54 protein-coding genes and 1 tRNA gene (2 of these 55 only partly in view) are annotated in these 56,410 nt (G+C 64.3%); 22 read left to right on the top strand and 33 right to left on the bottom strand.

What is annotated here, in order from left to right; all coding sequences use genetic code 11:
• Positions 1–735, top strand: partial view of an MFS transporter gene (locus AC5RWO_RS16640; protein ID WP_498732643.1) — the 3' portion only. 585 nt of this gene lie to the left of the window's left edge; only the last 735 of its 1,320 coding nucleotides appear in the window; its start codon lies beyond the left edge, outside the window; it ends in the stop codon at positions 733–735.
• Here the strand turns inward: AC5RWO_RS16640 and AC5RWO_RS16645 are convergent, their stop codons facing one another.
• Complete coding sequence (locus tag AC5RWO_RS16645; RefSeq protein WP_498732644.1) at positions 736–1,500, bottom strand: IclR family transcriptional regulator; 765 nt, start codon at positions 1,498–1,500, stop codon at positions 736–738.
• A gap of 555 nt (positions 1,501–2,055) precedes the next feature.
• On the opposite strand from AC5RWO_RS16645, the gene AC5RWO_RS16650 reads away from it, so the two are divergent.
• The gene (locus tag AC5RWO_RS16650; protein WP_498732645.1) at positions 2,056–3,444 is read left to right on the top strand and encodes an MFS transporter; all 1,389 of its coding nucleotides are present in this window, start codon (positions 2,056–2,058) and stop codon (positions 3,442–3,444) included.
• 125 nt (positions 3,445–3,569) lie between these two features.
• Here the strand turns inward: AC5RWO_RS16650 and AC5RWO_RS16655 are convergent, their stop codons facing one another.
• The 4 genes from AC5RWO_RS16655 to AC5RWO_RS16670 form a co-directional block, all read right to left on the bottom strand.
• Positions 3,570–4,442: an endonuclease/exonuclease/phosphatase family protein gene (locus AC5RWO_RS16655; RefSeq protein ID WP_498732646.1), complete on the bottom strand. Its 873-nt coding sequence runs from the start codon at positions 4,440–4,442 to the stop codon at positions 3,570–3,572.
• A 290-nt stretch (positions 4,443–4,732) separates the two neighbouring features.
• The gene (locus AC5RWO_RS16660; protein WP_498732647.1) at positions 4,733–6,220 is read right to left on the bottom strand and encodes an APC family permease; all 1,488 of its coding nucleotides are present in this window, start codon (positions 6,218–6,220) and stop codon (positions 4,733–4,735) included.
• A 178-nt stretch (positions 6,221–6,398) separates the two neighbouring features.
• On the bottom strand, positions 6,399–7,370 hold the full coding sequence (locus tag AC5RWO_RS16665) for an AraC-like ligand-binding domain-containing protein (protein WP_498732648.1): 972 nt from the start codon (positions 7,368–7,370) through the stop codon (positions 6,399–6,401).
• 123 nt (positions 7,371–7,493) lie between these two features.
• Positions 7,494–8,090, bottom strand: a complete 597-nt coding sequence (locus tag AC5RWO_RS16670; RefSeq protein WP_498732649.1) for a TetR/AcrR family transcriptional regulator — start codon at positions 8,088–8,090, stop codon at positions 7,494–7,496.
• Positions 8,091–8,241: 151 nt separating this feature from the next.
• Between AC5RWO_RS16670 and AC5RWO_RS16675 the strand changes: the two genes are divergently transcribed.
• From AC5RWO_RS16675 to AC5RWO_RS16685, 3 genes are read left to right on the top strand one after another with little or no spacing between them, the layout of a single operon-like run.
• A complete protein-coding gene (locus tag AC5RWO_RS16675) occupies positions 8,242–10,152 on the top strand; it encodes a primary-amine oxidase (RefSeq protein ID WP_498732650.1) in 1,911 nt (636 codons plus the stop codon).
• A gap of 36 nt (positions 10,153–10,188) precedes the next feature.
• Positions 10,189–10,656, top strand: a complete 468-nt coding sequence (locus AC5RWO_RS16680) for a hypothetical protein (RefSeq protein ID WP_498732651.1) — start codon at positions 10,189–10,191, stop codon at positions 10,654–10,656.
• Between the two features lie 45 nt (positions 10,657–10,701).
• Complete coding sequence (locus tag AC5RWO_RS16685; protein WP_498732652.1) at positions 10,702–12,246, top strand: MFS transporter; 1,545 nt, start codon at positions 10,702–10,704, stop codon at positions 12,244–12,246.
• Positions 12,247–12,368: 122 nt separating this feature from the next.
• Here AC5RWO_RS16685 and hpaD read toward each other — a convergent pair whose 3' ends face one another.
• The 11 genes from hpaD to AC5RWO_RS16740 all read right to left on the bottom strand — a co-directional run bounded on the left by hpaD (position 12,369) and on the right by AC5RWO_RS16740 (position 24,499).
• Positions 12,369–13,442, bottom strand: a complete 1,074-nt coding sequence (hpaD, locus tag AC5RWO_RS16690) for a 3,4-dihydroxyphenylacetate 2,3-dioxygenase (protein ID WP_498732653.1) — start codon at positions 13,440–13,442, stop codon at positions 12,369–12,371.
• A gap of 29 nt (positions 13,443–13,471) precedes the next feature.
• Entirely contained in the window at positions 13,472–14,989 is a 1,518-nt protein-coding gene (gene hpaE / locus AC5RWO_RS16695; RefSeq protein WP_498732654.1) for a 5-carboxymethyl-2-hydroxymuconate semialdehyde dehydrogenase, read from the bottom strand.
• A gap of 40 nt (positions 14,990–15,029) precedes the next feature.
• Positions 15,030–15,719: a GntR family transcriptional regulator gene (locus tag AC5RWO_RS16700; RefSeq protein WP_498732655.1), complete on the bottom strand. Its 690-nt coding sequence runs from the start codon at positions 15,717–15,719 to the stop codon at positions 15,030–15,032.
• Between the two features lie 10 nt (positions 15,720–15,729).
• The gene (locus tag AC5RWO_RS16705; protein WP_498732758.1) at positions 15,730–17,196 is read right to left on the bottom strand and encodes a fumarylacetoacetate hydrolase family protein; all 1,467 of its coding nucleotides are present in this window, start codon (positions 17,194–17,196) and stop codon (positions 15,730–15,732) included.
• Between the two features lie 163 nt (positions 17,197–17,359).
• A complete protein-coding gene (locus AC5RWO_RS16710) occupies positions 17,360–18,388 on the bottom strand; it encodes a GmrSD restriction endonuclease domain-containing protein (RefSeq protein WP_498732656.1) in 1,029 nt (342 codons plus the stop codon).
• Between the two features lie 146 nt (positions 18,389–18,534).
• Positions 18,535–19,491 carry a serine/threonine-protein kinase gene (locus AC5RWO_RS16715; RefSeq protein WP_498732657.1) on the bottom strand — a complete coding sequence of 319 codons (957 nt, stop codon included), beginning with the start codon at positions 19,489–19,491 and terminating at the stop codon, positions 18,535–18,537.
• A gap of 145 nt (positions 19,492–19,636) precedes the next feature.
• A complete protein-coding gene (locus AC5RWO_RS16720; protein WP_498732658.1) occupies positions 19,637–20,443 on the bottom strand; it encodes an alpha/beta fold hydrolase in 807 nt (268 codons plus the stop codon).
• A 4-nt stretch (positions 20,444–20,447) separates the two neighbouring features.
• Positions 20,448–20,777, bottom strand: coding sequence for a biotin/lipoyl-containing protein (locus AC5RWO_RS16725; protein ID WP_074701752.1), 330 nt, complete (start codon positions 20,775–20,777; stop codon positions 20,448–20,450).
• Positions 20,770–21,750 carry an alpha-ketoacid dehydrogenase subunit beta gene (locus AC5RWO_RS16730; protein WP_498732759.1) on the bottom strand — a complete coding sequence of 327 codons (981 nt, stop codon included), beginning with the start codon at positions 21,748–21,750 and terminating at the stop codon, positions 20,770–20,772. The genes AC5RWO_RS16725 and AC5RWO_RS16730 overlap by 8 nt, the downstream gene beginning before the upstream one ends.
• A gap of 115 nt (positions 21,751–21,865) precedes the next feature.
• Positions 21,866–22,912 (bottom strand): thiamine pyrophosphate-dependent enzyme, encoded by a 1,047-nt coding sequence (locus tag AC5RWO_RS16735; protein ID WP_498732659.1) that lies wholly within the window; start codon positions 22,910–22,912, stop codon positions 21,866–21,868.
• Between the two features lie 207 nt (positions 22,913–23,119).
• A complete protein-coding gene (locus AC5RWO_RS16740) occupies positions 23,120–24,499 on the bottom strand; it encodes an amino acid permease (RefSeq protein WP_498732760.1) in 1,380 nt (459 codons plus the stop codon).
• A gap of 190 nt (positions 24,500–24,689) precedes the next feature.
• On the opposite strand from AC5RWO_RS16740, the gene AC5RWO_RS16745 reads away from it, so the two are divergent.
• The 8 genes from AC5RWO_RS16745 (at position 24,690) to AC5RWO_RS16780 (ending at position 32,731) form a co-directional block, all read left to right on the top strand.
• Entirely contained in the window at positions 24,690–25,181 is a 492-nt protein-coding gene (locus AC5RWO_RS16745) for an Lrp/AsnC family transcriptional regulator (protein WP_498732660.1), read from the top strand.
• 138 nt (positions 25,182–25,319) lie between these two features.
• A complete protein-coding gene (locus AC5RWO_RS16750; protein WP_498732661.1) occupies positions 25,320–26,021 on the top strand; it encodes an NUDIX hydrolase in 702 nt (233 codons plus the stop codon).
• A gap of 43 nt (positions 26,022–26,064) precedes the next feature.
• The gene (gene nadA, locus AC5RWO_RS16755) at positions 26,065–27,357 is read left to right on the top strand and encodes a quinolinate synthase NadA (protein ID WP_498732662.1); all 1,293 of its coding nucleotides are present in this window, start codon (positions 26,065–26,067) and stop codon (positions 27,355–27,357) included.
• Positions 27,354–28,982, top strand: a complete 1,629-nt coding sequence (gene nadB / locus AC5RWO_RS16760; RefSeq protein ID WP_498732663.1) for an L-aspartate oxidase — start codon at positions 27,354–27,356, stop codon at positions 28,980–28,982. Before nadA ends, nadB begins: the two co-directional genes overlap by 4 nt.
• On the top strand, positions 28,979–29,851 hold the full coding sequence (gene nadC / locus AC5RWO_RS16765) for a carboxylating nicotinate-nucleotide diphosphorylase (RefSeq protein ID WP_498732664.1): 873 nt from the start codon (positions 28,979–28,981) through the stop codon (positions 29,849–29,851). Before nadB ends, nadC begins: the two co-directional genes overlap by 4 nt.
• A gap of 20 nt (positions 29,852–29,871) precedes the next feature.
• Positions 29,872–31,014, top strand: coding sequence for a cysteine desulfurase family protein (locus AC5RWO_RS16770; RefSeq protein WP_498732665.1), 1,143 nt, complete (start codon positions 29,872–29,874; stop codon positions 31,012–31,014).
• Between the two features lie 107 nt (positions 31,015–31,121).
• On the top strand, positions 31,122–31,928 hold the full coding sequence (locus tag AC5RWO_RS16775) for a hypothetical protein (RefSeq protein ID WP_498732666.1): 807 nt from the start codon (positions 31,122–31,124) through the stop codon (positions 31,926–31,928).
• Positions 31,925–32,731: a transglutaminase-like domain-containing protein gene (locus AC5RWO_RS16780; protein ID WP_498732667.1), complete on the top strand. Its 807-nt coding sequence runs from the start codon at positions 31,925–31,927 to the stop codon at positions 32,729–32,731. The genes AC5RWO_RS16775 and AC5RWO_RS16780 overlap by 4 nt, the downstream gene beginning before the upstream one ends.
• Positions 32,732–32,752: 21 nt before the next feature.
• Here the strand turns inward: AC5RWO_RS16780 and AC5RWO_RS16785 are convergent, their stop codons facing one another.
• From AC5RWO_RS16785 to AC5RWO_RS16805, 5 genes are all read right to left on the bottom strand, one after another.
• Positions 32,753–33,214, bottom strand: coding sequence for a MarR family winged helix-turn-helix transcriptional regulator (locus tag AC5RWO_RS16785; protein ID WP_498732668.1), 462 nt, complete (start codon positions 33,212–33,214; stop codon positions 32,753–32,755).
• Positions 33,207–34,313: an LLM class flavin-dependent oxidoreductase gene (locus tag AC5RWO_RS16790; protein WP_498732669.1), complete on the bottom strand. Its 1,107-nt coding sequence runs from the start codon at positions 34,311–34,313 to the stop codon at positions 33,207–33,209. The genes AC5RWO_RS16785 and AC5RWO_RS16790 overlap by 8 nt, the downstream gene beginning before the upstream one ends.
• A 135-nt stretch (positions 34,314–34,448) precedes the next feature.
• A complete protein-coding gene (locus AC5RWO_RS16795; protein WP_498732670.1) occupies positions 34,449–37,775 on the bottom strand; it encodes an efflux RND transporter permease subunit in 3,327 nt (1,108 codons plus the stop codon).
• A gap of 9 nt (positions 37,776–37,784) precedes the next feature.
• Positions 37,785–39,278, bottom strand: a complete 1,494-nt coding sequence (locus tag AC5RWO_RS16800; RefSeq protein WP_498732671.1) for a malate:quinone oxidoreductase — start codon at positions 39,276–39,278, stop codon at positions 37,785–37,787.
• 138 nt (positions 39,279–39,416) lie between these two features.
• Complete coding sequence (locus tag AC5RWO_RS16805) at positions 39,417–41,096, bottom strand: ABC transporter substrate-binding protein (protein WP_498732672.1); 1,680 nt, start codon at positions 41,094–41,096, stop codon at positions 39,417–39,419.
• Between the two features lie 125 nt (positions 41,097–41,221).
• On the opposite strand from AC5RWO_RS16805, the gene AC5RWO_RS16810 reads away from it, so the two are divergent.
• Positions 41,222–42,943 carry a dipeptide ABC transporter ATP-binding protein gene (locus tag AC5RWO_RS16810; RefSeq protein WP_498732673.1) on the top strand — a complete coding sequence of 574 codons (1,722 nt, stop codon included), beginning with the start codon at positions 41,222–41,224 and terminating at the stop codon, positions 42,941–42,943.
• A complete protein-coding gene (locus tag AC5RWO_RS16815) occupies positions 42,918–43,190 on the top strand; it encodes a hypothetical protein (RefSeq protein ID WP_498732674.1) in 273 nt (90 codons plus the stop codon). Before AC5RWO_RS16810 ends, AC5RWO_RS16815 begins: the two co-directional genes overlap by 26 nt.
• 11 nt (positions 43,191–43,201) lie before the next feature.
• On the opposite strand, the gene AC5RWO_RS16820 is transcribed toward AC5RWO_RS16815, so the two are convergent.
• From AC5RWO_RS16820 to bcp, 5 genes are all read right to left on the bottom strand, one after another.
• Positions 43,202–44,146: an ABC transporter permease gene (locus AC5RWO_RS16820; protein WP_498732675.1), complete on the bottom strand. Its 945-nt coding sequence runs from the start codon at positions 44,144–44,146 to the stop codon at positions 43,202–43,204.
• Positions 44,143–45,147: an ABC transporter permease gene (locus AC5RWO_RS16825; RefSeq protein WP_498732676.1), complete on the bottom strand. Its 1,005-nt coding sequence runs from the start codon at positions 45,145–45,147 to the stop codon at positions 44,143–44,145. The genes AC5RWO_RS16820 and AC5RWO_RS16825 overlap by 4 nt, the downstream gene beginning before the upstream one ends.
• 125 nt (positions 45,148–45,272) lie before the next feature.
• On the bottom strand, positions 45,273–46,970 hold the full coding sequence (locus AC5RWO_RS16830) for an ABC transporter substrate-binding protein (RefSeq protein WP_498732677.1): 1,698 nt from the start codon (positions 46,968–46,970) through the stop codon (positions 45,273–45,275).
• 281 nt (positions 46,971–47,251) lie between these two features.
• Positions 47,252–47,336: transfer RNA gene (locus AC5RWO_RS16835), tRNA-Leu, on the bottom strand.
• Between the two features lie 114 nt (positions 47,337–47,450).
• Positions 47,451–47,921 carry a thioredoxin-dependent thiol peroxidase gene (bcp, locus tag AC5RWO_RS16840; RefSeq protein WP_498732678.1) on the bottom strand — a complete coding sequence of 157 codons (471 nt, stop codon included), beginning with the start codon at positions 47,919–47,921 and terminating at the stop codon, positions 47,451–47,453.
• Positions 47,922–48,017: 96 nt separating this feature from the next.
• Between bcp and AC5RWO_RS16845 the strand changes: the two genes are divergently transcribed.
• Positions 48,018–48,500 (top strand): MarR family winged helix-turn-helix transcriptional regulator, encoded by a 483-nt coding sequence (locus AC5RWO_RS16845; RefSeq protein ID WP_498732679.1) that lies wholly within the window; start codon positions 48,018–48,020, stop codon positions 48,498–48,500.
• 155 nt (positions 48,501–48,655) lie between these two features.
• On the opposite strand, the gene AC5RWO_RS16850 is transcribed toward AC5RWO_RS16845, so the two are convergent.
• From AC5RWO_RS16850 to AC5RWO_RS16860, 3 genes are all read right to left on the bottom strand, one after another.
• A complete protein-coding gene (locus AC5RWO_RS16850) occupies positions 48,656–49,387 on the bottom strand; it encodes a DUF72 domain-containing protein (RefSeq protein ID WP_498732761.1) in 732 nt (243 codons plus the stop codon).
• A gap of 437 nt (positions 49,388–49,824) precedes the next feature.
• Positions 49,825–50,208 (bottom strand): GIY-YIG nuclease family protein, encoded by a 384-nt coding sequence (locus AC5RWO_RS16855; RefSeq protein ID WP_498732680.1) that lies wholly within the window; start codon positions 50,206–50,208, stop codon positions 49,825–49,827.
• A 13-nt stretch (positions 50,209–50,221) separates the two neighbouring features.
• The gene (locus AC5RWO_RS16860) at positions 50,222–50,602 is read right to left on the bottom strand and encodes a hypothetical protein (protein ID WP_498732681.1); all 381 of its coding nucleotides are present in this window, start codon (positions 50,600–50,602) and stop codon (positions 50,222–50,224) included.
• A 191-nt stretch (positions 50,603–50,793) separates the two neighbouring features.
• Here AC5RWO_RS16860 and AC5RWO_RS16865 point away from each other — a divergent pair, with 191 nt between their 5' ends.
• The 3 genes from AC5RWO_RS16865 to AC5RWO_RS16875 all read left to right on the top strand — a co-directional run bounded on the left by AC5RWO_RS16865 (position 50,794) and on the right by AC5RWO_RS16875 (position 51,859).
• Positions 50,794–50,979, top strand: a complete 186-nt coding sequence (locus AC5RWO_RS16865) for a hypothetical protein (RefSeq protein ID WP_498732682.1) — start codon at positions 50,794–50,796, stop codon at positions 50,977–50,979.
• 156 nt (positions 50,980–51,135) lie between these two features.
• Entirely contained in the window at positions 51,136–51,345 is a 210-nt protein-coding gene (locus AC5RWO_RS16870; protein ID WP_498732683.1) for a helix-turn-helix domain-containing protein, read from the top strand.
• Positions 51,346–51,520: 175 nt separating this feature from the next.
• Positions 51,521–51,859: a LuxR C-terminal-related transcriptional regulator gene (locus AC5RWO_RS16875; RefSeq protein ID WP_498732684.1), complete on the top strand. Its 339-nt coding sequence runs from the start codon at positions 51,521–51,523 to the stop codon at positions 51,857–51,859.
• Here AC5RWO_RS16875 and AC5RWO_RS16880 read toward each other — a convergent pair.
• Together AC5RWO_RS16880 and AC5RWO_RS16885 are read right to left on the bottom strand one after the other, a co-directional pair.
• Entirely contained in the window at positions 51,814–52,230 is a 417-nt protein-coding gene (locus AC5RWO_RS16880; RefSeq protein ID WP_498732685.1) for a hypothetical protein, read from the bottom strand. The genes AC5RWO_RS16875 and AC5RWO_RS16880 overlap by 46 nt on opposite strands.
• Before the next feature lie 111 nt (positions 52,231–52,341).
• Positions 52,342–52,752 carry a DUF1801 domain-containing protein gene (locus tag AC5RWO_RS16885; RefSeq protein ID WP_498732686.1) on the bottom strand — a complete coding sequence of 137 codons (411 nt, stop codon included), beginning with the start codon at positions 52,750–52,752 and terminating at the stop codon, positions 52,342–52,344.
• A gap of 205 nt (positions 52,753–52,957) precedes the next feature.
• Here AC5RWO_RS16885 and AC5RWO_RS16890 point away from each other — a divergent pair, with 205 nt between their 5' ends.
• From AC5RWO_RS16890 to AC5RWO_RS16900, 3 genes are all read left to right on the top strand, one after another.
• Positions 52,958–53,449 (top strand): SRPBCC family protein, encoded by a 492-nt coding sequence (locus AC5RWO_RS16890; RefSeq protein ID WP_498732687.1) that lies wholly within the window; start codon positions 52,958–52,960, stop codon positions 53,447–53,449.
• Positions 53,450–53,733: 284 nt separating this feature from the next.
• Positions 53,734–54,507 (top strand): hypothetical protein, encoded by a 774-nt coding sequence (locus AC5RWO_RS16895; protein WP_498732688.1) that lies wholly within the window; start codon positions 53,734–53,736, stop codon positions 54,505–54,507.
• Positions 54,508–54,565: 58 nt separating this feature from the next.
• The gene (locus tag AC5RWO_RS16900) at positions 54,566–55,315 is read left to right on the top strand and encodes a nitrilase-related carbon-nitrogen hydrolase (RefSeq protein ID WP_498732689.1); all 750 of its coding nucleotides are present in this window, start codon (positions 54,566–54,568) and stop codon (positions 55,313–55,315) included.
• 81 nt (positions 55,316–55,396) lie between these two features.
• Here AC5RWO_RS16900 and AC5RWO_RS16905 read toward each other — a convergent pair whose 3' ends face one another.
• Entirely contained in the window at positions 55,397–55,573 is a 177-nt protein-coding gene (locus AC5RWO_RS16905; protein ID WP_498732690.1) for a hypothetical protein, read from the bottom strand.
• A 91-nt stretch (positions 55,574–55,664) separates the two neighbouring features.
• Positions 55,665–56,410 carry the 3' portion of an alpha/beta fold hydrolase gene (locus AC5RWO_RS16910; RefSeq protein ID WP_498732691.1) on the bottom strand. The gene runs 82 nt beyond the window's last position, so only the last 746 of its 828 coding nucleotides appear in the window; its start codon lies beyond the right edge, outside the window; it ends in the stop codon at positions 55,665–55,667.

Consider the following 56,410-nt stretch of genomic DNA (forward strand, 5'->3'; position numbering starts at 1 on the left):
GTGGGACTGCTGGCGGCCTTGGTAGCACCCTGGCTGCCGTTTGCGCTGGCGGCAACCCTGACCATCGTGATGGTTTCGGCCTTCGCCGTCCACCCGACCTACCGCAGCGTCCAACCAGTGACCCCGAAGCTGGTTGAACGGCACCCGCAGGCAGCGGCCGCGGCGCGGAAGACCCCGGTGAACTGGGGAGTTGTCATTATTCCTGTGGCCGGGATGATTGCCATGGGGACGTTCTTCGGCGCCACCCAGAATGCTTTGAATGCGTTCGGCGGTAGCTTTGGCGCGGCGGACACGGCAGGCCTGCTCTATGCCGTGCTCGGACTGAGTTCCGCTGTGACGGCGTTGTCTGTCGCATACTGGTCGGAGACGTTTTCCCATGCCTCACGCTGGATCGCTAGCGCCGCAGCAATGGCCGTCCTGAGCCTGCTGCTGTTCCTGCCAACTGAAGTGGTGCCGATGCTCGTAGTACTGCTGCTCGTGGGGCTGCCCGTCGGACCCACGATGGTCACGATCTTCACCATCGGGGGAAAGGTCGCTCCGGACGAGCGGCTGGGCACCGTTATGACCCTGCTGGCTAGCGGGGTAGTGCTCGGCTCGGCCCTCGGCTCCGGAGTTGCCGGGGCGATTGCCGAAACATCGGGCTACCAGGGTGCCTTCGTGGTTGCGGCCGCCGCGTCCGTGGCTATGCTGGCCGTGAGCCTTCTCGGTGCCATGCTGGTCCGCAACCGGAGGTAGTCAGCGGAGTTCGTCCTCTATTGCGGCAGCTGCCCGGATCAATTCTGCCCCCAACTCAGCCTCCGGCTTGTCAGTTCGGACGTAAACGACGGCGACCGCAGCCGGCAACTGTCCCGGAATGCGGATAGGCGCCGCCACCGAGGAGGTTCCCGGTATGACTTCCTCGTGGCTGACGCTGTAGCCGACTTCGCGGGCTTTCCTGGCCTCGGGACGGTACGCCTGTCCCGAGGCCAGTTGTTCCCATTGCTCTTCGGTTAGGGCGGACTGGATGGCGATACCCGGACCGCCTGCGCTGAAGGAGTGTCGCGTGCCCGGCCGCTGGGCCAAGGTGGCTGAAGCATGGCGCGGTTCCACCGTGATAAGCGTGACGCAGTCTCGCTGGTCCCATACGGCGAGGAACGCCGTCATGGCCAGTCCATTAGCCAGGGCAGTCAGCTCCGGAAGCGCTGCCGATTGAAGATCACGTGAGACCCCGCGGGCCAGTGCAGCCAGACCCGGTCCGGCCTGAACTCGCCCGGCCGAATCACGCAGCACCAGCGAATGGTCCTCCAGCGTACGTAGAATCCGGTAGGCGATCGACCGGTGGACGCCGAGAGCCTCCGAGAGTTCCGCGATCGTCATCGGCGACCGTGCCTCGGCCAATATCTCAAGAGCTCGAATCCCGCGGGACAAAGTCTGCGAGTGGGCGGGCGCTTTGGCTGATCCCTCCGCGCGCGCCGAGACACCAGCGGGAACCGCTGGTGTTGAAATACGAGCCTCACTCATCAGCCCATCCTATTTTCCGTCGGAGAGAACCATTGCACAGGGAATTGTGTCTGCGCTCATATTCCTACATTGTTCTATATCGGGACGTGATGTTCAAATATAGAACGGATGGGCAGGGGTGTGCGGGCAATGCGGTGCAGTGCATTGCTGCACACCAAGCATTATGATGAATGGCCGCGCTTCGATGAGAAGGACAGCGTCGTGTCTTCGAGGGCCTCTTCGTGCCGATCGAGCGCATCATCCTGCCGGCGGTAGCCGTGCAATGCCCGGCGAGGCGTAACCCGGTGCCGGTGCGCTGTGGCGCATCAGGTTGTTGCTAATGCGATCGTCAAGAGCGCCTTCTTCCTCGGCCTGAACCTCCCCTTTTGGCCGGAGGCCGGTGGACCCGTTGCGTGGAATGCTGCTAGCTCCTGTCGGCACTGCGGGCACTGAAGCGCCGTTGCCTAATCGTTAGGCTTCGGACTGTGCCCCAAGTCACCATCGTGTAATATTGCCAGAGTCACATTACCGACCGTTCTGTAAGTAATGTTCCCGTTCGGACAATCGGAGTTTCTCATGTCAACGTCAGAAGAACTGGCAGACAACCTTCCTCCCGCTACACGGCACGAGGAGCGGAAGGTTCTAGCCGGAACGCTGGTCGGCACCACCATCGAGTGGTACGACTTCTTTATCTATGCCCAGGCGGCCGGCATGGTGCTCGCCGGCCTGTACTTCGCCCCGCTGTCGCAGGAGAGTGCGGGCCTAGCCCAGATTGTGGCCTGGGCCTCGCTGGGCATTAGCTTCCTCTTCCGGCCGCTGGGTGCCATCGTTGCCGGCCATTTGGGCGATCGGCTGGGGCGCAAGCTTATGCTGGTCTTTACCCTGCTGCTGATGGGTCTGGCTACCACCCTCATCGGTGTCCTGCCGACTTACGCGGAGATTGGTATCTGGGCTCCGATCCTCCTGGTCTTCCTCCGGATCCTGCAGGGCTTCTCAGCGGGCGGGGAATGGGGCGGTGCCGCTCTGATGTCTGTGGAGCATGCTCCACGCAACAAGCGTGGTTTCTTCGGCGCCTTCCCCCAGATCGGTGTTCCCTGCGGGATGATCCTGGCCACCGGTGTTATGTGGCTCTTGACCACGTTCATGACGGAGGAGGCCTTCCTGAGTTGGGGCTGGCGTATTCCGTTCCTGTTCTCCGTGGTACTGATTGTTGTCGGCTATCTGATTCGCCGGACAGTCGATGAGAGCCCTGTCTTCAAGGAGATGCAGGAGCGCAAGAAGGAATCTGCTGCCCCTCTGGGCCAGTTGTTCAAGCACAACTGGAAAGAAGTCATCCTGACGGCATTGATCTTCATTGCCAACAACGCTGCCGGCTACCTGCTGATCGCTTTCTTCGCCTCCTACGCAACCAAAGAAATCGCCGATGGCGGGCTGGGCATGGACCGCTCCGCCGTGCTGCTGGCGAGCACCTTGGCAGCGTTCGGCTGGCTGGCCTTTACCATGTATGGCGGCATCCTTTCCGACAAGATCGGGCGAATCCGCACTTTCCAGATCGGCTACGTTTGGGTTCTGCTGTGGGCCGTTCCGATGTTCCTGCTGATCGACACCGCCAGCATCATCTGGTTCACTGTGGCGGCCTTTGTGCTGACCATCGGGCTCGGCCTCTCCTATGGTCCCCAGTCGGCACTGTACGCGGAGATGTTCCCTGCCAACGTTCGCTACTCCGGTGTCTCGATCGGTTACGCGATCGGCGCGATTCTGGGTGGCGCCTTCGCTCCGATGATCGCTGAGTTGTTGCTGGGGTGGACCGGCACCACCATTTCCATCGGAATCTACATCGCGGTGCTATCTGTGATCTCGCTGGTGGCGGTGTCCGTGGTCAAGGAAACCAAGGGCGCCAACCTGCGCGTGGAAGAAGCGCACCGGGAATACCTGCAGAAGCATCCTGAGGCTCGCCAGAACTAGAAGCCCTCGGGCCATGAAGGCGGGCGGGCTGTTGCGGATCTCCACGTAGCAGCCAGCCCGCCTTTAGTCTGGCACCGCGGATGGTTGCATCCCTGACGGTACAGGTGCAGTCCTGCGTCCTCGTGCTACGCAGGCGGAGTGCCAACGGGCCGCATGGGAGTCTGGTAGTCCGTGCACAGGCCGTAGTGACCACTAGGCTGCCTTGCCGCGTCAGGCTCCGCTATCCGCCTGCACTGGGCTACGGCTAGCGACGGTCCATGGACGCCGCACCGGTTCATGATGTAATCGATCCGCCGGCCGGGGTCCAACGGCATGTCGCCGTTGCGGACCAGGACGTTGCGCGGGCTGAAGGTGTGGCCGGGTTCATGCGGATGCTTTACGGTCCAGGAGTCCTGATAGGCGACGCTGATTCCTTCCAAAGACTGCAGGCCGGTCCAGAACCTGATGCTGGCAGCGTCCGGTGCGGCGTCGAAGTCTCCGGCGAGTATGACATGGTGGTCTGCGCTGTCCAGCAGTCTTTCCACGTCGCGTGCGGTCGCCACTGCCTGTAGCTCACGTTCACGTTCGTAGCCGAACTGCCACACGGGTTTCTGATGGACCATGAGGAACGTGCCCGAAGGAACTGGTGCGTGGATTTCGGCAATCACGGCCGAGTACCAACTGTCTGCAGAGGTTCGTGGTGAAACATCCAAGTCCAGCTCATGGAGCACGACGATGGGCCAGCGGGAAGCAATCACAGCACCTGTGCCTTCAGGAGCAGTCCTGGTGTGCCGCATGATGTACCCGGATCCAACGAGTTCGGCAGCCGCGTCATGGGTTCCGGTGGCATCGATTTCCTGCAGGGCGTATACGTCAGCTTCCAACCGTGATAAACATTCCTTGAGCAGCGGACTCCGGACCGGCCAATGGGCGTGGGAGGGGGAAAGCACGTTCATCGTGGCGATGCGCAGCATGGTGGTCTGGCGCCGTGGCTGCCCGGATCTCGCGTGAGCCGGCATGGAGGCTCCTTATTCGAGTGCTGGATCTGGCGCTGCTACTTTCGTGCCAGCATTCCTCCAGAGGTCAAGCTGACACGATGGGTAGTTCTCCCCATCGCAGTTTTCTGCACCAGTCCATAGGCTAGGGGAGGAAGCCGAGCTTGGGAAGAAGCCCGCTTCGTTTGATCCCGGGTCTTTGAACGAGAGGCCTGAGACGGAAAAACCGGCGCTGCACAGCCCCCAACCTCTGCAGCCCCGGTTCTTCTGTTTAACGCCGTGATTGTGTTGTACTCTGGCTGGCAAACGCCAGCCTAGTCATCCCCGTTTCCGCCGCTACCGATGCCGCTGTAAACCTGTGGCCTGGCACTTTTCAGATACAGTCCCCAGAGCACTCCGAGTACGCCGGGCACCAACGCGACTGCGGGCAGGATCCATGAAAGCGGTGACGTTCCCTCGGTGCCTATGAGTACATCGAAGTTGACAACGATCATGACGAATACGGCGCCCAGGAGTGCGGCAGCGAGTGCCGGAGCGACGATACGCGTCCAGACTGAATATCCTTCACCGTGCCTGCGGAAGTATCCGATGACGGCCAGCGAAATCAGGACGAGCAGCAGGACAAGACCGAATGCCCCGGTGTTCGTCAGCCAGGTAAAGAAGGTCAGGACAGGATACAGCGGGCCAAGCTCGGACCCGTTGCCAGCGACGGCGAAAATGAACAGCATCACCAGGGCAAGCGCGGATTGGACGAGCGAGCCGGCAACGGGAGCATGGCTTTGCGGACCGACGTAACCCAGCCGCCTTGGGAGGACTCCTTCCCGTCCCAGCGAGAAGACATACCGCGCTACGGCGTTGTGAAAGGCAATGAGAGCGGCCAGAAGACTCGTGATGAACAGGACCTGCGTGATGTCCGCTGCGACAGTACCCGCGTGCGCGCTCAGAAAGACGAAGAGCAGGTCGGGGCCGAATTCCTGGGATTGAGCGACAACCTGGCTAGGCCCTGTTGCGATGGTTGTTGCCCAGGCCGAAAACGCGTAGAAGAGTGAGATGACGGCAATGGCGATGAACGTAGCCCGCCCGATCGAACGTTTGGGATCTTTGGCCTCCTCACTGTAGATGGCGGCCGACTCGAAGCCCATGAATCCGGCAATGCTGAACGCCAAAGCTGCGCCCACTCCTGCAGTAAACAGGTTCGATGGGGCCAGGCCCGCTGCCGAGATACCTTCCGGCTGCACGGCCAAGGCGACAATGTCGAACACAATGACAGCCAGGAATTCCAGACCCACCAGAACGGCGATCACTTTGACCGACAGATCCACCTTGTTGATGCCGAGCCAGCCGACCATCAAGAATCCGACGGCGGCGGTCAGCCACCATGGAACTTCGGTGCCGATCTTGCTGCCGATGAACGAGGCGGACGCGAAGCCAAACAGGCCGTAAATGCCGATCTGCATGGCGTTGTAGGCGACCAGCGCCACCCACGCCGCGCCGACTCCGGCCGCCCGTCCCAACCCCTGGGCAATGTATGCGTAGAAGGCCCCGGCGTTGCGGATGTGGGCGCTCATTGCCGAGTAGCCGACCGCAAAGACTGCCAGGCAGACCCCAAGGAGCAGAAAGGACGCCGGAATTCCCACCACACCGGTAACGGCGAAGTTGCTGGGTGTGCCGCCGGCGATTACAGTCAGCGGGGCCGACGCGGCAATGATCATGAAAACAAGGGCAGGAACGCCCAGAGTCCGGCGGCTTAAGCCTTGAGTCTCTGTGCTAGGTGGAGTTTGCAGTGCTCGTTGCTGTGTCATTAAAACCTCCGACGGGAGAATAAAAGATGTCTCGATTGTGGCATCAATCACTCGGCAAGGGGTTGTCGTCGCGGGCAGCGGTCTTGTCTAAGCGTGCACAGCTTGCGGTACGGTACTGATCGCGGTGATGCGCGGGCTCTAGCTGATGCTGGGAGCGTGGTGGTCGGATGCCCGTTGTTCAGCCCAGTCGGTAGGCGCTCGGCGTTTGTCCGTAGGCACTGCGGAAGATGCGACTGAAGTGCGCTGCATCGACAAAGCCCCACCGGTTGGCAATGGTTCCGACGGGCCGGTCGGCAAGAATGGGATCGCGCAGATCCCGCCGGCAGTGTTCCAGTCTCCGTGCCCTGATCCAGGTGGCGACAGTGGTATCGGCATGGTGGAAGATGTTGTGCAACTGGCGGGTGGAAATGTAATGGGCAGCCGCAATGTTCGCCGGAGCTAGGCCCGGATCGCCAAGGTTGGCTTCGATGTACTGCCGGATCCTGACCAGCAGTTCGCTATGTCGTCCTTCCTCGGTGCTTCGTCTGGTGCTGAGTTCGTTGTCGAACATGGTGGCGATCAGGTCGACGGCGTTGTGCGCCAGCCGATGGCCGCTCGGTCCGGTGAGTACTTCCAGGTTTTCCGCCAGTTGCATCATGAACGGGCTGATCATTCGGCCCAGACCTTGGTCTCCGGCCATCCGCACGGCAGTCAGCTGACCCACCTCGTCGGGGGAGAGATCCAGGACGTCATGGGGAAACATGACCACCAATGTCCGGAAGTCCTCCTCAAACGCCAGGGTGTAAGGCCGGTGGGTGTCGTACACGGCAATGTCTCCAGGACGCAGTGCGGCTTCTCGGTTGTCCTGGATGAGGATGCCGTGGCCGGAGAGCTGCAGGTTCAACTTGAAGAACAGCCGGTCGGACCGTTCGATCAGCGCCGGAGTGCGCAGTACCTGATGGCCTTTTGCGGTTACCTCTACGATGGAAAGTTCGTCCAGCACCCGCGAACGCAGCACACCACTGAAATCCTGGCGTTTGTCCGAGCGGACCTCCAGGGGCACGAAGGATTGGGACACCAGGTGGTGCCACTGGCTGAAGTTATCGGCGACGGCTGTCTGCACGTCACCGGACTGCTGTCCCCGTATGCTGCGCACTGTAGTTGCTGGCACAACGTCCCCTTTACTTCTACCCGCCCTTTGCTGCGGCGTGTGTGGTTAAGCACACTCTGTCCAATCTAGCGGCTTTTATCGGTCGCCGCCATGTTTTTCGACAGCGGGCGAAAAACGTAGCGGTCAGGAACGAGCCGCCAGCAGCTCCAGATAGCCATCCAGCTGGGCGGCCAGCTGGGCCGGGGAGTAGTGGTCCGGATCCAGTACAGCAGTAATCTGGGCGCCCAATACCATGTTCATGACATGCCCGGCGATTGCCTCATCGCTGACTGCGGTTGAAACCTCGCCGTCGGAGCGCGCCTGCTGCAACTGCTCGACCAGGCTTGTCCGCCACTGTTCCATTGAGGAATCGTGAAGTTCCGCCTTGGACTGGTCGGTCAAGGCTTTTTGCCAAAACGGAATCACGATGCGGGCCTCGTTCAGCCGGTCTTCGTCCAGCGGAAGAATTTCCTTACAGTACGCGCGAAGCGCGGCCAAGCCGGTCTTGCCTGTGGTGGCAGCGGCCATGCGCCGGTTGGTCTGATTGAAGACGTGCTCAAACGCAAACGCGAGCAAGTCATCTTTCGTGGGGAAGTAGGGCTTGAGCGCACCATTAGCAAAACCTGCTTCGGCTGCAATCTCACGCATGGTAGCGGCATCCATGCCAAGACGGGCGATGATCCGCCAGGTGGCGCTCACCAGTTCCAACCTGCGTTGGTCGTGGTCGACGATCTTCGGCACTTCTTGCTCCCTTGAAAATTTTGGGTCTCACCCCTTGTGATGCATCTTACTGGCCGTTATTCTCTACAGACATAGAAAAACAAAGTTCGTAGCCGAGGCCGTCACTAAGGGCATCGATACGGCCAGCAACTTCCTATTTGAAAGGGTAGCCATGACCACCTCAGCGGGAGTCACCAACACTGCCTACGCTTTGGCTACGGCCGATGAAATCATCCGGGTCCGCGAAATCCTTGCCGACCACGGTCTGGTAGGCGACGCGACGAGGTTTGCGTACCTCGGACTGACTGATCCTCCACGCGGGCCCCAAGGCGCGGAGGACCGGCGCTTCCGCGCGTTTTTGCATGATGTCTCAGGTGCCGCGCCCCAGGATGTCACTGTCTCGGTCACGGAGAACCGCGTGCTGTCCGTGGCTGAACTGGATACTTCGCTCACTGGGGAACTGCCCGTGCTGGAGGAAGAATTCGAGATTGTTGAGCAGATTCTTGCCCAGGACGGACGCTGGCTGAAAGCGCTCGCGGAGCGGGGGCTCGACGTCGACAAGGTGCGGGTGGCCCCGCTATCCGCGGGGGTATTCGAGTACCCGGAGGAGAAGGGCCGCCGGATCCTGCGTGGCCTGGCCTTCTACCAGGAGTTCCCTGAGGACAGCGCCTGGGCCCACCCGATCGATGGCCTGGTGGCCTACGTTGACGTAGTCGATAAGAGCGTGGACCAGGTGCTGGACTTCGGCGCAGTGCCGGTCCCCGCCGAGCACGGCAACTACACGGACCCGGAACTGACCGGGGAACTGCGCACCACCCAGAAGCCGATCGAGATCAGCCAGCCGGAGGGGCCGAGCTTCACCGTGACCGGCGGCAACCACATCGAGTGGGAAAAGTGGAGCTTCGATGTTGGTTTCGACGCCCGCGAAGGCGTGGTGCTGCACAACATCGCGTTCCGGGACGGCGAACGCCACCGCTCCATCATCAAGCGCGCTTCCATTGCGGAGATGGTCGTCCCCTACGGTGATCCGTCACCTGTGCGCTCGTGGCAGAACTATTTCGACACGGGCGAATACCAGGTGGGCCAGTACGCCAATTCCTTGGAACTGGGCTGCGACTGCCTGGGCGACATCACCTACCTCTCGCCGGTCATTGCCGACGGCTTCGGCAACCCACGCGAGATCCGCAACGGCATCTGTATGCATGAAGAGGACTCAGGCATTCTCGCCAAGCACTCCGACCTATGGACGGGTATCAACTACACCCGCCGCAACCGCCGCATGGTGGTCTCCTTCTTCACCACCATCGGCAACTACGATTACGGCTTCTACTGGTACTTGTACCTGGACGGAACCATCGAGTTCGAGGCCAAGGCCACCGGCATCGTGTTCACCAGTGCGTACCCAGGCAAGGGGTACGAGTACGCGTCCGAGATGGCACCAGGACTCGGTGCGCCGTACCACCAGCATCTCTTCAGCGCACGGCTGGACGTGGCTCTGGACGGCTTTACTAACCGGGTGGAGGAAGAAGAAGCGGTAAGGGTGCCCACCTGTGAAGGCAACGAACGCGGCAATGCCTTCACCCGGCGTCGTACTCTGCTGGCCAGGGAATCGGAGGCGGCCAGGGAAGCGAACATGGCAGTGGGGCGCACCTGGCACATTTCCAATCCCGAATCGCTGAACCGTCTCGGCGAGCCAGTGGCCTACAAGCTGTACCCGGAGGGCCAGCCGACCCTGCTGGCGGATCCCGGTTCTTCGGTAGCCCGACGCGCGGCTTTCGCCACCAAGGATCTGTGGGTCACGCGTTATGACGACGCCGAGCGGTACCCCACCGGAGACTTCGTCAACCAGCATGCGGGTGGGGCAGGCCTGCCGGCCTACGTTGCCCAGGACCGGAATATCGACGGCGAGGACATTGTCGTCTGGCATACTTTCGGCCTGACGCACTACCCCCGGGTGGAGGACTGGCCGATCATGCCGGTCGATACGGCGGGCTTCAAGCTCCGCCCCGACGGTTTCTTCGACCGCAGCCCCGTCCTGGACGTGCCGCCGAGCAAGCCGGCCGGCGGGCACTGCCACCGGTAGCGGGTCCTGATGTTGCAGTTGATGAGGCCGAAGGCGGTGGCTGAGACTGGATGGCACGCCCGTCTTTGCTCCCTCGCCGCCTTCGTCGCGGTCGCCGCCCACTTTTGGATGGCATGGGCGCACCGGGACAGTTGGTGGCAGGCCGGGGTGATGCTGGCGATGGCTGTTGCCTGCCTGCCCTGCGCCCTCGTCCTGTGGCGTGCGGGCGGGGCGGGGCCGGCGAAGATGCTGATGCTTGCAGCCCTGTCGATGGCGGCGTTCCACGCCGTGCTCCTGCTGGCGCCGAACGGCGGAGTGAGCCACAGCCATCACGCCGAAGCAGCTGCCTTGGCTCCGGCCGCTACGGCAGCTGGCGCCGGATCGGGCGGAATGCTGGTGCTGATCAGCTGGGAAATCGTAACCGGGATGCTGGCGGCAACCTGGCTCCGGCGCCGAAGGGAAACGCTCAACTATAGCTGGGCTGAAGCTCCAATGGTAGACCGGTGCGGCGCCTCGCCGACATAACAGCGGAAGTTTTGACCCCGAGAGGTGCGGGCGTATGAATGGAGGGTGACCGCACCGCTGAATCCGTCCCAGGATCCGGACTATGTTCTGGATCCTGGCCGTTGGCGCATTCTTGGGGTCCTGCTGGTCACCGTCTTCATGGCGCTGGTGGGCGTCAGCATTGTCAATGTCGTGCTGCCCTCGATCCAGACCGGGCTGGGTGCCAGCCAATCCGATATTCAGTGGGTGCTCTCCGGATATGCGCTGACCTTCGGCATCGTGCTCGTGGCCGCCGGGCGCGCCGGCGATATCTTCGGCCGGGGCCCGATTTTCATAGCAGGGTTGGTGATCTTTACCCTCTCGTCGATCGCCGCAGGCCTGGCCCCCGATGCATTCACTCTGAACATCGCCCGGTTCATTCAAGGCCTTGGCTCCGGGCTGCTCAACCCACAGGCAATCGGAATGATCCAGCAGTACTTCCGGGACGGCGAGCGGGCCCGGGCTTTTGGCCTGATGGGCACGGCCATTGGTGTCTCGGTTGCCATCGGGCCGTTGCTGGGGGGGTTGCTGGTCCAGATTTTCGGTGTGGAGCACGGTTGGCGCTGGACGTTCCTGGTCAACGTTCCCGTGGGCATCCTGGCCTTGATTCTGGCCTTCCTCTGGTTCCCGAAGCCCATGCTGAACGGCTCACCTCCGGCACGTGCCGCACCCGTGGAGGTCGCCGACCCCGAGTCCATCCCGCTGGGCCGGTCATGGTTGCCGTTTACCAAAGCACGGCCGGCCGGCTATCAACCGCGGGACCTGGACCCTTTCGGGGCGTTCCTGCTGGGCCTTGCCGTCCTTATTGTGCTGCTGCCCTTCGTCGAGTCTCGCGGCTCGGCCTGGACTTGGGCGATGCTGCCCGCCGGTTTGGCGGTCCTGGCCCTTTGGGCGTGGTGGGAGCACCGTTACAAACTGCGCGGCCGCAGTCCGATGGTGGATCTGCACTTGTTCCGCGGTGCAGGCTTCACCAATGGCACCATCATTTCCGGGCTCTACATGCTCGGCATGACCAGTGTCTGGGTTCTCGTTGCGCTCTACGTCCAGAACGGGTTGGGACGTACCGCGTTGGAGGCAGGCCTCATCAGCTTGCCCGCAGCCATCATGGCAGCCGTGGGGTCCCACTGGTCCGGCGGAAAGGTGATGGAGTACGGGCGGCGGGTAGTGATCTGGGGAATCCTGTGCGCCCTCTTCGGGCTGGGTTCGAGCGTGCTGGTCATCCATTGGCAGACGGCGTTCGGCCTGAACTTTTGGTGGCTGCTGTTTACGCTGTCCTTCGTGGGCACGGCGCAGGGGCTGGTGATCAGCCCGAACCAGACGTTGACACTTGCCGACGTTCCCCTGGATTATGCGGGCAGCGCCGGGGGAGTGCAGCAGACGGGACAGCGGATCGGCACCTCCGTGGGGATCGCGATGATGACGGCAATCGCCTTTGCCACCTTGGCCCAAACGGATTGGCAAACGGCCATTACCGTGGGCTTCGGCGCGATCGCCTGCGTGGTCCTGGTAGCGCTGGCCGTAGCAGTCATGGACCACCGGCGTCGGCTGGTCGAAGTAGCCGGCGCCGCATAAAGGCGCCACCGTACGGTGTCTTGAACGTCCGCCGGAACGCACGGCGGCTAAGGCGATTAAATGCACGACGGCGGGGTGCGGCTATGTGCCGCACCCCGCCGTCGAATTTTGTTACAGCTTGGCTAGAGTTGGGCGCCGACCTTGAAGCCGCGCTCCTGGCCCGGTTCGCGGGTGTAGGAGAAGCCGTCGGCTCCGATGGTCACGGCCATTTCGGAGGCGTCGGTGCGCTGGATGACTTCCTGGGGGTTGCCGTCCAGGTCCAGGACCAGGGAGGCCTCGGTGTACCAGGACGGCACTACCGGGTTGCCCCACCAGTCGCGGCGCTGGTTGTCGTGGACGTCCCAGGTGACGGTGGGGTTGTCCGGGTCTCCGGTGTAGTAGTCCTGGGTGTAGATCTCGATGCGGTGGCCGTCCGGATCCAGGATGTAGAGGTAGAACGCGTTGGAGACGCCGTGGCGGCCGGGGCCGCGTTCGATCCGGTCGGAGATGCGCAGGGCGCCCATCTTGTCGCAGATCTGGATGATGTTGTGCTTTTCGTGCGTGGCGAAGGCAACGTGGTGCATGCGCGGGCCGTCGCCGCCGGTGAGGGCGGTGTCGTGGACGGTCTGCTTGCGGTGCATCCAGGCCGCGTAGGTGACGCCGTCGGAGTCCTTGATGTCTTCGGAGACGCGGAAGCCCAGGTCCTCGAGGTACTTGCGGCCGCGGGGGACGTCAGGGGTGACCTGGTTGAAGTGGTCCAGGCGGACCAGTTCACCGGCGCTGTAGAGGTCGTAGCGCTGGGTGAGGCGCTCGACGTGCTCGACGTCGTAGAAGAACTCGTAGGGGAAGCCCAGCGGGTCCTCCACGCGGACGGAGTCGCCGATGCCCTTGGAGAAGCCGTCCTTGCGGCGCTCGGTGCGGCAGCCGAGTTCCTTGTAGTACGCCTCGGCGGCGTCCACTTCGGCCGGGGACTTCACCCGGTAGGCAAACGATGCCACGGCGGCGACCGGGCCCTTGCGCAGCACCAGGTTGTGGTGGATGAACTCCTCGAAGGAGCGCAGGTAGATGGTGTTCTCGTCCTCTTCGGTCACGTGCAGGCCGAGGACGTCCACGTAGAACTCGCGGGACTTGGCCAGGTCCGTCACGACCAGATCCATGTACGCGCAGCGGACAATGTCCGGAGCAGGGACGCTGGGCTTGGGAATTTCGTTGCTCATGGTGTTCATTCCTTCGTCGCTGAAGCGGTTTAGTAATCGATCTCGGACGCCGCCTCGGCGCCGAACTTCGGGGTGTGGACGCTGCCGAGTGTGATGTGGACGGCCTGCTGGTCGGTGTAGAAATCGATGGAGCGGTAGCCGCCCTCGTGGCCGAGGCCGGATGCCTTCACCCCGCCGAATGGCGTACGCAGGTCGCGGACGTTGTGGCTGTTCAGCCAGACCATGCCGGCTTCAACGTTCTGGGAGAAGTTGTGTGCGCGGGTCAGGTTCTGGGTCCAGATGTAGGCGGCCAGACCGTACTTGACGCCATTGGCCAGTTCCAGGGCTTCCTCATCGCTGTCGAACGGCGTGATGGCGACAACCGGGCCGAAGATCTCTTCCTGGAAGATCCGGGCATCCGGCTTGACGTCGGCGAAGACGGTGGGGGAGACGTAGTTGCCTTCCTCCAGGCCTTCGGGGCGGCCGCCGCCGGCGATGAGCCGGGCTTCGGACTTGCCGATTTCCACGTAGCTCATGACTTTGTTGTAGTGCTCGGGGTGGACCAGGGCGCCCACCTGGGTCTTCGGGTCATGCGGGTCGCCAACTACAATGTTCTTTGCCCGGGCGGCGTACTTCTCGAGGAACTCGTCGTAGACCGGGCGCTCCACGAGGATGCGCGAACCGGCGGTGCAGCGTTCGCCGTTGAGCGAGAAGACACCGAACAGTGCCGAATCGATGGCGGCGTCGATATCCGCGTCGGCGAAGACGACGCAGGGGCTCTTGCCGCCGAGCTCCATCGACAGGCCCTTGAGGTTTTCGGCCGCGTTGCGGAAGATGGTCTGGCCGGTAGTGGTCTCCCCGGTGAACGAGATCAGCGGGACCTCCGGGTGCTTGACCAAGGCGTCGCCTGCTTCTTCGCCCAGGCCGTTGACCAGGTTGAAGACGCCGGCCGGTACGCCGGCCGCGGTGAAGATGTCGGCCCAGAGCGAAGCGGACAGGGGAGTGAACTCGGCCGGCTTGAGCACCACGGTGTTGCCGGTAGCCAGGGCCGGGGCAAGCTTCCAGGACTCAAGCATGAACGGGGTGTTCCACGGCGTGATCAGGCCCGCAACACCGATCGGCTTGCGGTTGACATAGTTGATCTGCGAGCCGGGGACCTTCATGGCGTCGTCGAACTGGGCGACAATCAGGTCTGCGAAGAAGCGGAAATTCTCGGCGGCGCGCAGCGCCTGGCCCTTGGCCTGAGTGATCGGCAGACCGGTGTCGAAGGTCTCCATTTCGGCCAGACGTGCTTCCTGGGCCTCGACGGCGTCGGCGATCTTGTTCAGGACCCGGGCGCGTTCGCGCGGCTTCATCTTTGGCCAGGGGCCGTTGACGAAGGCCTCTCGGGCGGCGGCGACAGCGGCGTTGATGTCTTCCTTCTGGCCGGCTGCCGCGGTGGCGTAGGTCTTGTTGGTCACCGGATCCAGCACGTCGAACGTCTGGCCGCCGACCGAGTCGACGAACTTGCCGTTGATGAAGTGCTGGATGTGGGTGGGCAGGTCCTCGGGAACGTAGTGTTCGGCCACGATGCACCTTTCTTTCTGGGTTGTTCTTGCGCTTGTTCGGCTAGATGGCTGACGCTGGCTGGTTGTGCTGAGCCATGTAGGCGTTCAGCGTGCCCGTCCGGTGTGCCCGGGCGGCCATCTCGATCTCGTGGACGTCGGCCCGCGATTCGATCAGGGCGATGAGCTGGTCGTGTTCTTCAACTGACTTGCGCGCCCGTCCCGGTACCAGGTCGAAGCTGGAGGCCCGCATGGCGTTCAGCCGGTTCCAGCCGCGGTGGACCAGGTCCAGGATGTGCGGGTTGGGGCAGTGGCCGTAGAGGATGGCATGGAGTTCGTTGTTGATCCGCGTGAAGCGTTGCGGTTCGAAATCTTCCAGGCACCGGCGCAGTTCGGCATTGAGCCGACGGGCGTTGTCGATGTCCGCCGCAGTGATCAGCGGGGCGGCCAGGGCGGTCGCGGCTCCTTCGATCACGCTCAGGGTCTGCATGGTGTGCAGGTAGAGCGTGGCGTCGACGCCGGCCACCGTGGCCCCGACATTGCGCTCGAACTTGACCAGTCCCTCGGCCTCCAGCCGGCGGATGGCTTCCCGGACCGGCACCACGCTGAAGCCGAGTTCTTCGGCAATGCTGCTCAGCACCAGGCGGTAGCCGGCCACGAGGGCGCCGCCGGTGATCCGGTCTTTGAGCACCTCGTAGGCCTGTTCCGACTTCGATCGGGCCTCGGTACGTGCGGGGATGGCAGTGGTGGACATCGTCTTGCCGTTACTGCCCGCCGCCGGCGGCGACCCATTCGTGGTACTTGGCGACCCAGTCCTCATTCATCGGGAAAAGTCCGTCCACCTTGTGCCCTTCCTGAACCATCTGGAAGACAAAGGCATCGCGACGCTCCTGCTCGACGGCCTCGTCAGCTACTTCCTCGGCAAGCGACGGCGGCAGCACCAGGATGCCGTCGGCGTCCGCCACGATGATGTCGCCCGGCTGTACGGTGGTTCCGCCACAAGCAACGGTGATGTCGGTGTCCCACGGAACGTGCTTGCGCCCGAGTACGGCCGGATGCGCCGAGGCGTAGAAGGCCGGGATATCCAGGCCGGCGACGGCGGTGAGGTCACGCACGCCGCCGTCGGTAATCACACCGGCGGCGCCGCGCTTGTGGGCGCGCAGAGCGAGGATGTCACCGAGCGTGCCGGCGCCCTTTTCGCCGCGGGCCTCCATGACCAGGACGTCGCCCTCGTTCAGATCATCGATGATGCGCTTCTGGGCGTTGAAGCCGCCGCCGTGGCTCTTGAACAGATCCTCGCGGTTGGGCACATACCGCAGGGTGCGGGCGGTACCGATGACCTTGCGGTCGGTCTTGGTCGGCTGCAGGCCATCGATGCTGACATTGTTCAGCCCGCGCTTACGCAGCGCGGCGGAGATGGTGGCCGTGGCGACGGAAGCCAGTTTGGCCTTCAGTTCCTCGGTCAAAACCGGTTTCTCGGCGGCCAGCCCGGCGGCTTCTGCCGACCCGAAGGCATCCTCGCGGTCCTTGTCGGTGACCTTGGGGGTGTTGCCGAATTCCGCGAACGGTACCTCGCCCTGGATGACGGTGGTTACGAGACGGCCGCTGCTCAGCGATGTGGACGGGGAATCCACCTCAACCTCGACGACGTCACCCGGGACGATGACCGAGGAACCGGCCGGCGTGCCGGTGAGAATCATGTCGCCCGGTTCCAGCGTCATCAGCTGGGACAGGTCGGCGATGATCTGGGCAAAGGGGAAAATCAGTGCCTCGGTGGTGTCATCCTGGACCAGTTCGCCGTTGACCCAGGTGCGGACGCGCAGTGCCGCCGGGTCTACCTGGTCGGCCGGAATGAGGGCCGGGCCCACCGGGGTGAAGCCGTCGCCGGACTTGGACCGGATGTTGGAACCCTTGTCCGCATACTTGATGTCGTAGATGCCGAGGTCGTTGCTGGCGGTGACGGCGCCGACGTAGCTCCAGGCGTCCTCGACGCTGACGCGGCGGGCGGGCTTGCCGATGACCAGGGCAACTTCGCCTTCGAACGCGAGCAGTTCCGTGCCGGCAGGCCGCTCCACCGTGCCGCCGCTGAGGCTCAACGAGGACGAGGCCTTCATGAAGTAGGACGGGTTGGCCGGAACGCGTCCGCGCTGGGCTGCCCGGGAAGAGTAAGAGAGGTGCACCGCGAGCACCTTGCCGGTGCTTTTCAGCGTGGCAGAATCGACGGGCTGCAGCGTGACCGCTTCGGTTTCCTGAGCGACATGTGCTTCAGACAAGACATCCTCCTGCTTATGTATGAAATCGTATACGATCCATCATGGCCTGTGCCGATGATCACGTCAACCCCTGGCCGAAGTTTTCCGGCCGCTTGTTCACTGAACGTGGAATCATCGGCGGCTAAGGAGTTACGACGGCGGTCATCCCCGCCTTGATTCCGCTGGCAACAGCGCCGGCTGACAGCGCAATGACCGTAGCCGGTCCGCCGGGACCCGACGCGCTGTACCACTGGTCGGCCGCGCCCGTGGTGCCGCCGAGGAACTTGACCGTATAGTCGCCGGGCGGCAGGCCGGTCAGCTCAAAGGCGCCTTCCAGCCGGACCTGCGTTTCCCGCACCAGCGACTGGTCGGCGTCGTACGCCTGCACGGCCATTCCCTTGAAGGGGATGCCCGGCGGCCCTGCGACGACGGCCCCAATGATCGCGGCCGGTCCGACACCCGGGTCCAGACCGAGCGGAGGGACTCCGACCGGGATGTTCCGGCACATGTTGGTCTCCGCCTCGTCCAGCTGGATCATGAGCGCGTCGTACTCAGCAGGATCGACGCTCAGGTTCCAGCGCGCCTTGATCCACACCCACTCCTGAGCGTATTTGCAGTGCACGCCGAAATAGGGCGGCCACCAGTGCGCGGGATCCGAGGAGCCGCGCTCCTTGTTGGCGCCGGTCGACAGGATGGTCAGGGTCAGGCTGTTGGTCAGATCGTTGGCGAACTCGCGGCGCTGCTCAGGCGTCCATGCCCAGGCCCCGGAGTGCCAGGCCTCTTCAAGCGGAACAAGGTGCGCCACATCCATCTGGGCCGGATCCTCTAAGACCTGCATGTCCCAGACGGCGGGCCATTGCGCCTTGCTGACGGTACAGGGGGAGGACATCGTTGGGTCGCTGGCGTTGGCGATCAGGACGTGTTCCTCAGTAGTACAGCCGTCCGGCCGCATCACGGGGTAGTCGAAGGCTGCTTGCCGGAATTCCGGACCCGCAGGGGCCCGCTTGACCAAGGTGGTGAGCAGGGCACGTCCCGTAGTAATCCCGCGGGGAGGGTAGCCGTCGGACGAGATATCGCTGAGCTGGAGTGCCGTCGGGGTTGCCGGGAGCCCTTCGGTGAAGCCGGCCGCCCCGCTCGCACAGAGCGCAAGGGAAATGGCAGTAGCCAACATCGTGCAGTGCATCAAAGCTCGACTCATTGCCGTGCCCAACTGTTGCCCGTCATGGGTTCTACCCGGATTCTACGCCGTCTGGCTCGGCGGGCGTAGCCCCTCGGGATGACTCATTGAAAACCTCCGCGTAGCCGAGGCCGCCGGAGTTAACCGACGCTGGGGGCCCGGTTCGGCGGAGCCGGAATGATGACGTTGCCTGTGGTGACATTGCCCGTGTCTACCCCGTTGTGGGCGGCCGGTTCCGGGGCAAGCTCAGGAGCAGGGAGGGACGGCATGGATGTTTCCGTCCAAGACCGCAAGGTCAAGGCGACATCGTGCGCCGTCGGGCGATCCTGCGGTTCCCTGGCGGTCATGTCACGCAGCAGCTGGCCCCATGCCGCTCCGAGATCCTCAGGGATTTCAGGATCGCGCAGCAACCGGGCAACCGCGGCTTCGACGATCGGCCCCGGAAAGGCTTTCTCGCCGGTGAGACATTCCAGCAAGACCAGGCCAAGCGAATAGATGTCGGAAGCGGGCGTCACCGGATGGCTCAGTGCCTGTTCCGGGCTCAGGTAATTTGCCGTTCCGATTGTGGCACCGTGAACTGTGGAGACTGAAGCGTCAACTACGCGTGCGATGCCGAAATCGGAGAGTTTTGGATGCAGACGGGTGTCCTGGCTGCCGGTATCGGCGATCAGGATGTTGGCCGGCTTGACGTCCCGGTGGACTACGCCGTTCTCGTGGATGTAGTTCAACGCGTCCGCCAGATCCGCGCCAATGTTCGCCGTCGTCGTTGGATCCAGCCGTCCGACTGCCGCCAGTGTTTTGCGCAGATCCCGGCCGTCGATCAACTCCATCACCAGATAGCTAGTGGTGGCTCCGTCGTCCGACTGATAGAGGCCGGCGTCGAAAAGCGTGACAAGCACAGGATGGCTCAGCGTGGCTAGCAGCAGCGTCTCCGTGTGCTGGCGTCGGTATTCGTCGTCGTCCGGGGTGGTGGGGGCGAACATTTTGACGGCAACTTCACGTCCAAGTGATTCATCCGTCGCACGGTATACCGAGGCCGCACCACCGGTACCGATAAGGTCACCGGTCCTGTAGCGTCCCCCGAGGAATAAGTCCACTAAGCCTCCAGGGCCGGGTATGAAAGGTTTTTATCTAGTAAGTAGTCTACCTTCCCGGGCGGAGCAGTAGGCGCCATAACGCCAAAACGGAAGGCACACCACATCGGGCGTGCCTTCCGTTTTTGCCGTACCGTGACGGACCGGTTCAGCCGGCGAGGAATTCGATGGCGGCATTCTTGAACGCACGGCTGGTGACCGCGTTGGCATGGGTCCGGGCCGGCAGCCACAACAGCTCGGCGTTGCCGCTGAGCTTGGCCAGCTCCGGCGCCGTGGCGGCCAGTTCGTCTTTCTCGCCTGCCACCAGCAGCACCGGCATCCGCGGCACCGCCTCGGCCGGAACGAAGGGCTCGGTCTTGATGGCCTCGATCATGGTCAGCAGCGCGAAGACGTCATTGCTGGGCACCAACGTGGCCATCCGGAGTAGTTCGGCCGTGGTCGGGTCGGCGATCTCCGTCCCGTCGGCCAGGTACTGCTGCGCCGCGCGCAGATCGAAGTCCGCCAGCGGATCCCCAACGCCGGGCCCGCCCAGGACCATCCGGCGCACCATTTCCGGCTGCGTGGCGCCGAACTCCCAGGCCAGACGTGCGCCCAGCGAGTAGCCGATGAGATCCACCCCGGTGGAATCGTCGTCGTCCTTCAGCGGCCGGACGTGGGCGTTGTAGATCAACTGCAGCAGATCCGCGCGGATCCGGCTGGGGGAGTACGCGTCCATTTCCTCGGGGGAAGGGCTGCCGCCATGGCCGGGCAGGTCCACCGTGACCACCCGCCGCCCGGCCTGCGTCAAGGCGGTGATCCAGCCGGCGTCCTCCCAGTTGAGCTTGGCGGAGGACGCGAAACCGTGCAGCAGGATCACCGGCCGGCGCGGACCGGTGGTGCCCTCGGCGGCCTCGTGGATCCGCACGTTCAGGTGCGGATCCACGCCCTCGACGGTCTGCTCCCGGTGCCTGCCCACCGGACTAGTCCTCGTCCAGGTTGGCGCTGAGGCGGACGCGCCGCTTGGGCGCCTCCTCCTTCGGCACGGTGCCGACGATGCCTGCCGTGTCGTCCGGAACTTCAAAGACGATCAGCGGGTCGCCCACCTTGATGGTCTCGCCGGGTTCGCCGTAGGTCCTGACCACCTTGCCGGCCTGCGGCGAGGGCAGCTCCACCGCCGACTTGGTCGTCTCCACTTCCACCAGCGGGTGGTTGCGTTCGATCATTTCGCCCTCGGTGACCAGCCATTCAAGCACGGTGGCCTCGATCAGGCCCTCGCCCAGGTCCGGGAGGGGGAAGGAAATTTCAGCCACGGCGATACTCCAATACTCGCTGGATCCCGTACAGGATGCGGTCAATGTTGGGGATGTACTCGTCCTCGAGGTCTCCTGAGGGATACGGTACGTCGAAACCGGTCACCCGCTCAACGGGTGCCTTCAGGGTGCCGAAGCAACGCTCGCTAATGATCGACGCGACTTCGGCGCCCAGACCGGAGGTCCGGGGCGCTTCATGAACGACGACGGCGCGGCGCGTCTTGGCCACGGAAGCTGCCAGGCCCTCGGCGTCGATCGGCTTGAGCCAGCGCAGGTCCAGGACCTCGATCTCGATACCGTCCTCGGCCGCGAGGTCGGCAACCTGCAGGCAGCGGGCCACCATGGCGCCCCAGGCCACCAGGGTCAGGTGCTTGCCCTCGCGGACCACGCGGGAACCGGTCGGGCTGTAGCCTGCCGCGTCGGCGCCGGTGTTGACCGGGCCCTTCTGCCAGTACCGGGACTTCGGCTCCATGAAGATGACCGGGTCCTGGCGCGTGGCCGCGTACTTGAGCAGGTGGTACGCCTCGTTCGGTCCCGAGGGGGAAACAACCTTGAGTCCGGGTACGTGGGCGAACATTGCTTCCAGCGATTCGCCGTGGTGTTCCGGTGCCCGGATGCCGCCGAAGCTCGGCACGCGCAGCGTAATGGGCATCGGCAGTTTGCCGCGGCTGCGGTAGTTCATCCGGCCGACCTGGCAGATGATCTGGTTCACCGCAGGGTAGGCAAAACCATCGAACTGTACTTCCGGGATGGGGTGGTAGCCGGCCATGGCCAGCCCCACGGACATGCCCAGGATGCCGGACTCGGCCAACGGGGTGTCGAAAACCCGCGCCTCGCCGAACTTCTTCTGCAGGCCGTCGGTGATGCGGAAGACGCCGCCGAGCTGGCCGACGTCCTCACCCAGGATGAGGGCGCGCGGATTCTCCGTCATGACTTCGGCCAGGGCCCGGTTCAGGGCCTGCTGCATGGACATGGTTTCGGTGGCTCCGGCGTCCGCAGGCTCCGGGAAGTCCTGCACGGATTCCTGCTGGACGTCGGCGGCAGCGGTGTTGTCCTGGGCGGCTTCGAGGTCGCTCAGGGTAGTGTGCTCAGACATGTTCCGATTCCTCCCGCCAGGCGCTGGCCTGTGCCTTCAGTGCTTGTGTGGGTTCCTGGTAGACAAAGTCGAACATCTCCGTGCCGGGCCGTGGACCCAGCGCGTTGATGCCTGCGCGGATCTGCTCTTCCTCCGCCTTGCCCGCAGCCAGAGCTTCTTCAAAGAAGGCTTCGTCGGCGATCCCGTCGGCCAGCAGCCGGCCGCGCATCCGCGCCAGGGGGTCTTCGCCGCCGTCGGCACGTTCTTCTTCGAGGGTGCGGTAGCGGCCCGGATCATCACTGGTGGAGTGCGGCCCGCGCCGGTAGGTCATGGCCTCGACTACCGCCGGTCCCTTGCCTGCACGGGCATGCGCCAGCGCTGCGGCGGTCGCCTGGGTGACGGCAACGACGTCGTTCCCGTCAACCTGGAGGGAGGGCATGCCGTACCCTGCCGCCCGGCTGGCCACCGAGCCGCCGGCTACCTGGCGCTCGGTCGGGACCGAGATGGCCCAACCGTTGTTCTGGATGAAGAAGACGACGGGGGCCTTCATCACAGCGGCAAAATTCATCGCCTCATGGACGTCGCCCTGCGAGCTGGCGCCGTCGCCAAAGTAGGTGATGGCCACGCCGAGTTCTCCTGCCGGCGTTCCGTCCAGGGTCTGGCCGTGCGCCCAGCCGACCGCGTGCAGCACGGAGCCGGCCACTACGGCCTGGATCGGGGCGAAGCGCGAGGCCTTGGGGTCATACAGGCCGCCGTGCCAGGTGGCCTTGTGGGTGGACATGTATTCCACCATGTCCACACCGACGGTGCGGGCAACGCCCATTTCGCGGTAGGTGGGGAAGACAAAGTCGCGGCTCATGTCCAGTGCGTAGCCGCTGCCGACCTGCGCCGCTTCCTGGCCCAGCTGCGGAGCGTACCCGGGGATCAGACCCTGGCGCTGCCAGCGGATCGCCGATTCGTCCAGGTGGCGGACCGCCACCATCAGCCGGTACAGCTCCCTGAGCTCCTCACCGGCCAGCTCGGCCCGGCCTGTCCCGTCCAGAGCAAGAACATCAGCCATGCTGTTTCCTCCATATCGTCTGCGTGGCCGCGGTGCCGTGCCCGCGGTCGAGAGCCGCAGGCGGCCCGGCGGCCGTCCTGTAAGTGACCATAGTCACGGGCAGGAGGGGTGTGCAATATGGAAGAAAAGCACCGTGCAGTGTGCACAGTCAAGGCGTTTATATGTGGTCACGGCCTAGCAATCTGCTAAGCCGTAGCCGGGTGTCGGTTAGCGGACTGCCGACCGCCGGCGGGCAAAGAGCTTGTTCAGAACGGCGATGCCGGCGATGAGCACTGCCGTTGAAACCAGTTGCGCGCTGGTGCCGGGCGAAAAGAACCCGACGGCCAGGATTGCAGCCAGCAGGCCCAGACCCAGATAGGTGATGGCCGGGAAGCCCCGCATTCTCATCGGCAGGTCCTGGCCCTCGCGGTCCGCGCGGCGGCGGAGGATCAGCTGCGATGTCAGGACCATGCCCCAGACAACCAGGCAGGTCGAACCGACAAAGCTCAGCAGTACTGGCAGGACCTTCTCCGGGAACAGGAGTTCCATGACCGTCGCCACGAAGCCGAAGGCCACAGAGGACAGGACCGCCGCGATGGGGACGCGGTGCAGGCCTATCCGCTGGAGCAGGGCCGGTGCCTCGCCGCGCTGGGAAAGCGAGAAAATCATCCGGGAGGCGCCGTACAGGTTGGCGTTCAGGGCCGAGAGCAAGGCAAAGGCGGCGATGATCGTGATGGCCACATCCGCTCCCGGTATGGCGGCAACGGACAGCACCGCGGCGAAGGGGGAGGCGAGGGCTTCCGAATCCCACGGGACCACGGTAGCGATGACCAGTACCGAGCCGAAGTAGAAGACCAGAATCCGCCACACCACCGTCTTGATGGCCCGGGAGACACTGTGCTGCGGATCCTGTGTTTCCGCTGCGGCCACCGCGACGATTTCGGTGCCGCCAAAGGCAAAAATCACTACCAGCAGGCCGGCGGCAATGCCGGCCATACCGGCGGGAGCAAAACCGTCGCCGCCAAACAGGTTGGACAGTCCGGGCGAGGGGGCATGGGGGAGCCAGCCGAAGATCAGGGCCGCGCCGAGGGCCAGGAACGCCACGATGGCGGCGACCTTGATGATGGCAAACCAGAACTCGAACTCACCGTAGTTCTTGACGCCCATCAGGTTGATGGCGGTGAAAACGACCATGAAAACCAGGGCCAGCAGCCATGACGGCAGCACGGGCCAGACCGAGGCGAGCAGTGCCGCGGCGCCGACGGCCTCGGCCGCAATGACGGTCACCAGCTGGAGCCACCACAGCCAGCCGATGGTTGCCCCGGCCGTGCGGCCCATGGCTTTTTCGGCGTAGGTGGAGAAAGCGCCGCTGCTGGGGTGGGCCGCTGCCATTTCACCCAGCGCCCACATCACGATGATGACCAGCGTTCCGGCGAGCAGATAAGAGATCAGCACAGCAGGCCCCGCGGCCTGGATGCCTGCGCCGGAGCCGAGGAAGAGCCCGGCGCCGATTGCGCTGCCCAGGCCCATCATGGTCAGCTGGCGTGAGGTCATGGACTGGCCAAGACCCTGGCGGGATGTGCCTGCTTCATCGGTGCTGGACTGCATCTGTCCGCCGTCGGGGGTGGAGTGGTGGGGGCTCGTGCGAGTCATGCGGATTCCTGTCATCGGCTGTGGCCTTATAACTGTAGATCCAAGGACCTGTGGCGAAAGCATTTGGTGAATGCGCCGCCGCGGCTGACAATTTGTATACTCCTGCAGCCGTGGGTGCCTCAGAGTGGAAGGGTTAAGCAGCGCCGTGAATATTGACTCACTGGATTCCCGGATCGTCACGCTCTTCACGGAGGACCCCCGGATGTCCGTACTGGAGGCATCGCGGGTGCTAAAAGTGGCCCGTGCCACAATACAGGCGCGGCTGGATAAAATGCAACGCCACGGGGTCATTGCCGGCTGGGGTCCGCGGCTGTCGCCGGCCGAGCTGGGCTACGTGGTGAAGGCGTATTGTTCGCTGGTTATCCGGCAGGAATCCGGGCACGATGCGGTGGCCGAAGCCTTGTCCAGGATTCCCGAAGTGCTGGAACTGCATACCGTATCGGGGGAGAGCGACCTGCTCGCCTGCGTGGTGGCGAGATCGAATGCCGACCTGCAGCGAGTGCTTGACGAAATGACCGCCACCAATACCGTGCTGCGGTCGTCGTCGGTCATTGTCCTGAACAGCCATTTCGAGGGCCGCACTTTGCCGCTGGTGCAGGCGGCAGGTGCTGCCGCGGAGCCGCCCGCTTCCGACTAGCGCCCAGCTACCGGGCTCGGTCTCGGACCAGCTTCATAAAACCCCAGCCACTGAAAGAGATTGTGTCACTTCGACTTTAACAGCTAGAATGTGTTCTGGTCATAGTGACTTTTACTGGTGGGCAAGGGAGGTGTGGAAGTGGTTTACTCGGCAAACGTGTCGGAGCGCCGGCAGCAGCCGCCCGAGCTTGCCATTTCCACCGTCATCTTCGCGCTGCGTCCGGATGAGGATTCGGCGCGCCCCACGATCTGGCTGCCGCTGGTCCGCCGCACGCGGCAGCCCTACCGCGATCTCTGGGCTCTGCCCGGCGGGCCGCTCAGTCCGGAGGAGTCGTTGCCGGACGCGGCCCGGCGGAACCTGCAGGACACCACATCGCTGCAGCCGAGCTATCTGGAACAGCTGTACGCCTTCGGCGGCCTGGACAGGTCACCGGTCCAACGCGTCGTTTCGATTGTCTACTGGGCGCTGGTGAAGCCCGACGTCGCGGCGCTGGCCCGCGAAACGGAAAACGTGAGGTGGTTCCGCGCCGACCACCTCGGCCAGCTCGCCTTCGACCACAACCAGATTGTGGACTATGCGCTGTGGCGGTTGCGGAACAAGGTGGAGTACAGCTCCATCGCCTACGCCTTCCTGGGCGAAAAGTTCACCCTTGCCCAGGTCCGCGAGGTCTACGAGGCCGTTCTGGGCAAGGAACTGGATCCGGCCAACTTCCGCCGCCAGCTGCGTGCCGCCACGGACATCGAGGCCACCGAAGAATACTTGCAGGGCGGCCGGCACCGGCCGCCTCGGCTCTACCGCTACACCGGGACCACCAGCCCCGGAAACGGACCCCTCGGCTAAACAGCCGGAACTTTTTGCCAACCGCCAGAAATCGGAGAAGACCATGGCATCAACCAACAGCACCATCGAGCTCATCACCCGCGAGGAAGCCGAGGCGCGCCCGGCGGCCGCCGGCAGCTGCAGTCCCGACCTGGTCAAGGCGCCGTGGAATTTCGACGGCGGCGCCACGCCTGCGTACGGCCCCGGTGCCTCCATGGCCGATATCGCCCCGGCCGCAACCCCGCGGCAGGGCCAGATCCCCGAGGAATACCGGCTGGCCAGCGACGACGAGCTGCATGCCAGGATTATGGCCGCCAAGGAAAAGCTGGGCGAAAAGCTGGTGGTGCTGGGCCACTTCTACCAGCGGGACGAAGTCGTCAGGAACGCGGATTTCGTGGGGGATTCGTTCCAGCTGGCCCGGGCCGCCAAGGAAAAGCCGGAAGCGGAAATCATCGTCTTCTGCGGCGTGCACTTCATGGCCGAAACCGCGGACCTGCTCTCCGGTGCGGACCAGTCCGTCATCCTGCCGAACCTGGCCGCAGGCTGCTCCATGGCGGATATGGCGGACATCGACTCCGTACAGGCCTGCTGGGACCAGCTCAAGGACGTACTCGGTGCGGAACCGGACGAGGACGGAAAGCTGCCGGTCATCCCGGTAACGTATATGAACTCCTCCGCCGCGCTGAAGGGATTCTGCGGCGAAAACGGCGGCATCGTCTGCACCTCATCGAACGCCGCCACCGTGCTGGAATGGGCCTTCGAGCGGGGCCAGCGGGTGCTGTTCTTCCCGGACCAGCACCTGGGCCGCAACACCGCCAAGGCCATGGGCGTGCCGCTGGAGCAGATGCCGATGTGGAACCCGCGCAAACCGCTGGGCGGCAACGACGAGCAGGCCCTGCAGGATTCCCGCGTCATCCTCTGGCACGGCTTCTGCTCGGTGCACAAGCGCTTCACGGTGGACCAGATCGAGAAGGCACGCTCGGACTACCCCGGCGTGCGGGTGATTGTGCACCCCGAGTGCCCGATGCCGGTCGTGGATGCAGCGGACGAGGCCGGATCGACCGACTACATCCGCAAGGCCATCGACGCCGCCACCGAGCCCACCGTCTTTGCCGTCGGCACCGAGATCAACATGGTGAACCGGCTGGCCGCGGAGTATCCGCAGCACACCATTTTCTGCCTCGACCCGGTGGTCTGCCCGTGCTCCACCATGTACCGGATCCACCCCGGCTACCTGGCCTGGGTCCTGGAGGCCTACGCCGAGCGCGGCGAAGTCCTGAACCAGATCACCGTTGAGGACAGTGTGGCGGTACCGGCGCGCGTGGCCCTTGAGCGGATGCTGGCAGCCAAGCCGTGAACACGCGGCGTCGGACAGGCAGCCGGCGGATCGTCGTCGTCGGTTCCGGCATAGCCGGACTGTATGCGGCGGCGCTCGCCGCCGAGGAACCGGACGGGCACCAGGTGACGCTGGTGACCAAGGGGGCGCTCGCGCAGAGCAACACGTGGTTCGCGCAGGGCGGGATCACCGCCGTGACCGGGCAGGGCGAGGCCGCGGGCGATTCGGTTGATGCGCACGTGGCGGACACGCTCCGCGCGGGTGCGGAGATGAACGACGACGGCGCGGTGCGGCTTCTGTGCGAAGCCGCCGGCGCCGAGATCGACACCCTGCTCCGGTGGGGAGTGCCCTTTGACCGGAAGGGGACACTGCTGGCGTTGGGACTCGAGGGCGCCCATTCGGCGGCACGGATCCTGCATGCTGGCGGTGACCGCACCGGTGCCGCCATTGCCGAGGTGCTGATTCGCCGGGTCATGTCCCTGGCCGGCGCCGGACGGCTGGAGCTCCGCGAGCAGAGTTTCGTGACCCGCCTGCTGGAAACCGGCGGCCAAGTCACCGGCGTCGAACTCTTCGACGCGCCCGAAGGCGGGCTGCGCACGCAGCTGCCGGCCGACGTCGTTGTTCTCGCCACGGGCGGGGCCGGGCAGCTTTACGAAGCGACCACCAATCCGGACGCTGCCACCGGTGACGGCATCGCGCTCGCATGGGCGGCCGGGGCGGTCCTGCAGGACCTGGAATTCATCCAGTTCCACCCCACGTTGCTGGATCCGGCCGCCGCCAACGGAACGGCCTTCATGATTTCCGAGGCGGTCCGCGGGGAGGGCGCCCTGCTGGTGGATTCCACCGGACACCGCTTTATGCCGGATTACCATCCGGATGCCGAGCTCGCGCCCCGGGACGTTGTCTCGCGCGCGATCTGCCGGCAGCGGCTGCTGCTTGAGTCCCGCGGCGAAGCGCCCCAGGTCTACCTGGACGCCACCGGCATCAGCCGGGCCAAGGGGACGGACTTCCTGGCGCGGCGTTTCCCCACCATCCACAACACGGTGACCGCGCTGGGCCTGGACTGGAACAGCCAGCCGCTGCCGGTGGTGCCCGCCTCGCATTACTGGATGGGCGGGATCCGTACGGACCTCGCCGGGCGGACCTCCGTGCCGGGCCTGTTCGCCGTGGGGGAGGCCGCGTGCACGGGAGTACACGGAGCCAACCGACTGGCATCGAACTCGCTGCTGGAAGGGCTGGTCTTTGCCCGCCGGGCTGTCCGGGCGCTCGCCGACGGGGAGCGCACCCCGGCGTTCGAGGCGCTCCCGCTGGAGCTTCCGGAAGGCACCGTGCCCTGCACCCGTGCCGACCTGCAGCGCCTGATGTCCTCGGCAGCGGGCGTGGCACGGGACGGAGCAACCCTGGAGCTCGCCGCCAAGCAGCTCGGAGAGTGGACCGTGGAGCCGGCGGACCAGGCGAGGGCCGAAGCCGCAAACCTGCTCACCGCCGCCCGTCTGGTGGTTGCCGCGGCCCGCGCCCGCGAGAACTCCATCGGAGCCCATTACCGCACCGATTTCGAAAACCGTCCGGCGGGCAGGGGCCGCCTCAGTTTTGTCAATCCCCGTGCCGGTGTCCCCGGCCGCAGCGCCAGCCAGGAGCAGCCATGAACCACATTCTTCCGCCCGACCAGCCGACGCTTGAGCGCATTGTCGCCGCCGCGCTCGCAGAAGACGCCCCCTGGGGCGACATCACCTCGAACGCCCTGATCCCGGCGGACGCCACGGCGACCTCGGAGCTGGCGGCGCGCGAGCCGGGCGTGTTCGCGGGCGTTCCCGTGCTGGAAACCGTCCTGCGGCAGGTCGACGCGTCCGTGTCCGTACAGTTCAAGGTCCAGGACGGGGACACGTTCGACGCCGGCCACGTACTGGCGTTGATCAGCGGCAACGCCCGCTCCATCCTGCTGGCCGAACGCGTGGGACTGAACCTGCTGCAGCGCCTGAGCGGCATTGCCACCCAGACCGCTGCCTTCGTCACAGCGGTGGCCGGAACAGCGGCCCGGGTGGTCGATACCCGCAAGACCACCCCCGGGCTGCGCGCGCTGGAGCGCTACGCTGTGAGGTGCGGCGGCGGGCACAACCACCGCTATTCACTCTCCGATGCCGTGATGGCCAAAGACAATCACCTCGCCGTGATTACCGACGGCGGCCGCAAGGATCTGACCGAGGCCCTGCGGGAGGCGAAGTCGCGGCTGCCGCACACAATCCATTTTGAAGTCGAAGTGGACCGGGCCGAGCAAATCGAACCCGTACTGGCAGCCGGGGTGGACACGATCATGCTGGACAACTTCCCGCTTGAGGGGCTCCGCGCCGGTGTGGCCCAGGTGGCAGGACGTGCCTTGGTGGAAGCCAGCGGCAATGTCCGGTTGGAAACGGTGGGGGAGATCGCCCGCACCGGAGTTGACGTGATCTCTTCCGGCGCGCTCACCCACAGCGTCAGGTCCCTGGACCTGGGGCTGGACATCCACATCTCCCACTGACGAAAGCAGTACCTGATCCCATGATTTACCTGGATGCCGCCGCCACAGCTCCCGTGCGCCAGGAGGTGCTGGAAGCGATGTGGCCTGCCTTGACGCAGGACTTCGGCAACCCCTCCAGCCACCACACGGTAGGCGAAGCAGCAGGGCGGGCCCTGGATTATGCACGCAGGACCGCGGCGCAGGTACTCGGCTGCCGGCCCGGGGAGATCATCTTCACCTCCGGGGGCACCGAAGCCAACAACCTCGCCATCAAAGGGCTTGCACTGGCAAGGCCCCGCGGCAAGCGCATCGTAGCCAGCGCAGTGGAGCATCCGTCTGTTCTGGAGGCCGTGGAGTACCTGGAACGGTTGCACGGCTTTACGCTCGTCCGCGTTCCGGTGGGTCCGGACGGCGTCGTCGATCTTGGAGCCCTGGCTGCCGAGCTCACGCCGGAGACCACCTTGTGTACGGTGATGTACGCCAATAATGAGGTGGGCACCGTCCAGCCGGTCGAAGAGATTGCCAGGCTGTGCCGCGAGGCGAAGGTCCCTTTCCACACCGATGCCGTCCAGGCCGCCGGCTGGCTGGACCTGGACGTTGGCCGCCTTGGCGTCGACGCGCTGAGTATTTCGGGGCACAAACTCGGTGCACCCAAGGGCTGCGGGCTGCTGTACGTCTCCGGCCGGCGGCCGCTGGAGCCGCTGATCCATGGCGGCGGCCAGGAGAACGGGCGCCGGTCCGGCACCGAAAACGTCGCCGGCGCGGTCGCCGTCGCCACTGCCTTGTCCCTGGCCGAGAAGGAGCGGGCCGAGACCGTGCCGCGGGTTACCGGTTACCGCGACTACTTGATCGAGCAGGTGCTGAAGGCGCTGCCGGAGGCCCAGCTGACCGGGCACCGGACGGGGCGGCTGCCGGCCAGTGCCTCCTTTTGTTTTCCGGGCACTTCGGGAGAAGCCGTTCTCCTCGAGCTCGAGCGACGGGGGGTGGTGTGTTCCAGCGGCTCGGCCTGTGCGGCCGGTTCGGATGAGCCGTCCGCGGTGCTGCTGGCCATGGGAATTGATCCGGCGGTGGCCCAGACCGCGGTGCGGCTGACCTTCACTGCGTCGGTCAAGGAGGCCGAGATCGCGCTGGCCGCACGGGCGGTGGTCAGCGCGGTGAAAGACGTCCGGAACCTGGCGCCCTAGCCGGTCTGCCGGACTTCGCAGACACGCCCCGTGGTACGGCAATTTGGCGGCGGGGGATCGGTACCGTGGAAGGAAACCCCTTGCCGCGACCGAAGGAACGTGATCCCTTGCCTGCAGCGCGACGCAACCGGCGCCTGCGGTCAGTTGCCGCCCTGGCCGTCGTCGGCGTAACACTCTCCGGCTGCGGCCTGCTGGACCTTGCCCCGGACGCCGGAGTCGCGGGAGCCGCAGGTCCACCGGCGCAGGCCGCGCCGCCGTCGTCAATGACCATGCCGCGCCCTTCTGCCGAACCGTCCGGGACAGCCAGGGAAGGCTGGAAGACCTACACTGACCCGGCCGGCACCCTGAGCTTCGACCTGCCCGAAGACTGGACGGTGCAGCACCAGCACGAGCCGACGCAGCCATCGGACGGCGGCATCCATCTGGACATTCGCGACGGCGGGGGCAGGCCGGCGGCCCAGCTGCATACCCGGTTGATCCTGGCGGAAACCCAGTGCACGCCCGGTAACGTGACGGACTATGTGGTGCTGGCCAGTGAGCCCCTCGATGTGCCCGCGTTGGACGGAGCCGGCAACATCGAACCGCGGTTCGTGTTCCGCATGCTGCGCGGCTATAAGTTCTTTGCCTCGATGGGCATCACGAATAAGGTGGGCGGTGTGGACAATAAGGCCTGCGCCATTCAGAACGCGGTCGCGGGACCGGATAAGGTGGGCCTTTACTCGTTTTCGGATACCCCTGTGCACGGCGTCCCATCGGCGGACGAGCCGGCCGGGGAGCTGAAGAGCTACAACAGCGTGCAGGAAGCGCTGGAGTATCTGGAGACGGACCGCTTTGCGCAGCTGCGGGAGATGATCACCTCCCTGCGGATCGCAGAGCAGGCCTCCGCCCCATCCAGCCAAAGGGAGCGTTCATGAAACGAGCCGCCTCGGCCCGTCTCGTCGCCAAGACCACAGCCAACACGTCCATGGTGTTTGCCATTGCCGCCGCACGGAACTCCGGCTACACCGCCTTCGACGAGACCTTCACCGTGACAGTGGACGGCGCCGAGGTCCAGCTGGAGGAACTGGCCGATAACCATTCCGGCCGGCTGCACACCCTGCACGTGGATGAACCGTCCACGGTTGAGGTGGACTACTCGGTCGCCGTGGAAGGCCTGGCGAAGCCGGAACGCATCGACCGGACCGAACTGATCAGGTACGTGCGCCCCAGCCGCTACTGCGAGTCCGACAAACTGCTGCCGACGTCGTACGCCGAATTCGGGTCGCTGCACGGGATGGAACTGCTCATCGCCGTGCGCACCTGGGTGGGGCGGGAGCTGCGCTACGTCAGCGGATCCTCCCGGCCCACGGACGGAGCAGTGGAAACGCTGCTGGAACGCCGCGGCGTCTGCCGCGACTTTGCCCACCTTGTGGTCTCGCTGCTGCGGGCCAAGGACGTGCCGGCGCGGCTCGCCGCGGTGTACGCCCCGGGACTGGACCCGATGGACTTCCACGCCGTTGCCGAGGCCTACTTCGACGGCGCCTGGCACGTGGTGGACGCCACCGGCATGGCCCCACGGCAGAGCCTGCTGCGCATTGCCACCGGACGGGATGCCTCGGACACGGCCTTCCTGTCCACCGTGGGCGGCAGCCTGTCCCTGAAGGAGTTGAAGGTGACCGCCGTGGTGGATGACTTCGTGCCCGAATCGGACCCCGCGGCGGCCGTGCAGCTGCGCTGAGAGCCGGCCGCCGGCAAGGAGTCAGCGGTCTTTGAGTCCGGTGCGGAGTTTGTCCGTGAGGAACTGGAGCTGCTTGAACTCATCCTCGCTGAGGGCCGGCGCGAGCATCTCGTGCAGATGGCGCACGTGCACGCGGCCGATATCCTGCTGCAGGGCGCGGCCTTCTTCGGTCAGGGCGATCTCGATGCCACGCTGGTCCCGCTCAGCCGTTCGGCGCTGCACCAGGCCTTTGGCTTCCAGCCGCTCGACCATCCGGCTCAGGCTCGGCTGGCTGATCAGCAGGGCCTCGTTGAGCTCATTGAGCCTGGTCCACCCGGTAGGGCAGTGGCTGAGGTTGAACAGCACATCGTATTCACGCATGGCCAGCTTCTTGAATTCCGACAACTGCTGCATCCGCCGCATCACTGCCACCTGCGTGCGGAAGAGAGACTCCCAGGCTTCCGACGTGGTCCTGATTTGGGGCCGGGATTCCTGATCAGCCATTGGCGACGGTCTCCCCGGCCAAGGCCGCATCCCGTGCTGCCTTGCGGCTGGCATGGGTCGGCGCGTCCGGAACATGGGCGGGCTTGCGCGCGGCGAACTCGCGCTTCAGCACCGGCAGCACCTCTTCACCGAAAAGGTCCAGCTGTTCGAGCACGGTCTTCAGCGGCAGGCCGGCGTGGTCGATCAGGAACAGCTGGCGCTGGTAGTCCCCGAAGGCGTCGGCGAAGCTGAGGGTCTTTTCGATGACTTCCTGCGGGCTGCCCACCGTCAGCGGGGTCTGCGCGGTGAAGTCTTCCATCGACGGGCCGTGGCCGTAGACCGGGGCGTTGTCGAAGTACGGGCGGAACTCGTTCACGGCGTCCTGCGAGTTCTTGCGCATGAAGAACTGTCCGCCGAGGCCCACGATCGCCTGGTCCGCCGTGCCGTGGCCGTAGTGCTCGTAGCGTTCACGGTAAAGGCCGATGAGCTGCATGTAGTGCTCCTTGGGCCAGAAAATGTTATTGGCAAAGAACCCGTCACCGTAGTAGGCGGCCAGCTCGGCAATCTGCGGGGTCCGGATGGAGCCGTGCCAGACGAAGGGCGCAACGCCGTCCAGCGGGCGGGGCGTGGCGGTGAAGTTCTGCAGCGGGGTACGGTGCTTGCCCTGCCAGTTCACCACGTCCTCGTCCCAGAGCTTGCGCAGCAGGGCATAGTTCTCCACCGTCAGCTCCAGCGAATCCTGGATGTTGCGTCCGAACCACGGGTAGACCGGAGCCGTGTTGCCGCGGCCCAGCACCAGATCCACGCGGCCGTCCGCCAGCTGCTGCAACATGGCGTAGTCCTCGGCGAGCTTGACCGGATCATTGGTGGTGATCAGCGTGGTCGCGGTGGATAGGGTGATCCGCTCCGTCTGGGCAGCGATGTAGCCGAGCAGGGTTGTCGGCGAACTGGCATAGAACGGCGGGTTATGGTGCTCGCCGGTGGCGTAGACATCCATCCCGATCTCTTCGACCTTCTTGGCAATGCTGACCGCTGCCTTGATGCGTTCGCGTTCGGTTGGGGTCCGGCCTGTGGTCGGGTCCTGGGTGATATCAGAAACGCTGAATACGCCGATTTCCATGCTGTGCCTCTTTCTCTGCTGCAAAGTCTCGAACCAGTTTACATGCTTTTGCATCTACTGACACAACCGACGGCCTGCGGAAATCATTCCGCGGCGGCAGCGTGGGGCCCATCACACGCAGGCAGGACCGAGACGTTAGCTTCCCACGGCGGCTGGCTCACGGATCTGAAGCTCCCCGACGTTGGCCAGGGCGCGGCGTTCGCGGCGGCCCTCGACCAGCCGATACAACACAGGCACGAGAACCAGCGTCAGCGCCGTCGACGAAATCAAACCGCCAACAACGACGACGGCGAGCGGCTGCGAGATGAAGCCGCCTTCACCGGTGAGTCCCAGCGCCATCGGCGTCAGCGCGAAGACTGTCGCCAACGCAGTCATCAGGATGGGCCGGAGCCGCTGTCGCGCGCCATGCCGGATGGCATCCGCAACGTTCATGCCGGGGCGACCGCCGCGGGGCCGCCGGTACTGGTTGATGAGGTCGATCAGGACAATCGCATTGGTCACGACGATGCCCACCAGCATCAGCATGCCGATCAGGGAGGGCAGTCCCAGCGGAATCCCGGTGATGACCAGCAACGCGATGGCGCCGGTAGCGGCGAAGGGGATGGACACCAGCAGAATCAGCGGCTGGACGAGGCTCTTGAATGTCGCCACCATGATGACGTACACGATCGCCACCGCCGCGAGCAGCGCCAGGCCGAGCTGCTCGAAAGACTCGGCCTGCTGGGTCGCCGCCCCGCCCAGGGATGCCGTGACGCCGGCCGGCAGTTCGACGGAGTCCAGCACCGTCTGGACCTCGCTGCTCAGCGCGCCGAGGTTGTCGCCGGCAGGGGTGATGGAGACAACGGCAGTCCGCTCGCCGCCGGAGCTGGTGATCGACGTCGGAGTCTCGGTTTCCTCCACCGTGGCCACCTCGGTCAGCGGCACCGGGCCGGAAGCCGTGGGCACTTCGACGTCGCGCAGTTCATCCACGCTGGCGAAGTCCGTCCCTGCACCGATGAACACCGGATAGTCCGTGGTATCGATCCGGACCGTGCCGCCGGGGAGCGGGCTGATGGTGGAGGCCAGCAGGCCTGCAATTTCTTCCTCGTTGAGCCCGGCCGCAACGGCTTTGGCCCGGTCGATGGAGACCTGGACCACCGGTTCGGCGGCGGCAAGATTGCTGGACACCTCGGCCGCCCCCTGCACCTCCTGCAGCTCTTCCACCAGCGTGTCGGAGGCCGACTGCAGTTCGTCGGAGTTGCTGGCGGAGATGTCGATGTCCACTGAACTGGAGGTGCCGAATCCGCCGCCCCGGGTACTGAGCGTGATGGTGCCGGCATCCGGCAGCTCTTCGACGTCGTTGCGTACCCGTTCGCGCAAGGCAACCTGGTCGAAGCCCTCTTCGGTGATGACCGTGAACTGGGCGACGGAGGCACCGGCGGAAAGGAACGTGCCGAGCCCTGACGTGGAATTGCCCATGGTGACCTGGATGTCGTCGATACCTTCGGTGCCGGCCAGCAGCTCCTCGACCTGCGACGCTGCCTCGTCCGTGACTTCCAGGCTGGTGCCCGCGGGCAGTTCCTGCCGCAGACTGAAGCTGTTCTGCCCGGTATCGCCGAGCAGGTTGGTCTGCATCAGCGGCACCATGGCCACCGTGCCCAGCAAGACCAGGGCCGCCGCACCCAGCGTGATGACGGGGTGCCGCTGCGTGGAGGAGAGCACCGGCAAGTAGCCGCGCTGGAGCCGCGAGGCACGTTCCTTGGCATCCGCGGCGGCACGCACCTCGGCCGGATCCTGCCGCTGCGAGGGGGACTTGACGAACCAGTAGGCCAGGACCGGGACGATGGTCAGTGACACTGCCAGGGACGCCAGCAGGGCCAGGGCCGTGGTGATGGCAAAAGGCCGGAAGAGCTCGCCGGCCAGGTCGGCGACAAACGCGATCGGCAAGAACACCGCGACGGTAGTGAGGGTGGAGGCGGTGACGGCACCGGCCACTTCCCGGACGGCTGTCACGATGGCGGTGCGCTTATCCTCGCCGTAGCCCAGATGCCGCTTGATGTTTTCGACGACGACGATCGAGTCGTCGACGACCCGGCCGATGGCGATGGTCAATGCGCCCAGTGTCAGGATGTTCAGCGAATAGCCGAGCGCGCTGAGGCCGATGAACGTGACCAGCAGGGAGAGCGGAATGGAGATGGCGGTGATCAGGGTGGAGCGGGCCGAGAGCAGGAAGACCAGGATGACCAGCACGGCGAAGCCGAGTCCCAGCAGCCCCTCGGTGGTCAGGTCCTTGATGGACTCCTCGATGAAGGGCGCCTGGTCGAAGATGGTGGTGAAAGCTGCCCCGTTGCCCAGCTGCGCTTCAAGCTCGGGGAGCAGGTCGCTGATGGCATGCGAAATGGCCACCGTGTCCCCGTCTGGCGTCTTCGTCACGGCCAGGGCCAGAGTTTCCTCGCCGTTCGTGCGGGTAATCGAGGTCCGCTCGTCGTCGACGATCCGGACTGTCGCGACCTCGCCAATGGTCACCGGATCTCCGGTTGCAGCCTCGGCACCGGGCTCCTGGGCGCCCGAACCTTCCGGGCCAGGATCCACCGGAGCTGGATCTGCCGGAGCTGGATCTGCCGGGGCTGGATCCACCGGGGCAGGCGGTGCAGGCTGGGATTCGCCGGGGAACTGGCCTGGAACCCGTCCCGGTATTTCGGAAGCCGACGACGGCGGCGCGGGCTCCGCCGTCGTTGTTTGAGCGGGCGCCAGCGGCAGGTTCTCGATGGTTTCCAAGCTGTCCAGCGGGCTGCCGATCTGGACGGAAAGGGTCTTCTCATCCTGCTGGACCGTGCCGGCTGGTACGAGGCCGCCGCTGTTCCGCAGGCTGTCGACGATGGATGACACATTGACATTGCGTTCGGCCAAAGCGTCATCATCGGGAAGGATGGCGATGTGCTGGCCGGCACCGCCGGTGACTTCGGCGCTGCGGACGCCCTCCAGCTTCTGCAGCCGGGGGACGGTGAGCCGCTGCAGTTCCGTATTGAGTTCGCTCAGTGGCAGGTCGGAGGAGACCGCCATGAAGACGATCGGGAAGTCGTTGATGCTGCCGGCCACCGATTGCGGGGAGACATCCTCGGGCAGCAGTTGCTGCGCATTGGAGATGGCCCGGTCCACCTGGCTGCGCGCCCGGTCCAGGTTGGTGCCATAAACGAACGTCAGGTTCACGGTGGAGAGACCGGTCCGCGACGTTGCGGCCGAGGATTCAAGCCCCTCGACCGCATTCAGCGCGTTTTCCAGCGGTTCGCTGACCTGCTTGTCCACTACCTCCGGAGACGCCCCCGGCATGGCGGTGACTACCGTGACCCGGGGGAACTCCAGCGACGGGATCAGCTCCTGTTTGAGCGAACCCATGGTGATGACACCGAAGACGGCCACAAACACCGTGATCAGAGCGATCAGGGCCCTGTTGGCCAGGGACAGCGTGGCCAGCTTATGCATGGCTGAAGCTTAACCGAGTTCGAGGACCCGGTTGGTATCCGCGGTGATATCCGCCAGCAGGGACTGGTTCTCGTTCAGCTTGGCGCCGTAGCCCGGGATCATTTCCTTGAGCTTCGGCTCCCAGCCCTTGAACTCGCTGGGGAAGCAGCGCTGGAGCACCTGGATCATGATCGGTGCTGCCGTGGACGCGCCCGGCGAAGCGCCGAGCAGGCCGCTGATGCTGCCGTCGGCGGAAGTGATGACCTCCGTGCCGAACTGCAGGACGCCGCCCTTCTTGGCATCCTTCTTGATGACCTGGACGCGCTGGCCGGCCGTGATGAGCTCCCACGAATCGCCGTTGGCCTCCGGGTAGAAATCGCGCAATGCGGCGACCTTCTTCGGCCGGCTCTTGAGGACCTCGGTGATCAGGTACTTGACCAGGCCGAGGTTGTCCTTGCCGACTGCCAGCATGGGGATCAGGTTGTGGGGGCGCACGGACAGCGGCAGGTCCAGGAACGAGCCGGACTTCAGGAAGTTCGGGGAGAAGCCGCCGTACGGGCCGAACAATAGGGAGCGCTTGCCGTTGACGAAACGGGTGTCGAGGTGCGGCACGGACATGGGCGGGGCACCCACGGATGCTTGGCCGTAGACCTTGGCGTTGTGCTGGGCGATGACCGCGTCATCGGTGGAGCGCAGGAACTGCCCGGAGACCGGGAAGCCGCCGAAGCCCTTGGCCTCGGGAATGCCGGAGCGCTGGAGCAGGTGCAGCGCTCCGCCGCCGGCGCCGACGAAGACGAAACGAGCGGAGACCGTGGAGACCTCGCCGGTGGAGTTGTTCTTGACCTTCACGTCCCAGCGGCCGTCGGTGGCCCGGGAGACGTCGAGCACCTTGTGTCCGTAGTGCAGTTCAGCGCCCTGGGCGTCCATGAACCCGGCCAGTTCGCGGGTCAGCGCGCCGAAGTCGACGTCAGTGCCGCCAGCTACGCGGGAGCCGGCCACACGCTGCTGCGGATCGCGGCCCTGCATGACCAGCGGCACCCACTTTTCCAGCTCGGCGTGGTCTTCGGAGAACTCAATCTCCTGGAACAGCGGCTCGGCGCGGAGCGCTTCGTAGCGGCGCTTGAGGTAGTCCGCGTGGTCGTTGCCCCAAACGAAGCTCATGTGCGGCAGGGGATTGATGAATCCCTTCGGGGACCCGATGTGGCCCTGGGAAACCATATGCGACCAGAACTGGCGCGAAACGTGGAACTGCTCGTTGATGCCTACCGCCTTGGCCGTCGCCACGGAACCGTCGGCAGCAGCCGGGGTGTAGTTCAACTCGCAGAGTGCAGCGTGTCCTGTTCCCGCGTTGTTCCACGGGTCGGAGCTCTCCAGCCCGGCCTGCGCCAGGTTCTCGTAAAGATTGATGCTCCACTCGGGCTGCAGCTGCTTGATCAAGGAGCCGAGCGTGGTGCTCATAATGCCGCCGCCGATCAGGGCAACGTCGATGTTCTTGGATGATCCCGAAGGGGTATTAGCAGTCAACTTCCATCTCCCATAGCAGCTTTGCCAGCGCTTAGAAGACTACCGCGCCCCTGTGGCGAGACTAAAATTGCCCGAGCTCATTGTGACCCAATAGACAGACGTTTCGGCGCTGTACCGTTAATATGCGGCGCACCGCTCTTAGGCGTCCGTCCGCAGCCTGACCAGATTGTAGACCTCGTCCAGCATGGGACTGGCCGGATAGCTGGCCACCCTGGACCCCATGGCAAGGGCGGAAACCGGGAACGCCAGCGGGACGGCCGGTACCAGCCGGGCCACCTGGTTATTGATGGTCAGGTACGCCTGGTTGCGTTCCTCGCCAGCGGGCAGGGTCCGGGCACGGGCAATCCGGTTGAACAGCTGCGCATTCCTGAAACCGAACTCGGGGCTGGGCGCACCGAACAATGGGCCCAGGAAGTTGTCCGGATCCCGGTAGCTGCCACTCCACCCGCCGAGATGGAGAGCGTGGTCCGAGGACGTCTGCACCCGGTCCAGATACCCGTCTTCCCAGGCCAGGGGCTTGGGCTGGATATTGATGCCGACGGCGGTCAGCTGGCGGCTGAGCTCGGCATAGATTTTCTCCGGTGTCGGCAGATAGGCCCGCGTTACGTTCAGCGGGTAGTAGAAAGGGATCTCCTCGCCGTCGTAACCGGCTTGTTCCAACAATTCCCGGGCGCGCTCAGGGTTGTACTCGAAGTAAGGGATGTCTTCGCTGGTCACGCCCAGGCTGCGGGGCACAAACTGCTTGGCGTCCGTGGTCCCCTGCAGGAAGAAGTCCTCGATCAGCACCGAGCGGTCGATGGCGTGGGCGATCGCCTGGCGCATCCGCAGATCCGCGAGCAGGCCGAATTCCTGGTTCATGCCCAGATAGGACACGGAAAAGGGATCCCGCTGCAGAATTTGCATCCCGCTGCGGGCCAGCCCCGCATAGGTTTCCGGGGTGACTAAGTCATAGCCGTCAATCCTTCCGGACTGCAGCGCCCGCAACCGGGCAGCCGGATGGGGCAATGTCTGGAAGACAACCGCGCCTACCTGTGCTGCCGGGCCCCAGTAGTTCTCGAAGGCGGTGAGGTTGACCTGTTCGTCGGACCAGGCTTTGAATCGGAACGGACCGGTCCCAACGGGGTGCTGCGCGAACGAGGAGAGCCTGATTCCTCCGCGCTCCTGATTCAGCTCGTCGGCATTTCCCTCTGCGAGAGCAGCCGGCGACGCTATGGCGAAGGCCGGCGTGGACAAGGCTGCGACCAGCCCGGAGAACCTGCGGTTGAGGTTCAGCCGCAGTTCGTTCGGTGTCAGTACCTCGCAATCCTTGTACAGGGAGGTTTCATCTTCATCGGCGAAGGCCTCGAACACCGATGCGAAGGACAAGGCCCCTTCAGCCGGCCGGGCATCCCGGGGCAGTCTGTACCAGCGTTCAAAATTGGCTTTCACAGCTTCGGCGTCGAACGGCGTGCCGTCGTGGAACACGACGCCTTCGCGCAGCGTGAAGCGGTAGGCCCGGCCGTCGTCGAGCTCTTCCCACTCGGTAGCGAGCAGGGGCTTTGGGACTCCCGTGTCGGGGTCGACGCCGATCAGCGTTTCCATAATCTGCCGGGTCACCCGGAACGATTCCGAGTCCAGCAGCAGCGCGGGGTCGAGGCCGGAGGGATTGGCAGCTGTGCCCATGGTGAAGGTCAGGTCCGCGGCTGGTACGGGTGTCCCTGAGGGTGTGGCCGTGCCCGTCGACGGCGAACCGGGCTCGCCCGTACAGCCGGTGAGCAGGACAACAGCTGCCGCCGCGCCAGCCTTCAAAAAGCTGCGGCGCGCGGGCAGGTGTGACACTCGTGAGCTCCTCGTGGCCGAATTTGCGGAATTTCCAGTCTAATTGACGTGCGGTGAGATAAAGAAGCCATAAAACCTTAGCGAGATGCAGGCCACATCCAACGTAGATGGGGCACGATAGAGCAATGAGCGAATCTGCCGAGGCCGCGCCGCTGCTCGAGGTCAGAAATCTGGCCGTCAATTTCCGGACCACCTACGGTGACGTGTCCGCCGTCCAGGATGCGAGTCTTCGCCTGTACGCGGGCAGGACGCTGGCCATCGTCGGCGAGTCCGGTTCGGGCAAATCGACTACGGCCATGGCGGTCATCGGGCTGTTGCCGAAAAACGGACGCATTACGGCAGGCAGCATCGTCTTCGACGGCCAGGAACTTGTGGGCCTGCCCGAGGATAAAATGCGCAGGATCCGGGGCCGCCAGATCGGATTAGTGCCGCAGGATCCAATGTCCAACCTTAATCCGGTCACGAAAATCGGCACTCAGGTGGCCGAAACCCTGCTGGTTCACGGAATGGCAACGGGCAGGAATGTCGACGCACGGGTGGTGGAAGTACTGCAGGCCGCCGGCTTGCCGGACGCGGCCGAACGGGCCAAACAGTATCCGCACGAATTCTCCGGCGGAATGCGGCAGCGGGCCTTGATCGCGATCGGCATGGCCTGCCGGCCACGGGTGCTGATTGCCGACGAGCCGACCTCGGCGCTGGACGTGACGGTGCAGCGGACCATTCTGGACCAGATCGACCGGATGACCGAGGAATTGGGTACATCCGTCCTGCTCATCACCCACGACCTGGGCCTAGCTGCGGAACGCGCATCCGATCTGGTGGTGATGCACCGCGGCAATGTTGTGGAGACCGGGCCCGCCGAACAGCTGCTCAATGACCCGCAGCACCCCTACACCCAGTCTCTGGTGAAGGCCGCACCGAGCGTGGCCGCCGTGCGGCTGCAGCCTGGCGCCTACACGGCAGATGCCGACGAACGGATCCGGCATGCGGAAGAAACGTTCTCCGAGCACGCGGCAACCACCACTGAACCGCAGCGGACCGACAACATCGTGCAGCTGCGCGACCTCACCAAGATCTACAAGATCCGCGGCAAATCGGAGGACTTCTACGCGGCCAGAAACGTCACGCTGGATGTGCCGCGGGGACGGACTGTGGCCATCGTGGGGGAGTCCGGATCCGGGAAGACGACCACGGCACGGATGTTGCTGAAGCTGATCGAGCCTTCCAGCGGCACCATGATGTTTGACGGGATGGACGTGGCCAGACTGACCAAGGTCCAGCTGCGTGATTTCCGGCAGCGCGTCCAACCGGTGTTCCAGGATCCGTATTCTTCGCTGAATCCGATGTTCACCGTCGGCCGCATCGTCGAGGAACCCCTGAGCACCTATAAAAGAGGTAACGCCCAGCAGCGTGCGGCGCGCGTGCGTGAGCTGATGGACCAGGTGGCCCTGCCGCACAGCATGCTTCGCCGCTACCCTTCCGAACTCTCCGGCGGCCAACGCCAGCGCGTGGCCATCGCCCGTGCCTTGGCGTTGAAGCCGGAACTGTTGATTTGCGATGAACCAGTCTCGGCCCTGGACGTCTTGGTCCAGGCCCAGATCCTGAAGCTCCTGGGCGACCTGCAAGCCGACATGGGCCTCAGCTACCTCTTCATTTCACACGATCTGGCCGTGGTCCGGTTGATTTCAGACTATGTCTGCGTGATGAAGGACGGCGAAATCGTCGAGTCAGACACATCGGAGGAGGTCTTTACGAATCCCCGCCACCCTTACACCCGGCAGCTGCTTGCCTCCATCCCGGGCAATGAGTTGGAGATTTACGGTGACGACGCCGGCATTGCCTCCTGACGACGAGCACCGTCCGGAGGGTTTTGGTTTCAGGACCGGAGTCCGCAGCGAGGCCGTTGCAGTCGGGTGTGCCGTGTTCGTCCTCGTCCTCGGCACGGTCCTGCTGATTATCGGCGCCGTGATTTTCGCCGGGGAGGGGCAGTGGGGCTTTGTGCTCGGGCTGGCGGTCCTGGAGCTGTTGTTCATCGCCGGGTTCGTTGCGATGCTGCATATGGCCAAACAACGCCACCGGCCGCGCCCCGACTGACCGCTTGGCGTTTATTTCTGGCGTGACTTGGGATCCAGTGCTTCCCGCATAGACTCGCCGAGGAGAGTGAAGCCCAAGGCCGTGATGGCTATGCAGAGACCCGGTAGGAAGGCCAGCTGCGGTGCAATGCCGAGCTCGTCCTGGGCATAGGTCAGCATGCGGCCCCACTCGGCTGTCTGCGGCCGGCCCCCGCCCAAACCGAGAAAGGACAGCGCAGCCGCGTCGATGACTGCGGTGGCCAAGGTCAGGGTTGCCTGGACAATGACAGGGCCCACGCTGTTGGGCAGCAGATGGGTCATGGTGATGGTGCCGCGGCTCAGGCCAAGTGTCTGAGCGGCCAGGATGTAGTCCGCGCCGCGCTGGGAAATCATGGAAGATCGCAGCAATCTGGCGAAAATCGGAACCTGGGACACCCCGATGGCGATCATGATCGCGTAGGCTCCCTGTCCGAGGGCAGCGGCAATGGACACGGCAAGCAGCAGGTTCGGGACTGAAAGCAGGATATCCACCAGCCGCATTATCACGTTGTCCACCCAGCCGCCGAAGCCGCCCGCGAGCACTCCTAGCAACATGCCTCCGGCTAGGCCCAGGGCGGTGGAAACAACACCGATCAGCAGCGACGACTGCGCACCCCAGATGAGCTTGCTGAGCAGATCTCCGCCGAAGCGGTCCAACCCGAGCACAAATCCGGGAACTTCACCCGGTCCTGGGATATGGGTCGGTGTGATGTGGGTACGTCCCGGTAGGTCCTCGCCGCCGTAGGGAGCTAGCACCGGTGCCAGCGCAGCGACGAGCAGGAACGCCATGACGATGATGGCTCCGGCAATGGCTTGCGGATTGCGGCGCAGCCGGTAGAACGCGTCCTTCCAGACGCTCGTCCCGCCGGAGTCAGGTAACGCCGGATCTTTGCTGGCGGAGTCGTTCCCGCCGGGAGCTGGGGGAAGAGTTGTGCTCATTGGACACGCACCCTCGGGTCAATGATGCTGTAGGAAATATCGACAATGAGGTTGATGAGTGAGTAGAGGATGGCAATAAAGATGATGAACCCCTGGAGAACCGGGTAATCGAGGTTGAAGATGGCATCTCGGAGGAAACGGCCGATGCCGCTGAAAGCAAAGACTGTTTCGGTCAGAACGGCACCGGATATCAGCAGACCCAACTGCAGGCCGATGGTGGTGGTGACCGGCAGCATCGCGTTGCGCAGGATGAACCGGTTGCGGATGGTTCTTTCGAGCAATCCTTTGGCCTTTGCTGTCCTCACGTAGTCGGCATTCTGGACCTCCAGAACCGAAGCGCGGGTGATGCGCACGATGATAGCCAGCGGGATGGTTCCCAAGGCAACGCCAGGCAGGATCAGGTGCATGAAGGCGTCCCAGGAGGCATCCCATTCCCGGGTCAGGAGGCCGTCGAGTACATAGAAGTCCGTCACATGGGTGGCATTGATCCGGGCGTTCTGCCGGCCATCCGTGGGGAAGATGGGGATCTTGATGGCGAAGAGCCATTTCAGGATGAAGGCCAGGAAGAACACCGGGATCGTGATGCCGATCAGGCTCAGGACAACGGAGCCGTGGTCCGGCCAGCGGCCGTAGTGCTTCGCGGCAAGGTAGCCGAGCGGAATGCCGATCCCGATGGCGAAGATGAGCGCCACGATCGTTAGTTCCAAAGTCGCGGGAAAACGCGTGGCGAATTCTTCCAGGACCGGACGGCCGGTCAGCAGAGACGTGCCGAAGTCTCCCTGGAGGAGCTTGCCCATGTAGATGAAGTACTGCTCGATGAGCGGGCGGTTGAAGCCGTACAGCTCATTGATTCTTTCGACGGCTTCCGGTGTTGCGCGGTCACCAAGCAGGGCAGTGGCGGGTCCGCCGGGAAGGCTCCGCACCCAGAGGAACAACAGGATCGATAACCCCAGCAGGGTCGGAACGAGCAACGCCAGACGTTTGCCGATGACTCTTAACACTGTGTCCTTTCGCCCGGCTGTTTACGGTGTGGACTTTTGAACAGACCCGCTCGTCCGGCCCGGGCGTATTAAGGCCGGGGCCGGACGAATGCGGAGCAGCACACTTCTGACTGGTTGCGCCGGCGCTATTCGCTGAGCTTGATCATGTTGAAGACCTCGTCGTTGACGGGGCTGGCCGGGTAGGACTCCACCCGCGGAGCGAAGCCCAGGGACGGAGCCGGGTGTGCCAGCGGGATGGCCGGGATGTACTCCGCGATGTCTGCATTGATCTCTTCGTATAGCGGCGTCTGCTCTTCCAGTTTGCTGACCTGACGCGCTTCGTCCAAGGCATTGAAGAGGTCCGGATTGCTGAAACCGAATTCCGGCTTTTCGCGGCCGAAGAATACACCCACAAAGTTGTCCGTGTCGTTGTAGTCCCCGGTCCAGCCCAGCAGATGGATCCCATGGTCGGAACTGCCCTGCACCCGATCTAGATAATCGGGAGACCACTTGTCCGGGGCCGCCTCGATGGTGATTCCCACTTCTTCAAGCTGGGCACTGAGGTTGGTGAAGACCTGTTCCGGAGTAGGCATGTAGGGCCGGGAGACACCCGTTGGGTAGTTGAATTCCAAGGTCAAGCCGTCGCCATAACCTGCTTCTGCCAACAGCTCCTTGGCGCGTTCCGGGTTGTATTCGTACGTGGGCACGTCTTCGTTGTAACCGTTGACGATCGGGGGAATGAACTGGCTGGCAACCTGCGTCCCTTCAGGCAGCGTCTGCCGCACCAAGGCTTCCTTGTCGATCGCGTGCGACAGCGCCTGGCGGACCAAAGGATCTGCCAGCGCCTCTACTTCCTGGTTAATGCCAAGGTAGAGAATCGTGAAGGGGTCGCGGTTGATGATTTTGAAACCGGCATCCGCCAGCGCCTTCGTGTCGGCAGGAGCCACGAGGTCATAGCCGTCAATAGTCCCGGCTTCGAGGGACTGCCGGCGGGCCTGCGGATCGTCCAGGACCCGGAAGATGACCTTCTGGACCTGGCCCTGTTCTCCCCAGTAGCCGTCGAACGCGGAGACCTCGACCTGCTGGCCGACGTCCCAGCTGTCGAACTTGAACGGCCCTGTGCCCACGGGGTGCGCCTTGGCATACTCGCTCAGGACCGGGGCTTCGGCCGACCCGCCGATGTTGTCGGCGTTGAATTCCTCGAGGGCCGCCGGACTCTGCATCGCGAAGGCCGGGAGGGACAGGGCTGCGATGAATCCGGCGAATGGCTGTGCCAGATTGACGGTTACTTCCGTCTCGCTCACCGCTTCGCAGGAATCATAAACGGCGGTATCCGGGCTGTCCGAAAAGCCCCGGAACAGCGAGTTGTAGTAGTAGCTGACCGATTCGGACTGCTGCAGCCCCTCGAAGTTGTACCAACGGTCAAAGTTGAAGCAGACCGCTTCGGCATTGAACGCGGTGTCATCGTGGAACTTAACGCCTTCCTTGAGCTGGAAGGTGTAGGAGAGGCCGTCGTCGGAACTTTCCCACGATTCGGCCAACAAGGGAGCCGGATCCGCGGTGCCTGGTTCCACTCCCACGAGGCCTTCGAAGATTTGGCGGCTGACGCGGAAGGACTCACCGTCACTGGCGAATGCCGGGTCGAGGGACTTCGGATCGGATGAGGCAGCGAAGATGAACGTCGAGTTGACGCCGGTGTCCTCCCCGGTTCCTCCCGTAGCGCCGCGCTCGCTTTCAGCGCAGCCGGTCAGTATGAGGGCGCTGGCGGCAAGCCCTGCTGTGATCGCGGCCGTACGCCTGCGTGCGCATCGCCATCTGCCCGGTGTTGTGCCCCTGAACGACATGAATTTCTCCTCGTCAACGAGTGATGTCTGGACCGCGTGGATGTCTGCGCGCCCGGGCCTCCCATGCTGTACACGGGTCTGCTTGTTGAGAGCCTAGTCACAAGTTCAAAGGAAAGCATCGCTTTCACACTTTGGTTCGGTCCAAATACCATCACAATTTGGTCACGCGGCTCGGGTTGACTGCGGACCATAAGCCTGAGTGCCGGCAAAGCGAACGACGACGCCGGCTCGCAGCTTAACCAAGAAACGGTTCCCGTCAGAACGGGAACCGTTTCTTCATCTGGTGCGCAAGGCGGGACTTGAACCCGCACGTCCGAAGACACTGGAACCTAAATCCAGCGCGTCTGCCAATTTCGCCACTCGCGCAGTGCTGTGCGGCGTAGCCGCAAGCCAGCATCAATTGTACCTGCTCACGGCGTCCGGCTTGTGCAGGCTGGTCACATACAACTGAAGCCGGATGCCGGAGTCATGCGATCCGGGTTAGTCGAGCCCAAGGTCCCGGCGCAGTTTGGCTACGTGGCCCGTAGCCCGAACGTTGTACTGCGCCACCGAGATCTTGCCCTCGGGGCCCACGACAATGGTGGAGCGGATCAGCCCCTCGTAGGTCTTCCCGTAGTTCTTCTTTTCACCCCAGGCGCCGTAGGATTCGGCAACCGAGTGGTCTTCGTCGGAGAGCAGCGGGAAGTTCAGTTCTTCCTTTTCCGCGAACTTCAGGAGTTTCGGAAGCGGATCGGGCGAGATGCCGACCACGTCGTAACCGGCTCCCTGCAGAGATGCGATGTTGTCGCGGAAATCGCAGGCTTCCTTGGTGCAGCCCGGTGTGGACGCCGCAGGGTAAAAATAGACGATGACGTTGCGGCCGCGGAAATCAGTCAGCGAGACATTGCTCCCGGTGGAATCCTGCAGTGTAAAAGCGGGGGCGTCGTCGCCTGAGGTCAATCGTTCGGCCATTCCGGCAGCTCCTTTGTAGGTTGGTGCGTCGCACCTAGCTTAGCCAATTGTGCACATGGGCCCTCAAGAGAGAAGCAGGCTGGCTATAATCGGATAATGCCGGATTTAAACAACTGGCCGACGCCACGGTTGCTGTCAACTGCCGCGCGATTGGTCGAGCATGCTTGGAATGAAAAGCTCGCCTCCCTGGGCCTGACCCACGCGGGGGTCATCGCGCTGGAAGTCCTGGACGGTGAAGGGCCCCTGGCGCAGGCCCAACTGGCCGCCAAAGTCCGGGTGCAGGCGCAGACGATGGGGAAGACCCTGTCCAGGCTGGAGGCGCACGGGCACATTACCCGCGTTCGCAACCAAGCTGACAGGCGGTCGCAACAGGTAGCTGTTTCCGAACTGGGCCAGACGGCGCTTCAACAGGCTCGGGAGCTTGAACGGAACCTGACTCCCGGCGGAGAAATCGGAGTTGAGGAACTGCGGGACCGGCTGGCGGCCGTGATCCGACGGCTTGGTTCCACGCGCTGGGGCGGGGATTTGCCGGACACCATGCCGATGGCGGCTGACGAGCGTCTGCCCGACAAGAGTTAAAGCGCCAGGCTAGTTGTAGCTGCAGGATTCTTCGAGGCGGGAACGCACCGAGCCGGACCAGGTCCGGCCGCGGGGCGTTCCCGTTTTCTCCGCCGCAATGGGCCCGACGAAGGGCTTCGCATCATGAAGGATTCACCGGGATTGCCCACGTCGTCTCAGTCTTGGCCGAGGAAGTGGCGCAGCGTGGCTGCATTGCGGACGGCGTGCCCGTGGCCGTCGTTGTTAAAGTACACGAAGACGTCCTTCCCGTCGGCTTCCCATTCGCGGATTCTGTCCGCCCACCAGCCTAGGTCCTGATCGGAGTAGGACCCGGCATAGAGATGGTTGCGGTCGGGGCCGTGCAAGCGCACGTAGACGAAAGGTACCGTGGCTTCCAGGACGCACGGCAGGTTGGCACCACTCATGATGCAGTAAGCGGCGCCGTGCCGTGCCAGCAGCGCGTATACGTCCGGGTGGTGCCAGCTGGGGTGCCGGAACTCGACAGTGACCCGCATCCATTCCGGTAGCCGGTCCAGAAAGTAGCCGAGCCGGGCATGGTCTCGTTCCATGCCCGGCGGCAGTTGCACCAGCAGGACGGCGCGCTTGTCAGCCAGCTCGTGCCAGGAGGACATGATCCGCTCAATCCAACGCTCCGGCGCGTAGAGCTTCTTGGCGTGGGTGAGCCCACGGGGTGCCTTGACCGAAAGGGCGAATCCATCGGGTAGCCGCCGGCGCCAACCGGCGAACGTGCCATCGCGCGGCCAGCGGTAGAAGCTTGCGTTTAGCTCAACGGTATCGAACCGTCGCACGTAATGGCCCAGCCGGTCCCGGGATAAAGTGCCGCCCGGGTACAGGACGTGGTCCCAGTGGGCATAGCTCCAACCGGAGGTGCCGATCCGGATGCTCAGTCGCTCCCACCTCCGCCGGGCGTCACATTTTTCGGAGTCTTCACGCTCTTCACATGGCGAGCTTACTGTGCCGCCCGATCCACCTTGTGCCACCCTTCGCCTCCCCGCGGGTCGGAGGCCTTGATGAAGGGGGAGTAACGGTCCTTCGCCACAATCGAGTACGTGGCAGGTGGCCGGGGGAACGACATCGGAAGGAGAAGGGATCACCGGACGTTCCCTTTGCGCTAGGCACACTTCCACGCCACTGCGACCCACCTACGCAAAGACCGGTTGGACCCCGATGGAACTCGTAACCCACGGCCCATCCTGGCCTCTCATGGAAGGGGGGCGTGACCTGCATTCTGACCGCCATGTGTCTCTTGGCGTTCGTGGGGCTGCGGTATCCCGTCCGGATGCTGCCCCTGCTGCTGTTCAAGTCGATCTGGAAACTGATCTGGCTATCTGCAGTAGCACTCCCCATGCTGGCATCCGAAGGACAATGGTACCGCGACCACTCCGTGCACACGGGTGCCTGGGTTGATGTCCCTAAGCATCAGCGCCAACGGAGTAGTTTCGCCGCCTGTCATCCGGTTCAGGCAGAAACGCTGGTCGGCCGCCTTCTCGGCGCGTTCTTCAGGGGCGTACGGGTTGGTGCTTCGGGCAGCGTAGATCCGGGTAGTGTCCAGGGCGCGCAGCTCATCCACGGGGAAGATCGACGTGTACATGCTCCTGCCATAGATCAAACGGTCAAAGGACTTGCGGCCGCCCCAGTGCTGCTTGATCCGCTTACGGAGGTTGTTCGACTGCCCGATATAGAACTGCTTGTACTCGTCGAAGACCATCCCGTAGGCGCCCTCAGCGTCGTCCCAGTCCGGGAGAGAGCCGACGGGCTTTGAAGGTCCGCCTCTTCGCGAGGAGATGCTCCAACGCAGCCTCGAACTCCTCCGGATCCAGGGACTCGAAATACCGCATGGACAGGTCGAAATTCCTCAGCGCTCTATCTCGTTGAAATAGCAGGTACGCGTCCGAGTGCTGGGTATGCTCCTCATCCCGATATGGCCAGGCGGTGTTCTCCCACGATTGCTCCCCTTGCAGCTCACGGCAGGGCCGCTGATGCTGGGAACGGCTTGGGTACGCGTACAGCTCACGGGTCATCTTGTAGCTAAGCTTTGATCCGCGAAGCTGCTCGCCGAAGTGCTCGACGCCCAGGTAGTACGGACGGGCCAGGTCTCGCATACATGGACTCCTTCTTTGGCACGGGCCGGTGGGATTGGCGGGCATCTCGGCCATGAACCACCAAGGCTAGTACCCACCCGACGAGAATCTCGTTGACGCCATGCAGTGATCCGGGGCGGGCGAGCAAATTTACTCATGCCTTCTGGTGCAGGCCCCACCCATGGAGCCGGAGCTTGTCCTAGTCTTGGCCCATGCAGCTGTCGATAGTGCTCATCGTGGTCGGATTGATTCTGGGACTCCCGACCATTGCATACCGGTACTCGCGGCCTCGCCGGCCCGGCGAACCCCTCGGACCTGTGCGGACGGTTCTGCTGAGCCTGAGCCTGATCGGGCTGCTGCTCGTCATCGTGGGAGCAGCGCTGTTCTTCGGCGCCTAGGCAGGCTTGATTCTTGAGCAAATTTTGCGGAAAAAGCAGGTAAAGGTCCAGGACCGGGGGGAGCCAGACTGATGGTCTGCTGCAGAAGAAGAAGGATCAGGTAGGTACGGCAGGGAAACCGTAGGCGGGTTCGTTGCCGGGGACAGGACGATCGTAATGAGCACTCAGGGAAATCCAGCTTCGGATGTCGTAGTGGTCAGCAGCCAAACGATGTTCGCGGAGCTGCTCTGCCAGGCGGTCGACAGCCAAGAGGATTTGAGCCCGGCCGGGTTCGCCGTGACTATCGAAGGCGCTGTTGTGCTGTGTGCCGGGGCTGCTCCGGGCGCCGTCGTCGTGGATTGCACGCTTCCTGACGGGATGACTTGATGCAGCCGAGCGGATCCTTGCTGTCGTTCCGTCGGCGAGAATCATTCTGCTGACAACAGGCCCTGCGCGTGACGTCCTGTCGCGTGCCGCGGACGCAGGCGTCAGCGGGCTGCTCCCGATGAACGGCGCGTTAGGCGGGTTGGTGGACGCCATCCGCCGTGCCCGTCCGGGAGCAATGACCGTTCATCCTTCCCTGCTGGTGCCCGTGGTTCAGCCGGTCAACTCAGACCAGGTCCCCGTGCTCACCCGACGGGAGAGGCAGGTGCTGACTTTCCTGGCTGAAGGCAGCGACGTGCCGACCACGGCCAGAAAACTCAGCATCACCCAAAACATCTGCCGGGGCTACGTGAAATCAATCCTGGCTAAGCTCGGCGCGCACTCCCAGCTGCAGGCCGTAGCCTCTGCCCGTCGGTGCAGCTGCTTGCCTGACGGCCACCACAGGGCTGGCCAAGCCATCAGGGCGCCGTGTTATGGGTTGGGCGCCTCCGCCGGTGCGATGGCGACAGCCCACTGACCTCGTGTTTCCGTGCCCTCGATGGCAATGGTGATCTGACTGGCGGGGAGTTCCATGGTGGTTGTCACCGAGGAGCCACAGTCCGTGTTTCCGGTTCCGAGTTCACCATCCGCCGCTGTTACGGTCACGGTCATGTAACTGGTTCCCTCGCAGGCCATCCCGATGTCGTACCAACCTGCATTCCCGGGCGTGAAGTCCATTCCCGCGCCGGGCCCAATGCCGCCGGCTGCGCTGAGAACGCCGGGCGCTCCCCAGCGCTTTTCGCTGAACTGCTGTTTCGCCCACTCACCCGGGTCGGGACTCGGCCCGCAGGCTGTCACAGACAGGAGCAGTGCTGCGGCCAGGGCGCCGAGGGCCGGTCGAAGAGTCATGACCGCAGCCTACCCGGAAAGCACGAGGGAAAGGCCGCTCCGCAATGAGCACATCCGGCAGGGGGATGTGCTGCTTCCCGAGGTGTCCGGCACGGCGTGCGGCGTCAACGGCTACCGCGTCTCTGAGAGAGAGCGCTCAAGCAGCTCACGCAACGCGCCACGGTCCACACCTGGCAACCGCGTGAGGTAGAGGCAGGCCTTGCTCGCGCGGTGCTTGCCGAGCCGGGCCATGAGATCTGGCCAGCGGTCGGAGAAATCGTTGACGAGGTAGATCGTGTGCTTCGCGGGACCCGGCGCAAAGGCGAGCAGGGGAGCGCGGCCTCCGTGCCCGCTCTCGTAGCGGTACTCGTACTCTCCGAAGCCGATGATGCGGTCTGCCCACACAACCGGCTGCTCGCCGCTGATCTCACCGTGGAGCGCGAGCAGTTCGTCGGCCTCGGCACGGCGAGGACCCGTAGCGCGGGCGAGTACCTCGGCGACCGGGAGGTCTGACGGTGACATTGCTGGCGGTTTCGCTGCCATGGCGCTCCTCACGATCGGGCCGGTGAAACCAGAGTAGTCAATGCGTCGGAAGGGTTTCACCTCCATCACATGAAGATAAAACCACATGAAGATGAAACGGCGGCTCCGTTTGTTGCCGGCACACGTTGTTGCACTTAGGGCTGGATCGATATGGGCGAGGCCGCTAGCGTTCATCCTTTCACTAGGAAACCAGGAGCACTCTGCCATGAAATACACCGTCTCGACCGAGATCGCCCTGCCGCGGGAGAAGGTGGTCCAGTTGCTTGCCGACTCCGCACACCTGCCGAAGTGGCTGCGGGGCCTGGTGCTGCACGAGCCGCTAAATGGGATGCACGGGCAGGTCGGTACCGAGTCGCGCGTCGTGCTGCAGATGGGGCAGCAGACGATGGAGTGCACCGAGACCATCACGCGTCGGGAACCGGCGAACCTGCACGAGATCCCGAGAGACAGCCTCGTTCACTTCGACCGCGAAATCGTCGCCAAGGGCATGTGGAGCGCCGCGCGCGACCGATGCACTGAAGCCGGTCCTAGGACGACGCTCTGGGTGAGCGAGAACGACTACCGGTTCAGCGGCTTGCGGATGCGACTGATGGCGCTTTTCATGCGCGGTGCCTTCCGCAAGCAGTCGCAACAGCACATGCAGGACTTCAAGGCGTTCGCCGAGCAGGGAACGGACGTCCGCCAAGCGAAAGACTGATCCACGCGCCAGAGGGGAGCAGCATTCTTCCGTACCGGCCGACGCTGCAAGCCCCGAGGGCAGCCTGTGAAGCGCCGCAGCCGGCTGCTTGACTACAGCGCCTCATCCATCGTCTCTTCTCTACTCACCTCGCGGTGGGAAACCTAGCTATTGGCAGCGGGCGATGCTGCCGCGATGATGTTCTCAAGACGGGCCGTCCGGAAGCGTCCACGGTGAAGGAGGTTCCTTGTCCCGGGAAGCTCGTGACCGTTGCGCGCCGCCGAACACCATCCCTTGGAGCTACCATGAACAAGGCCGCTGCTGAGAGCATCACGCCACGCGTTGGCTCAAAGCGCCGCTGGCAGCGTGCACCTGGGTCCCTCCGCCGCGGACAATGGCCCTGGGTCTGGCTTGCCATCGGTACCGCACTGCTGGCCTTCGCGAACCTCCAGACCCTCATCCCGCTGACGGCCTGGCTTGCGCCCGTCTTCCTGCTGCGCTTCACCCGCGACCAGCGGCTGCTTGTGGGGTATCCGGTCCTGGTTCTGGCAATGTCAGGTGCCCTGTTCGTTGCACTGCGGAATGGCTTCTTCCCGGTTCTCGACGGGCCCAGGTGCTACCTTTTCGTCGCAACACTCGCGATCGGCGGTGCGCTGCCGTTCGCCGTCGACCGCGTCCTGGCACCACGACTGGCCGGCATCCCCCGCACGTTGGTGTTCCCCGCGGCGGTGACAACCGTTGAGTTCCTGGGCACCATCGGTAACCCCTTCGGGGCCGCGGGCAGCACGGCGTACTCGCAGTATGCCGGGCTGCCGCTCCTGCAACTGGTGTCCGTCACGGGTATTTGGGGACTGACCTTTCTGGTCAGCTGGTTCGCGCCAGTGGTCAACGAGGCCTGGGAGAGGGCCGTCAAGCGCCGGGGCGATTTCTGCGATTGGCCTGTTCGCGGCCGTCACTGTTTCGGCGCTGCTCTTCGGCGGGGTCCGGCTGGCCTTCGGCGCGCCGGACGCGGAAACAGTCCGCGTTGCCGCGCTGGCACCCGACCGGCACCTGTCCGAGCTCGCCTACTCCGCGCCTGACCTCGCAGGGGCGGGTCCGGCGGAACGAGTCTCGATAGGGGACGAACACTTCACACCCGTGCTCGACGAGCTGTTCGACCGGTCGGAGCAAGAAGCCATCGGCGGCGCGAAGATCATCGCGTGGTCGGAGGCTGCAGCACGGACGCTGGAAGAGGACCAGGCGAACGTCGTCGCCCGGGCAGCTGACCTTGCCCGCGAACACGGTGTCTACCTGCAGGTCTCGATGATCATGCAACTTGCCGAGGATCGCCCCAATGACGGCGGCGGCCCGGAGAACGAGAACCACGCCGTCCTCCTCGACCCGAGCGGTGCAGTCGTATGGGACTACCAGAAGGCCAAGCCCACACCCGGCGACGGACACGACCCTGGCCCAGGCATCATCCCGACCGTCGACACGCCCTACGGCCGCCTGGCCACGATCATCTGCCAGGACGACTTCTTCCCCGATCTGGTCCGCCAGGCAGGAGCCGCGCAGGTCGACATCCTCCTGCTGCCCTCAAGCGACTGGGACAGCGTCGCCGAATGGCACGCGCAACAGACACCATTCCGTGCCATCGAGAACGGCGCCAGCGTCGTCCGCCCCACCCGCCAGGGCACCTCGCTGGCAACCGACTCGCAGGGACGTCTCCTAGGCTACAAACCCGACTACTTCGTCGCCGAGGAGCAGACGCTGGTGGCATCGGTGCCGGTGGAGGGCGCCAGCACCTGGTACTCGGTGGGCGGCGACGCATTTGCTTGGGCCTGTACCGCAGGCCTTCTGGTCCTCATCGCCGCAGGCTTGCGACCAAGACGGCACCGGGACCGTTGATGCGGCGGGCGGGATTGGCCCAGTCAGGAGCTCTTCGGCCCCCGAGGCGCGCCGAAATGGTCAACACCTTCGGACGCCCCCTCAGCCTGTGACTCGCAGCCGATCCGGCAATTTCGCCTTGTCGGCTGCGCCGACGTAGCGGCACTCGTACTCTCCGAAGCCAACGATGCGGCCCGCCCACACGACCGGCTGCTCGCTGATCCCGCCGTGGACAGCGACCAGTTCGTCTGCCTCGGCTCGCGCGAGGCACCGTGGCACGGTCGAGCACCTCCGAAACCGGCAGGTCGGACGGCGACAATGCGGGGGATTGTTGGCGATCTGACAATAAGAAGGACACCGGGTGCCAGGTTCAGCTCGACGTCGTACCCGAGTGGAGCTTCTCCGCCTCCTGCCAGAACTCATCCACCCGCGCGTTCCAAGCGTCCGGGACCTCTTGGAACGGCTGATGCGCTTCCTTCTCCATCACCTCGAACCGGGCGCCGGGAATCTCATCGGCCGCCGCCTTGCCGAGCTCAGGGCGGCTCATCCTGTCCGCGCCGCCGGCGAGCACTAGCACTGGAACCTTAATGCCATCCAGCCGACCAGCCGTCACGTGCCGCATGCAGGCGTCGGCGAAGGCGAGGAAGTCCTCCGTGCTTTGCTTGTGCGGGAAGGCCATGGCGTCCTCGATGAACCGGTCGACCATCCCGTCATTGTGGGCCCTGGCCGTGTAGACCCAGATGAAGAACCCCTCCAGGAAGTCACGTTCGCTGGGCGCCAGCTCGGCCTGCCAGTGGAAGGCCCGGATCATTGTCTTCATGAAGTCGTCCATCGCTGACCAGGTGCTCTGCAGGACCAGGCTGCGGACGGCATCTGGGTGGCGCAGTGCGAGTTCCTGGGCAATGATGCTGCCGCCGGAGAAGCCGGCCACGTGCGCCGAGGAAACTCCCAACGAGCGGAGCACCGCGGCAGCGTCGTCAGCCATCGCCTCCACGGTCGGCTGCCCCTCCGGCATGGCCGTCCGGCCCGCCCCGCGGTTGTCGAACGCCGTCATCCGGTAACGGTCCGCCAGCCCGTCCAGCTGGAACTGCCAGGACTCCACCGTGTCTCCGAGCC

This window comes from Arthrobacter sp. B055-34 (assembly GCF_059090425.1).

Bases quoted from the DNA above. Each gene is read 5' to 3' on its own strand.
- AC5RWO_RS16730 (WP_498732759.1), bottom strand. From the start codon at position 21,750: ATGTCCATGCAGCAGGCCCTGAACCGGGCCCTGGCCGAAGTCATGACG.
- AC5RWO_RS16770 (WP_498732665.1), top strand. From the start codon at position 29,872: ATGATTTACCTGGATGCCGCCGCCACAGCTCCCGTGCGCCAGGAGGTG.
- AC5RWO_RS16700 (WP_498732655.1), bottom strand. From the start codon at position 15,719: ATGTCCACCACTGCCATCCCCGCACGTACCGAGGCCCGATCGAAGTCG.
- AC5RWO_RS16830 (WP_498732677.1), bottom strand. From the start codon at position 46,970: ATGTCGTTCAGGGGCACAACACCGGGCAGATGGCGATGCGCACGCAGG.
- AC5RWO_RS16860 (WP_498732681.1), bottom strand. From the start codon at position 50,602: ATGCGAGACCTGGCCCGTCCGTACTACCTGGGCGTCGAGCACTTCGGC.
- AC5RWO_RS16740 (WP_498732760.1), bottom strand. From the start codon at position 24,499: ATGCAGTCCAGCACCGATGAAGCAGGCACATCCCGCCAGGGTCTTGGC.
- AC5RWO_RS16655 (WP_498732646.1), bottom strand. From the start codon at position 4,442: ATGCCGGCTCACGCGAGATCCGGGCAGCCACGGCGCCAGACCACCATG.
- AC5RWO_RS16875 (WP_498732684.1), top strand. From the start codon at position 51,521: ATGACCGTTCATCCTTCCCTGCTGGTGCCCGTGGTTCAGCCGGTCAAC.
- AC5RWO_RS16820 (WP_498732675.1), bottom strand. From the start codon at position 44,146: ATGAGCACAACTCTTCCCCCAGCTCCCGGCGGGAACGACTCCGCCAGC.
- nadC (WP_498732664.1), top strand. From the start codon at position 28,979: ATGAACCACATTCTTCCGCCCGACCAGCCGACGCTTGAGCGCATTGTC.
- AC5RWO_RS16855 (WP_498732680.1), bottom strand. From the start codon at position 50,208: ATGGTCTTCGACGAGTACAAGCAGTTCTATATCGGGCAGTCGAACAAC.
- AC5RWO_RS16780 (WP_498732667.1), top strand. From the start codon at position 31,925: ATGAAACGAGCCGCCTCGGCCCGTCTCGTCGCCAAGACCACAGCCAAC.
- AC5RWO_RS16845 (WP_498732679.1), top strand. From the start codon at position 48,018: ATGCCGGATTTAAACAACTGGCCGACGCCACGGTTGCTGTCAACTGCC.
- AC5RWO_RS16710 (WP_498732656.1), bottom strand. From the start codon at position 18,388: ATGTTGGCTACTGCCATTTCCCTTGCGCTCTGTGCGAGCGGGGCGGCC.
- AC5RWO_RS16675 (WP_498732650.1), top strand. From the start codon at position 8,242: ATGACCACCTCAGCGGGAGTCACCAACACTGCCTACGCTTTGGCTACG.
- AC5RWO_RS16660 (WP_498732647.1), bottom strand. From the start codon at position 6,220: ATGACACAGCAACGAGCACTGCAAACTCCACCTAGCACAGAGACTCAA.
- AC5RWO_RS16870 (WP_498732683.1), top strand. From the start codon at position 51,136: ATGAGCACTCAGGGAAATCCAGCTTCGGATGTCGTAGTGGTCAGCAGC.
- AC5RWO_RS16735 (WP_498732659.1), bottom strand. From the start codon at position 22,912: ATGGCTGATGTTCTTGCTCTGGACGGGACAGGCCGGGCCGAGCTGGCC.
- hpaD (WP_498732653.1), bottom strand. From the start codon at position 13,442: ATGAGCAACGAAATTCCCAAGCCCAGCGTCCCTGCTCCGGACATTGTC.
- bcp (WP_498732678.1), bottom strand. From the start codon at position 47,921: ATGGCCGAACGATTGACCTCAGGCGACGACGCCCCCGCTTTTACACTG.
- nadA (WP_498732662.1), top strand. From the start codon at position 26,065: ATGGCATCAACCAACAGCACCATCGAGCTCATCACCCGCGAGGAAGCC.
- AC5RWO_RS16890 (WP_498732687.1), top strand. From the start codon at position 52,958: ATGAAATACACCGTCTCGACCGAGATCGCCCTGCCGCGGGAGAAGGTG.
- AC5RWO_RS16885 (WP_498732686.1), bottom strand. From the start codon at position 52,752: ATGGCAGCGAAACCGCCAGCAATGTCACCGTCAGACCTCCCGGTCGCC.
- AC5RWO_RS16790 (WP_498732669.1), bottom strand. From the start codon at position 34,313: ATGGAAATCGGCGTATTCAGCGTTTCTGATATCACCCAGGACCCGACC.
- AC5RWO_RS16645 (WP_498732644.1), bottom strand. From the start codon at position 1,500: ATGAGTGAGGCTCGTATTTCAACACCAGCGGTTCCCGCTGGTGTCTCG.
- AC5RWO_RS16895 (WP_498732688.1), top strand. From the start codon at position 53,734: ATGAACAAGGCCGCTGCTGAGAGCATCACGCCACGCGTTGGCTCAAAG.
- AC5RWO_RS16795 (WP_498732670.1), bottom strand. From the start codon at position 37,775: ATGCATAAGCTGGCCACGCTGTCCCTGGCCAACAGGGCCCTGATCGCT.
- AC5RWO_RS16785 (WP_498732668.1), bottom strand. From the start codon at position 33,214: ATGGCTGATCAGGAATCCCGGCCCCAAATCAGGACCACGTCGGAAGCC.
- AC5RWO_RS16880 (WP_498732685.1), bottom strand. From the start codon at position 52,230: ATGACTCTTCGACCGGCCCTCGGCGCCCTGGCCGCAGCACTGCTCCTG.
- AC5RWO_RS16650 (WP_498732645.1), top strand. From the start codon at position 2,056: ATGTCAACGTCAGAAGAACTGGCAGACAACCTTCCTCCCGCTACACGG.
- AC5RWO_RS16810 (WP_498732673.1), top strand. From the start codon at position 41,222: ATGAGCGAATCTGCCGAGGCCGCGCCGCTGCTCGAGGTCAGAAATCTG.
- AC5RWO_RS16865 (WP_498732682.1), top strand. From the start codon at position 50,794: ATGCAGCTGTCGATAGTGCTCATCGTGGTCGGATTGATTCTGGGACTC.